Source organism: Fontibacillus panacisegetis (genome assembly GCF_900102215.1).
In the GTDB taxonomy this organism is placed as follows: domain Bacteria; phylum Bacillota; class Bacilli; order Paenibacillales; family Paenibacillaceae; genus Fontibacillus; species Fontibacillus panacisegetis.
The window spans coordinates 57,672-115,342 of record NZ_FNBG01000002.1; the positions used below are offsets into that span (position 1 = coordinate 57,672).

Annotated in this window: 56 protein-coding genes and 1 other RNA gene (2 of these 57 cut by a window edge); 5 read left to right on the top strand and 52 right to left on the bottom strand. The window is 43.1% G+C overall.

Translation table 11 applies throughout. The annotated features are described in order from the left end of the window. The 15 genes from BLS49_RS02780 to BLS49_RS02850 form a co-directional block, all read right to left on the bottom strand. Positions 1 to 1,649 carry the 5' portion of a stage V sporulation protein D gene (locus BLS49_RS02780; RefSeq protein WP_091226557.1) on the bottom strand. 310 nt of this gene lie to the left of the window's left edge, so the window shows 1,649 of its 1,959 coding nt (coding positions 1-1,649); the start codon lies at positions 1,647 to 1,649; the stop codon falls past the left edge of the window. A 77-nt stretch (positions 1,650 to 1,726) separates the two neighbouring features. Further along, positions 1,727 to 3,955, bottom strand: a complete 2,229-nt coding sequence (locus BLS49_RS02785) for a penicillin-binding protein (protein ID WP_091226558.1) — start codon at positions 3,953 to 3,955, stop codon at positions 1,727 to 1,729. Positions 3,956 to 3,974: 19 nt separating this feature from the next. Next, positions 3,975 to 4,400 (bottom strand): hypothetical protein, encoded by a 426-nt coding sequence (locus tag BLS49_RS02790; RefSeq protein WP_091226560.1) that lies wholly within the window; start codon positions 4,398 to 4,400, stop codon positions 3,975 to 3,977. Beyond that, positions 4,401 to 5,375 (bottom strand): 16S rRNA (cytosine(1402)-N(4))-methyltransferase RsmH, encoded by a 975-nt coding sequence (gene rsmH / locus BLS49_RS02795; RefSeq protein WP_091226561.1) that lies wholly within the window; start codon positions 5,373 to 5,375, stop codon positions 4,401 to 4,403. 27 nt (positions 5,376 to 5,402) lie between these two features. Further along, on the bottom strand, positions 5,403 to 5,840 hold the full coding sequence (gene mraZ / locus BLS49_RS02800) for a division/cell wall cluster transcriptional repressor MraZ (RefSeq protein ID WP_091226563.1): 438 nt from the start codon (positions 5,838 to 5,840) through the stop codon (positions 5,403 to 5,405). A gap of 186 nt (positions 5,841 to 6,026) precedes the next feature. After that, on the bottom strand, positions 6,027 to 7,295 hold the full coding sequence (locus BLS49_RS02805) for an adenosylhomocysteinase (protein WP_091226565.1): 1,269 nt from the start codon (positions 7,293 to 7,295) through the stop codon (positions 6,027 to 6,029). 36 nt (positions 7,296 to 7,331) lie between these two features. Then, positions 7,332 to 8,969, bottom strand: coding sequence for a bacillithiol biosynthesis cysteine-adding enzyme BshC (gene bshC, locus BLS49_RS02810; RefSeq protein WP_091226566.1), 1,638 nt, complete (start codon positions 8,967 to 8,969; stop codon positions 7,332 to 7,334). A gap of 175 nt (positions 8,970 to 9,144) precedes the next feature. Next, the gene (locus BLS49_RS02815; protein ID WP_091226568.1) at positions 9,145 to 10,083 is read right to left on the bottom strand and encodes an ABC transporter ATP-binding protein; all 939 of its coding nucleotides are present in this window, start codon (positions 10,081 to 10,083) and stop codon (positions 9,145 to 9,147) included. Beyond that, on the bottom strand, positions 10,080 to 11,075 hold the full coding sequence (locus BLS49_RS02820; RefSeq protein WP_091226569.1) for an ABC transporter ATP-binding protein: 996 nt from the start codon (positions 11,073 to 11,075) through the stop codon (positions 10,080 to 10,082). Before BLS49_RS02820 ends, BLS49_RS02815 begins: the two co-directional genes overlap by 4 nt. A gap of 11 nt (positions 11,076 to 11,086) precedes the next feature. Beyond that, positions 11,087 to 12,025 (bottom strand): ABC transporter permease, encoded by a 939-nt coding sequence (locus BLS49_RS02825; protein ID WP_175471297.1) that lies wholly within the window; start codon positions 12,023 to 12,025, stop codon positions 11,087 to 11,089. A gap of 26 nt (positions 12,026 to 12,051) precedes the next feature. Next, positions 12,052 to 12,984 carry an ABC transporter permease gene (locus BLS49_RS02830; RefSeq protein ID WP_091226572.1) on the bottom strand — a complete coding sequence of 311 codons (933 nt, stop codon included), beginning with the start codon at positions 12,982 to 12,984 and terminating at the stop codon, positions 12,052 to 12,054. A 206-nt stretch (positions 12,985 to 13,190) separates the two neighbouring features. After that, positions 13,191 to 14,888 (bottom strand): peptide ABC transporter substrate-binding protein, encoded by a 1,698-nt coding sequence (locus BLS49_RS02835; RefSeq protein WP_091226574.1) that lies wholly within the window; start codon positions 14,886 to 14,888, stop codon positions 13,191 to 13,193. 238 nt (positions 14,889 to 15,126) lie between these two features. Next, positions 15,127 to 15,510 (bottom strand): DUF3397 domain-containing protein, encoded by a 384-nt coding sequence (locus tag BLS49_RS02840; protein WP_091226575.1) that lies wholly within the window; start codon positions 15,508 to 15,510, stop codon positions 15,127 to 15,129. A gap of 41 nt (positions 15,511 to 15,551) precedes the next feature. Beyond that, positions 15,552 to 16,541, bottom strand: a complete 990-nt coding sequence (locus BLS49_RS02845; RefSeq protein ID WP_091226577.1) for a ketopantoate reductase family protein — start codon at positions 16,539 to 16,541, stop codon at positions 15,552 to 15,554. Positions 16,542 to 16,699: 158 nt separating this feature from the next. Continuing rightward, complete coding sequence (locus tag BLS49_RS02850) at positions 16,700 to 17,353, bottom strand: RsfA family transcriptional regulator (RefSeq protein WP_091226579.1); 654 nt, start codon at positions 17,351 to 17,353, stop codon at positions 16,700 to 16,702. Positions 17,354 to 17,702: 349 nt separating this feature from the next. Between BLS49_RS02850 and BLS49_RS02855 the strand changes: the two genes are divergently transcribed. Beyond that, positions 17,703 to 17,939, top strand: a complete 237-nt coding sequence (locus tag BLS49_RS02855) for a DUF2626 family protein (protein ID WP_091226581.1) — start codon at positions 17,703 to 17,705, stop codon at positions 17,937 to 17,939. Positions 17,940 to 18,100: 161 nt separating this feature from the next. After that, positions 18,101 to 19,183, top strand: coding sequence for a coiled-coil domain-containing protein (locus tag BLS49_RS02860; protein ID WP_091226583.1), 1,083 nt, complete (start codon positions 18,101 to 18,103; stop codon positions 19,181 to 19,183). A 2-nt stretch (positions 19,184 to 19,185) separates the two neighbouring features. Here the strand turns inward: BLS49_RS02860 and BLS49_RS02865 are convergent, their stop codons facing one another. Together BLS49_RS02865 and BLS49_RS02870 are read right to left on the bottom strand one after the other, a co-directional pair. Further along, on the bottom strand, positions 19,186 to 20,469 hold the full coding sequence (locus tag BLS49_RS02865) for an ABC transporter substrate-binding protein (RefSeq protein ID WP_091226585.1): 1,284 nt from the start codon (positions 20,467 to 20,469) through the stop codon (positions 19,186 to 19,188). Positions 20,470 to 20,629: 160 nt separating this feature from the next. Then, positions 20,630 to 21,961: a PhoH family protein gene (locus BLS49_RS02870; RefSeq protein ID WP_091226586.1), complete on the bottom strand. Its 1,332-nt coding sequence runs from the start codon at positions 21,959 to 21,961 to the stop codon at positions 20,630 to 20,632. A 113-nt stretch (positions 21,962 to 22,074) separates the two neighbouring features. On the opposite strand from BLS49_RS02870, the gene BLS49_RS02875 reads away from it, so the two are divergent. Further along, complete coding sequence (locus tag BLS49_RS02875) at positions 22,075 to 22,641, top strand: YhcN/YlaJ family sporulation lipoprotein (RefSeq protein WP_091226587.1); 567 nt, start codon at positions 22,075 to 22,077, stop codon at positions 22,639 to 22,641. Positions 22,642 to 22,698: 57 nt separating this feature from the next. On the opposite strand, the gene BLS49_RS02880 is transcribed toward BLS49_RS02875, so the two are convergent. The 6 genes from BLS49_RS02880 to BLS49_RS02905 all read right to left on the bottom strand — a co-directional run bounded on the left by BLS49_RS02880 (position 22,699) and on the right by BLS49_RS02905 (position 28,112). Next, positions 22,699 to 23,151, bottom strand: a complete 453-nt coding sequence (locus BLS49_RS02880) for a PNPOx family protein (RefSeq protein WP_091226588.1) — start codon at positions 23,149 to 23,151, stop codon at positions 22,699 to 22,701. A gap of 74 nt (positions 23,152 to 23,225) precedes the next feature. After that, a complete protein-coding gene (locus tag BLS49_RS02885) occupies positions 23,226 to 24,308 on the bottom strand; it encodes an LCP family protein (protein ID WP_091226590.1) in 1,083 nt (360 codons plus the stop codon). A gap of 153 nt (positions 24,309 to 24,461) precedes the next feature. Beyond that, a complete protein-coding gene (locus tag BLS49_RS02890) occupies positions 24,462 to 24,767 on the bottom strand; it encodes a YlaH-like family protein (protein WP_091226591.1) in 306 nt (101 codons plus the stop codon). A 64-nt stretch (positions 24,768 to 24,831) separates the two neighbouring features. Beyond that, positions 24,832 to 26,673 (bottom strand): translational GTPase TypA, encoded by a 1,842-nt coding sequence (typA, locus tag BLS49_RS02895; RefSeq protein ID WP_091226593.1) that lies wholly within the window; start codon positions 26,671 to 26,673, stop codon positions 24,832 to 24,834. 150 nt (positions 26,674 to 26,823) lie between these two features. Further along, positions 26,824 to 27,318, bottom strand: coding sequence for a hypothetical protein (locus tag BLS49_RS02900; protein ID WP_091226594.1), 495 nt, complete (start codon positions 27,316 to 27,318; stop codon positions 26,824 to 26,826). Between the two features lie 134 nt (positions 27,319 to 27,452). Beyond that, positions 27,453 to 28,112: a TerC family protein gene (locus BLS49_RS02905; protein ID WP_091226595.1), complete on the bottom strand. Its 660-nt coding sequence runs from the start codon at positions 28,110 to 28,112 to the stop codon at positions 27,453 to 27,455. A 130-nt stretch (positions 28,113 to 28,242) separates the two neighbouring features. Here BLS49_RS02905 and BLS49_RS02910 point away from each other — a divergent pair, with 130 nt between their 5' ends. Continuing rightward, the gene (locus tag BLS49_RS02910; RefSeq protein WP_091226597.1) at positions 28,243 to 28,947 is read left to right on the top strand and encodes a TerC family protein; all 705 of its coding nucleotides are present in this window, start codon (positions 28,243 to 28,245) and stop codon (positions 28,945 to 28,947) included. A 290-nt stretch (positions 28,948 to 29,237) separates the two neighbouring features. On the opposite strand, the gene thiI is transcribed toward BLS49_RS02910, so the two are convergent. From thiI to BLS49_RS02940, 6 genes are all read right to left on the bottom strand, one after another. Next, positions 29,238 to 30,467: a tRNA uracil 4-sulfurtransferase ThiI gene (thiI, locus tag BLS49_RS02915; RefSeq protein ID WP_091226900.1), complete on the bottom strand. Its 1,230-nt coding sequence runs from the start codon at positions 30,465 to 30,467 to the stop codon at positions 29,238 to 29,240. A gap of 2 nt (positions 30,468 to 30,469) precedes the next feature. Further along, positions 30,470 to 31,621, bottom strand: a complete 1,152-nt coding sequence (locus BLS49_RS02920; protein WP_091226598.1) for a cysteine desulfurase family protein — start codon at positions 31,619 to 31,621, stop codon at positions 30,470 to 30,472. Positions 31,622 to 31,749: 128 nt separating this feature from the next. After that, positions 31,750 to 32,514, bottom strand: coding sequence for a lytic transglycosylase domain-containing protein (locus BLS49_RS02925; protein WP_091226600.1), 765 nt, complete (start codon positions 32,512 to 32,514; stop codon positions 31,750 to 31,752). Positions 32,515 to 32,678: 164 nt separating this feature from the next. After that, complete coding sequence (locus tag BLS49_RS02930; RefSeq protein WP_091226601.1) at positions 32,679 to 33,092, bottom strand: hypothetical protein; 414 nt, start codon at positions 33,090 to 33,092, stop codon at positions 32,679 to 32,681. A gap of 33 nt (positions 33,093 to 33,125) precedes the next feature. Then, positions 33,126 to 33,350 (bottom strand): DUF1540 domain-containing protein, encoded by a 225-nt coding sequence (locus BLS49_RS02935; protein WP_091226603.1) that lies wholly within the window; start codon positions 33,348 to 33,350, stop codon positions 33,126 to 33,128. Positions 33,351 to 33,480: 130 nt separating this feature from the next. Further along, complete coding sequence (locus BLS49_RS02940) at positions 33,481 to 33,984, bottom strand: DUF3907 family protein (protein ID WP_091226604.1); 504 nt, start codon at positions 33,982 to 33,984, stop codon at positions 33,481 to 33,483. A gap of 207 nt (positions 33,985 to 34,191) precedes the next feature. Between BLS49_RS02940 and BLS49_RS02945 the strand changes: the two genes are divergently transcribed. Continuing rightward, positions 34,192 to 36,036: a S8 family peptidase gene (locus tag BLS49_RS02945; RefSeq protein WP_091226606.1), complete on the top strand. Its 1,845-nt coding sequence runs from the start codon at positions 34,192 to 34,194 to the stop codon at positions 36,034 to 36,036. Positions 36,037 to 36,140: 104 nt separating this feature from the next. On the opposite strand, the gene rnpB is transcribed toward BLS49_RS02945, so the two are convergent. The 23 genes from rnpB to BLS49_RS03065 form a co-directional block, all read right to left on the bottom strand. Next, positions 36,141 to 36,548, bottom strand: an RNA gene (gene rnpB, locus BLS49_RS02950) — RNase P RNA component class A. Between the two features lie 93 nt (positions 36,549 to 36,641). After that, positions 36,642 to 37,757: a Nif3-like dinuclear metal center hexameric protein gene (locus BLS49_RS02955; protein WP_091226607.1), complete on the bottom strand. Its 1,116-nt coding sequence runs from the start codon at positions 37,755 to 37,757 to the stop codon at positions 36,642 to 36,644. Continuing rightward, positions 37,733 to 38,500: a tRNA (adenine(22)-N(1))-methyltransferase gene (locus tag BLS49_RS02960; RefSeq protein WP_245742245.1), complete on the bottom strand. Its 768-nt coding sequence runs from the start codon at positions 38,498 to 38,500 to the stop codon at positions 37,733 to 37,735. Before BLS49_RS02960 ends, BLS49_RS02955 begins: the two co-directional genes overlap by 25 nt. Next, a complete protein-coding gene (locus BLS49_RS02965) occupies positions 38,497 to 39,321 on the bottom strand; it encodes a hypothetical protein (protein ID WP_091226610.1) in 825 nt (274 codons plus the stop codon). The genes BLS49_RS02960 and BLS49_RS02965 overlap by 4 nt, the downstream gene beginning before the upstream one ends. A gap of 119 nt (positions 39,322 to 39,440) precedes the next feature. Next, entirely contained in the window at positions 39,441 to 40,577 is a 1,137-nt protein-coding gene (gene rpoD / locus BLS49_RS02970) for an RNA polymerase sigma factor RpoD (protein WP_091226612.1), read from the bottom strand. Positions 40,578 to 40,621: 44 nt separating this feature from the next. Continuing rightward, positions 40,622 to 42,442, bottom strand: a complete 1,821-nt coding sequence (gene dnaG, locus BLS49_RS02975) for a DNA primase (RefSeq protein ID WP_091226614.1) — start codon at positions 42,440 to 42,442, stop codon at positions 40,622 to 40,624. Between the two features lie 43 nt (positions 42,443 to 42,485). Next, complete coding sequence (locus tag BLS49_RS02980) at positions 42,486 to 42,947, bottom strand: YaiI/YqxD family protein (RefSeq protein WP_091226615.1); 462 nt, start codon at positions 42,945 to 42,947, stop codon at positions 42,486 to 42,488. Between the two features lie 14 nt (positions 42,948 to 42,961). Then, positions 42,962 to 45,040 (bottom strand): glycine--tRNA ligase subunit beta, encoded by a 2,079-nt coding sequence (gene glyS, locus BLS49_RS02985; RefSeq protein ID WP_091226617.1) that lies wholly within the window; start codon positions 45,038 to 45,040, stop codon positions 42,962 to 42,964. Next, positions 45,033 to 45,920 (bottom strand): glycine--tRNA ligase subunit alpha, encoded by an 888-nt coding sequence (glyQ, locus tag BLS49_RS02990; RefSeq protein ID WP_091226619.1) that lies wholly within the window; start codon positions 45,918 to 45,920, stop codon positions 45,033 to 45,035. The genes glyS and glyQ overlap by 8 nt, the downstream gene beginning before the upstream one ends. A 335-nt stretch (positions 45,921 to 46,255) precedes the next feature. Next, positions 46,256 to 47,005, bottom strand: coding sequence for a DNA repair protein RecO (gene recO / locus BLS49_RS02995; RefSeq protein WP_091226620.1), 750 nt, complete (start codon positions 47,003 to 47,005; stop codon positions 46,256 to 46,258). A 40-nt stretch (positions 47,006 to 47,045) separates the two neighbouring features. Beyond that, entirely contained in the window at positions 47,046 to 47,186 is a 141-nt protein-coding gene (locus BLS49_RS03000) for a YqzL family protein (RefSeq protein WP_091226621.1), read from the bottom strand. 147 nt (positions 47,187 to 47,333) lie between these two features. Next, positions 47,334 to 48,236 (bottom strand): GTPase Era, encoded by a 903-nt coding sequence (era, locus tag BLS49_RS03005; protein WP_091226623.1) that lies wholly within the window; start codon positions 48,234 to 48,236, stop codon positions 47,334 to 47,336. Positions 48,237 to 48,539: 303 nt separating this feature from the next. Continuing rightward, positions 48,540 to 48,947 carry a cytidine deaminase gene (locus tag BLS49_RS03015; protein ID WP_091226626.1) on the bottom strand — a complete coding sequence of 136 codons (408 nt, stop codon included), beginning with the start codon at positions 48,945 to 48,947 and terminating at the stop codon, positions 48,540 to 48,542. A gap of 27 nt (positions 48,948 to 48,974) precedes the next feature. After that, positions 48,975 to 49,355 carry a diacylglycerol kinase family protein gene (locus tag BLS49_RS03020; RefSeq protein ID WP_091226628.1) on the bottom strand — a complete coding sequence of 127 codons (381 nt, stop codon included), beginning with the start codon at positions 49,353 to 49,355 and terminating at the stop codon, positions 48,975 to 48,977. Beyond that, complete coding sequence (gene ybeY / locus BLS49_RS03025; protein ID WP_091226630.1) at positions 49,356 to 49,853, bottom strand: rRNA maturation RNase YbeY; 498 nt, start codon at positions 49,851 to 49,853, stop codon at positions 49,356 to 49,358. Then, complete coding sequence (locus tag BLS49_RS03030) at positions 49,843 to 52,116, bottom strand: HD family phosphohydrolase (RefSeq protein WP_091226631.1); 2,274 nt, start codon at positions 52,114 to 52,116, stop codon at positions 49,843 to 49,845. Before BLS49_RS03030 ends, ybeY begins: the two co-directional genes overlap by 11 nt. 37 nt (positions 52,117 to 52,153) lie before the next feature. Continuing rightward, positions 52,154 to 53,125, bottom strand: coding sequence for a PhoH family protein (locus BLS49_RS03035; protein WP_091226633.1), 972 nt, complete (start codon positions 53,123 to 53,125; stop codon positions 52,154 to 52,156). A gap of 6 nt (positions 53,126 to 53,131) precedes the next feature. Next, positions 53,132 to 54,310 (bottom strand): sporulation protein YqfD, encoded by a 1,179-nt coding sequence (gene yqfD, locus BLS49_RS03040; RefSeq protein WP_091226634.1) that lies wholly within the window; start codon positions 54,308 to 54,310, stop codon positions 53,132 to 53,134. Positions 54,311 to 54,312: 2 nt separating this feature from the next. After that, a complete protein-coding gene (gene yqfC, locus BLS49_RS03045) occupies positions 54,313 to 54,600 on the bottom strand; it encodes a sporulation protein YqfC (RefSeq protein ID WP_091226636.1) in 288 nt (95 codons plus the stop codon). Between the two features lie 110 nt (positions 54,601 to 54,710). Beyond that, positions 54,711 to 55,154 (bottom strand): GatB/YqeY domain-containing protein, encoded by a 444-nt coding sequence (locus BLS49_RS03050; protein WP_091226638.1) that lies wholly within the window; start codon positions 55,152 to 55,154, stop codon positions 54,711 to 54,713. A gap of 15 nt (positions 55,155 to 55,169) precedes the next feature. Then, positions 55,170 to 55,343 (bottom strand): 30S ribosomal protein S21, encoded by a 174-nt coding sequence (gene rpsU / locus BLS49_RS03055; RefSeq protein ID WP_005547957.1) that lies wholly within the window; start codon positions 55,341 to 55,343, stop codon positions 55,170 to 55,172. Positions 55,344 to 55,467: 124 nt separating this feature from the next. Then, entirely contained in the window at positions 55,468 to 55,860 is a 393-nt protein-coding gene (locus tag BLS49_RS03060) for a histidine triad nucleotide-binding protein (protein ID WP_091226639.1), read from the bottom strand. Between the two features lie 204 nt (positions 55,861 to 56,064). Next, positions 56,065 to 57,671: the end of an AAA family ATPase gene (locus tag BLS49_RS03065; protein ID WP_091226641.1), read on the bottom strand. 1,846 nt of this gene lie beyond the right edge of the window; 1,607 of the gene's 3,453 nt are visible here — the last part of the coding sequence; its start codon lies beyond the right edge, outside the window; the stop codon is at positions 56,065 to 56,067.

Here is a 57,671-nt window from a genome sequence, read left to right on the forward strand (position 1 = left end):
ATCGGAGCAGCAACAACTCCGCCAAACTGAATACCTTGCGGATTGTCCACCGCGGTGTAAACGACGATTTGCGGATCATCCGCAGGAGCAAAACCAATGAAAGAAACGATGTGCTCATTCTGTGAATAGCGACCATTGATAACCTTCTGGGCTGTCCCTGTCTTTCCGCCAACGCGATAACCATCAATAAATGCGTTACCGCCCGTTCCATTAGCTACGACACTCTCAAGCGCTTCTCTCACCTGTTTGGACGTTTCTTCAGAGATTACCTGACGAACCAACTGTGGCGAATTCTCGCTAACGATATCTCCACTTTCCGGATTAGTCCATGCTTTGGCAACATAGGGTTTAAAAAGCTTGCCCCCATTAATCGCCGCAGATACTGCTGTAATCTGTTGAATTGGAGTAACGGATACACCCTGACCAAAGGAAGTCGTCGCAAGTTCAACCGGACCTACCTGAGACAATTTAAAAAGGATACCATTCTCTTCACCAGCCAGATCAATCCCTGTCTTGCTCCCGAACCCAAAATTTTTAATATATTTGAACAATGTCTCTTTGCCAAGACGTTGTCCCAATGCGACAAACCCCGGGTTACAAGAATTCTCGACAACCTGCAGAAAAGTCTGGCTGCCGTGTCCTCCTCTTTTCCAACAGCGAAGTGTAGCTCCCCCTACCTTTACAAACCCCGGATCAAAAAAACGCTCATTTTTCAAGCTGACCTTTTTCTCTTCCAAAGCCGCTGCAAGTGTAATGATCTTGAATGTCGAGCCCGGCTCGTAAGTCATCCAGATCGGCAAATTACGATTATAGACCGCTGGATCAACGTCCTGGTAAGCATCTGGCTCATACCCCGGTCTCGCCGCCATAGCAAGTATTTCGCCTGTTTTCGGATTCATAGCGATAGATAACGCAGAATTAGCCTGAAGCCTTGCCATAGCCTGATCCAGCTCACGCTCCATAATACTCTGAATCGATTTGTCGATAGTAAGCTCAAGATTAAGTCCGTCCTTCGGCTTTACATACTTCTCCGAGGAGCCGGGCATTAATCTTCCGCCTGCATCCGACAAATAAGAAACGCTGCCATTCATACCGCTTAGCTCACTGTCATATTTTCTTTCTACGCCTGTTAGTCCCTGATTATAGCCCCCGGTAAAGCCAAGTATATGTGCAGCTAACCCTCCATAAGGATAATACCTTTTGTTATCCTCAGCAACAACAATACCCGGAAGAGCCAAATCACGAATTTTTTGCGCCTTCTCCATCGTAATTTTGCGTCCGCCGGGTTGTAGTCTGACTATAGATTGTCTCTTCGTTATCGCCTTATAGAGTGCCTCTTCACTCATGCCCAGCAATGGAGCCAAACTCTTCGCCGTAGTCTCTGGCGATTTAACCTGAACAGGAATCGCCATCACGGTTGGCGTAGTTATATTATAAGCTAAAACATTACCATTCCGGTCACTAACTTCACCACGCTTCGCCGAATACGGTATGTTGCGGCGCCAGGATTCCTCAGCCTTCTCTGACAATTCGGCACCTTTTCCGAGCTGTACATATGCAAGCCGCGCAGCAAGCGCCACAAACAACAGACATAACATGACTAATAACAGCAGCAATCTCCGCCTAACGGTAACTTTGGAAATTCTCATAAGTAGCCCCCTGTTCATTCCTGACATAAGATGATCTCATCTCATGAATATTCAGGACAAACAGGGGTTAGAACAAGCTATGGAGACGATCCGGAGGCCTCACCTTCGTTAACTTCTTCCTCTTGAGCGTTATCATCCGTGACTTCATCATCATGACCATCCGTTGGCATTAACGGCTCAAGAGTAAGAACTACCCTTCTCACACCATTTTCTTCTGTTGCTGACTGCGATACGACGTAACCCTGCCCTTTCGCTGTAACAGGAATCCCTAGAACCGATAGCAGCTCCATAGCATCCCGAAGCGATTCCCCCTTCAGGTTAGGAATTGACATATTGTTTCCGTCCTCTGTCAATAGATACATATGCTGTCCTGTCTTCAGGGTGGCTCCTGCCTTAGGAAATTGGGACACTACTTTAGAGCCTTTCCCAAGCGTTGCATAGGATATCTCCAAGTTAGCAAGTGTGCTCTTCGCATTTTCAATCGTCTGGTTTTTGAGATCAGGCACTTTTGTACCACTGACCATTGAATTAGCACCCTTTTGCTCGGAATCGCTGAATTTTTTAGCTACGCCCATGTATTGGAGGGTTTGATTCACGATCTTTTTAAATATCGGAGCCGCGGCTGTACCACCGCCGAGCTCAGAGTCTCTTGGCTCATCAATCAATACGATCATCGCAATTTTTGGGTCATCGACTGGTGCATAACCGATAAAGGATACCACCTGTTTTGTGTAATCATATTTACCGTTAACAGGCTTAACCGCTGTACCCGTCTTACCGGCAATGCGATATCCTTCGATGTAAGCGTGACGCCCTGTACCAATTTTCTGATCAGAAACGACCTGCTCCAAATAACCTCCAACTTCTTTTGCTTTGTCAGGCGATAGAATTTGGCGTACTGCTTTCTTTTGCGACTTCACGGTGTCCCCGGATTGAGGGTCGGTTATGGACTTGACGATATGCGGCTCAAGCAGTGTTCCACCGTTTGCAACGGCCGAAACTGCAGTAAGCTGCTGCAAAGGGGTAACGAGCAACTGGCCGTGGCCATAAGCCATAGCGGCAAAGTCTGCTTGTTGTACTGGTGTAACTCTACCGGCAGCTTCACCAGGCAATTCAATGCCCGTTTTTTGTCCAAATCCGAATTTGTCTACATACTCCTTTAACCGCTCCGGACCTAATATTTCATAGCCCAGCTTTACAAATGCAACGTTACTGGAACGCTTAACACCCTCGAGATAGGAGATAGTCCCCCAACCTGATCTTTTAAGGTCATGGATCGTCTGTCCCGGAACTCGAATGCTACCTGACAAGTAAGATGCGTTCGGATCAAACAAACCCTCCTGCACCGCACCGGCCAATGTCACAATTTTAAAGGTTGAACCCGGTTCGTATACCGATTTTATTGCATGGTTATAAAAGTTCTTCTGATCGACGTCCATCCAATATTCATTAGGGTTGTAAGTTGGATAGTTCGCCATCCCCAATATTTCCATCGTATTCGGATCTGCCGCTATGACCGTCATACTAATCGGATTCAGCTCTGCATACGCTTCTTTCATAGCTTCTTCGATATAATACTGTATTGTATAGTCAATTGTCAGTTGGAGGTTTTTACCATGCTTCACAGGGTTATAAATTTCACTGGCTTTTGGAATCTCAATTCCTCTGCCGTCGCTTTTATATTCAATGTAGCCATCTTCGCCTTTTAGTTCTTCATCATAATAGGCTTCAAGTCCGGAAACGGCATTACCTTCACGGTCTGTATACCCCAGTATATGTGCTGCCAAACTATTTTCAGGATAATAGCGTTTTTGTTCCTTGATCAAATAAATGCCCACATCTTTGAGCTCGTGCTCATTCATGAGCTTATTCTTAAACCCTTCTACCTGATCACGAAGCGATTGATCAATCTTCCAGCCCTCATTGCGAACCTCTCGCTGTGAATACAGCTCGCCATTCTCTTTCTTGGCGTTCATCAATTCCTTGAGCTCATTTTTATCCTTGTTCAAAAGTTGATGAAGACCATCGATAACCTCATCCTCAAGCTTATACTGATTAATAATTTTAGGATTAATAGCTACTGTGTATGCAGGAGCATCTACAGCCAGAACATCTCCATTCCGATCCGTAATAGTCCCGCGAGTCGCTGGCAAAATCTTTTTCTTAGACCAAAGTTCTTCCGCATGCTCCTGCCAGAAATCAGCCTGAACAACCTGTATCCAAAACACTTTCCCCATTAATACAGCAAAAAAGAGGGTAATACATCCCCCTATCAGCAGCGTCCGAAGCTTTATTCTCTTAAACATATCAGTACCTCTTTAAACTTTATTTCTGTGCCGTCGTTACTTGATCTTGATTGCTTGAACCGTTCTCTCCATTGGAAGAAACATCGTAGTGGAATCCCTCTTCAGCTGGTTGAACATAACCGAGCTCAGCCGCTTTCTCAGGAATTTTCATCTCTAGCATCTCTTTTTGAATGGCAAGCTCTTTTACTTCAACATTTACAGACTGAATTTCTTTATCAAGATTGTACATTTGACGTTTGATATCGTAGAGCTCAGCGTTCTGCATCATAAGGCCGCCCATAACAGCAACACAAAATACAACAGTCATCATATACAGCAGCTTCTCCCGTACAGGAAGAGGAGCGCGACGAGTAACAACTTTAGTTGTCTCGCGATATTTCGGAGATTGTTGCTCGCGTCTCGCGGTTTGATCTTTTACTGCTAAATTCCCCCGTGTATAGGCCATTTACTTTTCCTCCGCTATTGATTGCAGTTTCTCCGCAACACGCAATTTTGCCGAACGTGCTCTCGGATTTTCAGCCAGCTCCTCTTCCGATGGAACCAACGGTTTACGATTTACTAGCTTAAGCTGTCCTTTCCCTCCGCATACACACATCGGAAAATCAGGCGGACATGTACACTTCTCTACATAACTTGCAAAAATCTGCTTGCAGATGCGATCCTCCAGCGAGTGAAAGGTGATAACAGATGCTCTGCCGCCGGGAGCAAGACAACGTATCGCTTCATGCAATCCCTCTTCAAAAGCACCCAATTCATCGTTAACAGCGATCCTAAGCGCCTGAAAGCTGCGTTTGGCAGGATGTCCTCCAGTCCGTCTGGCAGCAGCTGGTATACCCTCTTTAATCAGCTCTACAAGCTGTCCAGTCGTTTCTATCGGATTCTCCTTACGAGTCTCCACTATGACTTTAGCAATCCGTCTGGAAAACTTCTCTTCTCCGTATTGAAACAGGATGCGAGCAATTTCCTTTTCCGGCCATTCATTTACGATTTCACGAGCCGTCAAGTCAGCCGACTGATCCATCCTCATATCCAGCGGAGCGTCGGAATTGTAGCTAAAACCACGTTCTCCCTCATCAAATTGAGGAGAGGAGACACCAAGATCAAACAATATTCCATCTACTTGGGGAACACCCTCATTCTGCGGTATCCCTTCAAGTTCCAGCAGTTTGCTCTGTAAATGACGAAAATTACTTTTAACTAAAGTTAATCTATCGGCGTATGGAGCTAGTCGTACTTTAGCATTGTCCAGTGCCCAATCGTCCTGATCAAATGCAATCAGCCTTCCCTTGCCGCTGAGCTGAGACAATATTACCGAGCTGTGTCCTCCGCCGCCTAAAGTGCAATCTACATAAATTCCGTCCGGCTTAATGCGCAGCCCTTCTGTCGCTTCCTGCTTAAGTACCGTGATGTGATGAAACAAGACTGCAGCCCCCCAGACTAAATTGGTCTATAAATCAAAATTAAAATCAACTAGCTTTTCAGCAATCTCATTGAAGCTATCTTCTGATTGCTCAAAATATTGCTCCCACGTATCTTTACTCCATATTTCCACCCGGTTCGACACCCCTATGACAACACAATCCTTCTCAAGCTTTGCATATTGTCGTAAATTGCCGGGTAAGTTTACCCTTCCCTGTTTATCCCATTCACATTCTGTTGCACCAGAGAAAAAAAAGCGGGTAAATGCACGTGCATCAGACTTCATAAGCGGCAGAGCCTTCAGCTTCTGTTCCATAACTCCCCATTCTTCCATCGGGTAGACGAACAGACACTGATCCAGACCGCGGGTAACTACAAAAGAGGTCCCAAGGAGGTCGCGAAACTTGGCCGGAATAATAATTCGGCCCTTTTCATCAATGCTATGTTGGAACTCCCCCATAAACATTGGCTAACTCACCCCTTACCTCTTTCCCCCACTTTACACCACTTTCCACCACTTTGAATAGTATTTATTCTGCAAATAGGCCAAAATTCCTGCTTTAGTTCATAATTTTTTTTACAAATACCAAAAAACCTCCCTTTTAATTACAAGGGAGGTCTTTCCTATCCATCAATTTATCTCATTGTTAGATTAATGCTCTTGCCAGCTATCAAGATAAACACGCTGTTCATCAGACAAAGCATCAATCCCGAAGCCAAGACTTTCAAGCTTGAATTGAGCAACCTGCTGGTCTAATTCATATGGAACGTTAACGACCGTTTTACCGATTTTTTCATAACGTTCATTAACATATTTCAGCGACAATGCTTGAAGCGCAAATGTCATATCCATAATTTCCGCAGGATGTCCGTCACCTGCTGCCAGATTTACCAATCTGCCTTCTGCGAGCAGATAAATTTTGCGACCATCGTTTAGTTGATATTCTTCAATGTTACGACGAACAGTACGAACTGAGCTTGAACGTTCTTTCAATTCCGGCTTGTTCACCTCAACATCGAAGTGACCCGCATTAGACAAAATTGCTCCGTCCTTCATAACATCGTAGTGTTCTCCACGAATTACATCACGATTACCGGTTACTGTTACGAAGAAATCGCCCAGTTTAGCTGCTTCAACCATCGGCATAATGTGGAAGCCGTCCATGTATGCTTCAACTGCCTTAATTGCATCCACTTCAGTAACGATCACATTAGCACCGAGCCCTTTAGCGCGCATTGCTACCCCTTTACCACACCAGCCATAACCAACAACAACAACGGTTTTGCCAGCAACAACGAGGTTTGTTGTACGGTTAATTCCATCCCACACCGATTGACCGGTACCGTAACGATTATCAAACAAATACTTGCAATAAGCATCATTAACAGCGACCATAGGGAATTTTAATTGACCTTCCTTATCCATTGCCTTAAGCCGCAATATTCCTGTAGTTGTCTCTTCGGCTCCACCACGAACATTTTTAAGGAGGTCTGGGCGTTCAGAATGCAAAATGGAGACAAGATCTCCGCCATCATCGATAATCAAATCAGGCTTGTTTTCAAGGGCGCGAATCATAAGCTCTTTATATTCAGCTGGTTCGGGATTGTATTTAGCGAATACAGTTACACCATCTTCAACGAGTGCAGCGCACACATCATCCTGTGTCGATAATGGATTACTACCTGTAATTGTAACCTCAGCGCCCCCTGCTTGTACTACTTTGGCAAGGTAAGCGGTCTTCGCCTCAAGATGTAAAGAAATAGCTACCTTCAGTCCTTTGAACGGCTGCTCTGCTTCAAATTGCTTGCGGATTCTGCCAAGAACCGGCATATGAGCCTCTACCCAATCAATTTTCAAATGTCCTTCCGGAGCCAATTTCAAATCTTTGACAATGCTATTCTGAATTGCTGCTGAACTCATTATTCTTCCTCCTATATAGTTAATGTGTGTAGTGTACTACAAATAAATAACTCGGTGTGTTCCCGTTACATCATAAGGAATATTCACCAGACCGTCAATCCAATCTTCTCCATAACGATTTAAATAATAGAAAACATTATAAACACGTTCTTGCAGCTTGTTCTGCGGGAACAGGCTTAGCTCGATCCGGTCAAAATGTCTCAAGCCGGCTTCATTCGTTTTTGCCAGAGCATCCTTCGCCTTGCCTCTTAAATACTCGATTTGATCGACAATTTTATCGCGGTTTGCATTTCCTAACTTGACAAGCCCATTCTGAATTCCACCAAGTTGATCAATCAATGGGTTGTACATTCCTGTAAAGGCTGCCTTAATCTCATCGAACTGTTCATCCAGATGCAACGCATCCTGTTCTGACAGCCAGCTGTCACGCTTGTTGTTCAAATGATCCCGATCCTTCACATCATCCCAGCTTAACCCGTATTTCTCCATGTGCTTCTGCAGCGTACCTTCCATAACCGTGAAGGATTCCCTCGGCAGCAAAATTGGCATCTCAAGTCCAAGTGTATGAAAAGCACGTCCTGTCAATGCCCAGTAGGCAATCTCTCCATTTCCCAGAACCGTACCCAATACTGGCAGCATACATTCCTGCATGATCGGACGGGTTAATACATTGTTGCTAAATCGGTCAGGATGGCTCATTAATTCCGCAAGCAGCTCTTCTCGAGTAAAAGCTACCTTGCCCTTGCGATCACAAAATTTTCCATTTTGCTTGAATAGCAGGAGCCGCTCGCCATCATTTATGTAGAACAAGTTAGCTCCATCTCTTGCAACATCAGCCTGAGGCGCATAACCCAAACCAACAACTTCATCCGCAGAGATGTGATAAGCCTGTTCCATCTCATCATTACGATTGATTATATCTTCAAAAACATCTACTTCAAGTGCCCTCAGTCCCGGGTCAGCGGAATCAAGCAAAATGAGGCCATATCGACCAAACCAGCTACCCATTAATCTAGCAAAACATTCCGTTAGTGTAGCTGATTCCATTGCTGCTTGTTTGAAGACATCCATCATGCTCTCTTTAAATTCGCTACCTGGCAGCAGCTGTTCCAGCTCTTGTGCTGCCTCCTCCCACTCCTCATGACTTACTTCTGTCCAGCTCACCGGACGACGATGGTCAGAATCGCGTGGGATTCGAATACGGCTTACGTGCAGATCAGAGGATAATACATAAGTATGATTCACTTCATCCCAGTCATGATCCTCGCCAGCTATCCAAAACACAGGAACAACGTGCTGTCCCAATTTTGCTGCCGCATGCTGAGCAGCCTTGATAATCGTTACCGCCTTGTATATAACAAGGAGCGGCCCTGTAAACAAACCGCTTTGCTGTCCACCTACAATTACGGCAGTCTCTTTAAGAGCAAGCTTATCTAAAGCTTTATCCACAGCTTCATGAGAATTATATCGATGGTTGAATTCACGGAGTACTTTGACTAGCTTCGACCGATCTGCTCTTTTACTATCAGATGAGTGCAGGTAGTCCAATCTATTACTCCAACTCTCATCAAAGCGCGGATTATATCCGTATAAGTGTTCTACAGAGGAGTAATTATTTATGAGTGCCTCTGCCAGTGGCTGGCCTGATGGCCATGGCTCTTCTACAATTTTCATCAGGTGTAATCCTCCTGTATTTGTCACAAACATCATTTTGATTGTACCGAAAAAAGAGGCTGTATGACAAATTAATTTGTACTAATTTGTGCTTATTTGTTAGAAACGTATCATCTACAAAAAGAGCTACCGCTTATGGGACTAGCCCATTACGATAGCTCCTTATCAAAACTCTTTATTTCTTCGGCATGGATACCCAGTGTCCTTTAGATACTTCAACAAGCTCAGAATTATCCAGATCGAACAACCCGCTGCCAGAAGCAGTTCCTTTAGACGAGCTAATTGGACCATCACCGTGATCTTCAAGCAATATCCTTTTCTTGTTGGCTTCGATTTCAGGGTCTGGAATCGGAATTGCAGACAACAAAGTTTTGGTGTAGGGATGCAGCGGATTTGCATATAATTCTTCACTTTCTGCAAGCTCTACAATTCTACCCAAATACATAACAGCTACACGATCACTAATATGCTTAACCATTGACAAATCATGCGCAATGAACAGATAAGTTAGGCCGAGACGATCCTGCAGATCCTTCAGCAAGTTGACAACTTGGGCCTGAATGGATACGTCAAGAGCAGAGATAGGTTCATCACATATAATGAATTTCGGATTTACAGCCAGCGCTCTTGCAATTCCGATACGTTGACGTTGACCACCGGAGAACTCATGCGGATAACGAGTTGCATGATCCGGATTAAGTCCAACCATATCCAACAGCTCTTCAACGCGTTTCTTGCGTTCCGCACGTGATCCAGCCATACCATGAATATCAAGTGCTTCACCAATGATATCTGTTACGGTAAACCGAGGATTCAGCGATGCATACGGATCTTGGAAAATCATTTGCATATCCCGGCGCATAGCTTTCATCTTTTTGGGAGACAGCTTTGTAATATCCGTTCCGTTGAACATGACACTACCCGCTGTAGGCTCATACAAACGGAGGATCGTCCGTCCAGCCGTAGATTTACCACAACCGGATTCACCAACGAGACCCAATGTTTCGCCTTCAGCAATAGAGAAGCTGATATCATTTACAGCTTTAAGAACTTTGCCGCTACCAACATTAAAGTATTTTTTAAGCCCATTAACCTCTATCAGATTCTTGCTCATTGTGAATTGCCCTCCTTGGCCATCGGATGCAGCTCCCAGCAACGCGCAGTGTGCGTATCACTGAATTCAGTTGCGCCCGGATCAATACGTTCACAAATCTTCATCGCATGATCACAGCGGGCTGCAAACGGACAACCAACTGGAGGTTTAATCAAATCCGGTGGCGTACCGATGATTGGAATAAGCGGCTCGCCTTTCTTTTGATCCAGACGTGGCATCGATCTAAGAAGACCTTTAGTGTAAGGATGCTGTGGATTTTTGAAAATCTCCCACTTCGTACCAGTCTCAACAACTTCACCTGCATACATAACGATAACTCTGTCACACATGCCCGCAACGACACCAAGATCATGCGTAATAAGAATGATAGATGTTCCAAGTCTCTCTTGCATATCCTTCATAACATCCATAATTTGAGCCTGAATCGTAACGTCGAGCGCTGTTGTAGGTTCATCCGCAATAAGCAAAGCAGGACGACAGGCAAGTGCAATAGCTATCATTACACGTTGACGCATACCGCCCGAAAATTCATGTGGATATTGGTTAAAGCGGGCTTCTGCATTTTTAATTCCAACAAGCTTGAGCATTTCTAGAGCCTGCTTGTTCGCTTCAGCCGCTGACATTTTCTGATGTTTAATTAATACTTCAGTAATTTGTTTACCTACCTTGATTGTAGGATTCAAAGAAGTCATCGGATCCTGAAAAATCATGCCAATATCCTTACCGCGAATGGCTTCCATTTGTTTCTCGGTTTTCTTCAAAAGGTCTTCGCCTTTAAAGATAATTTCACCTTGCTTAATGATTGACGGAGGGGAAGGAATCAGGCGCATGATCGTTTGGGCCGTCACGCTTTTACCACTGCCGGATTCACCAACGATTGCGATCGTTTCCCCTTTACCTACTTCAAAGTTCATACCGCGAACGGCCTTTACCTCGCCGCCTTTGACTTGAAAGGAGACTTGCAAATCTTTGACTTGTAAAATCGGCTCCATCATTCCACCTCCTATTTCTTCAGTTTAGGATCAAGCGCGTCACGAAGACCATCGCCAAAAATATTAAAGCATAGCATGGTTAAACTGATTACTGCTGCCGGGAACAACATCCGCCAAGGATAGTACAACCAACCTGTAAGGGCATCGTTGATCATCGAACCTAGCGAAGCAATCGGAGCTTGTACACCAAGACCAAGGAAACTTAGAAATGCTTCAGAGAAAATAGCGTTCGGTACAGACAATGTAACTGTAACAATAATCGGACCTACTGCATTCGGCAGCAAATGACGGAAGAGCAAACGTCCTGATCCGGCACCCATTGAACGGGAAGCTAAAACAAATTCTCGATTCTTAAGCTGCATGATCTCACCGCGAACAATCCAGGACATGTTAATCCACCCTGTAATGGTCAGGGCGAGAATAATCGTACCAAGACTTGGCTCCATAACGACAAGCAAAAGAATAGTTACAAGCAAATAAGGAATGGAATACAAAATCTCAGAAAATTTGTTCATGATTTCGTCTACACGACCACCAAAGTAACCCATTGTGCCACCGTAAATAACGCCAATCAAAAGGTCGATACACGCTGCAGCAAGACCAACGATCAATGAAATCTGAGCACCTCTCCATGTACGTACAAACATATCACGTCCAAGATCATCTGTGCCAAACCAGTGTTCAGCTGATGGCGGTTGATTCGTATTAAGCAAATCATTGGAATAATAGTTATAACCATGTACCCATTCGGAAATCACGGGACCAAATATCGCTGCTAAAACGATAATTCCTAAAATAATAAGTGCAGTCATTGCCATTTTGTTCGCACATAATCTTTGCCATGCATCACGCCACGCAGAGATACTTTCGCGGGCAATAACCTCCGCTTCCTTCTCATCAGTACCTATTTTTCTAAAATCATCGGGCATCAGATCAGAAGGGGAAGGCATTACTTTGATTTGATTTGTGTCCACCCTTACCCCTCCTTCTTGCCACTCAATTTAATTCTTGGATCAACAAATACATATGCGATATCCGTAATAAATCTTGCTAACATAAGAAGAATACCGTAAAAGATCGTAATCCCCATAATAATCGGATAATCGCGAGTGCTAATAGCTTCAACAAATTGTTTACCAATACCACCGATACCGAAAATTTGCTCGATAACAACGGAACCGGTAACGATGTTAGCAGTCATTGGACCTAAATACGTTACTACTGGCATAATACCGTTACGAATAACGTGACGGAACAGAATAGCCATCCAGCCAAGGCCTTTGGCTTTTGCTGTCTTGATGTAGTCAGCGTTTAAAACCTCAAGCATGCTGGAACGAGTCAGACGAGCAATAAAGGCAATAGGCTGCGCCGTTAGTGCTGCTACCGGCAATACATAATAGATTGGCCCCTTAAAGCCCATTGTAGGAAGCCAATGAAGCTTCGATGCAAATACATATTGCAACAGCGACGCTATAACAAAGCTTGGAACCGCGATTCCCAGAACTGCAACGACCATTGCTATGTTATCAATCAGCTTACGATGATAAAGCGCTGCAACCATACCAAGCAGAACGCCAACAATAACGGCAACAACAATGGCTACCAAACCTAACTTCAAGGATGCTGAGAAGGTTTGACCAATTATGTCAGATACGTCCTGATTGATTTTCTTCATTGAAATCCCAAAATCACCTTGTACAACATCACCTAAATATTTAATATACTGCTGATAAACGGGCTTATCCAAACCGTATTGTTCATATAAACGTTCCTGAATCGCAGGTGGTACCTTTTTCTCTGAAGTAAAAGGATCGCCTGGAATAGCCTTCATTAAAAAGAAGGTGGCCGAAATTAGGATGAACAACGAAACTAACATGTAGAAAAACTTGTTGGCAATATAACGAACCATGCCCGTTAGCACCTCCTTTTATTTTTATTCGACACTATTCGATTTTAGGAGAATTATTATACTTTGTCCATTCCATTTATTCGTATATATGCATAAACTTTGGAATCAAGTCATATTCGTACAAAAAAAAGGGGATATATATGGAATACCCACATATATATCCCGAGAAAACTATTTAATTTAAAATCAGCTGGCCAAAGTTACAATTAATGCTCCAGCAAATAAGCGCGTGTATAGTCGATACCACCACTGAAGTCAAGACTTACGCCTTTTAGATATGGTTTTTCAAGCGCAATATTAGTGTAGTAATAAATTGGCATGATCCCCATAGTATCTTTCACAAGAATCTCTTCGGCTTTTTTGAAGTTTTCATTACGTTTTGCGTTATCTTCAGTTGTTTTTGCTTCGTTAATTAATTTGTCATACTCTGCATCTTTGAGACCGATATCGTTGTTACCACTGTTAGAAGTCCACATGTCAAGGAAAGTCATTGGATCGTTATAATCCGCAGTCCAACCAGCGCGTGCTACTTGATAGTTCAAGTTTTGGCGATTTTCAATAAATACGCCCCATTCTTGGTTTTCCGTTTTCACATCAACACCAAGATTTTTCTTCCACATATCAGCTACAGCCAAAGCGATTTTCTTATGCGCTTCACTGGAGTTGTATGTCAAAGTAATTTCAGGCAATTGAGTGTAGCCTTCTTCTTTCATACCTTCTTCAAGAAGTTTTTTAGCTTCCTCAGTGTTTTCTGTAAAGAAATCATCTTTCACTTCGTTGCGGAACTCATCGTTTACACCTTTAATACCTGGAGGAACAAACCCAAATGCAGGAAGTTGTCCACCCAATGTTACTTTATCAACGATAGCTTGACGATCAATAGTCATTGCAAATGCTTTACGAATCTTTTCATTATCAAATGGTTTAGCTGTCAAGTTAAATTGGTAGTAGTACGTACTTGCAATACCTTTAACTTTAAATTCGTCTTTAAGCTCTTGTTTGACAATTGGAATTTGATCTGTTGGAACTTCACCGTTAGGATGACCCGTGCGATCAAGTTCACCATTTTTGTAAGATGCAAGCTCAGTTGCACCACTATTTACAAGGGACATGGAAATCTTGCTCAACTTAATGTTGTCTTTGCCCCAGTAGTTTTCGTTTTTAGTAACTTCAATTGTTTGACCTTTAGTCCAGTTTGTCAAAGTAAATGGACCATTAACAATCATCTTGCTTGCATCTACTGCCCATTTAGCATCATCTTTAACAGATTGATGTACTGGGTAGTAAGTATAGAAGGAAGTCAGACCTAAGAAATAAGGAGTTGGTGAGACCAATTCAACTTCCAAGGTGTAGTCGTCAACTACTTTAACGCCTACTTGATTGAAATCCGTAATTTTTCCTTCATTATATTCTTGTGCATTTTTGATGTAATACAATTGGTATGCATATGGTGGAGCCGGATCTGTATTAGGGCTAAGAACACGTTCCCATGCAAATGCGAAATCTTTTGCAGTTACAGGATCACCGTTGCTCCATTTAGCGTCTTTACGAAGATGGAAAGTATATTTTGTACCATCAACATCCCATTTTTCTGCTGCTGCTGGTTCAGGTTCGCCGTTATCGTTCATACGAGCAAGACCTTCATACATTGTTTTAAGGACCGTGTTAGCTTGGCTGTCCTGAGCTTGCGCAGGATCGAATGTTGGTGGTTCAGCACTCAAGTTAATTTTAAGTGTTTGGTCTGCGGCCAGTTTTTCTTCACCACTATTGGTACCACTGTTAGATGTGTTGTTACCGCCATTTGAAGCACTGTTCTTGTCATTGTTAGATCCACATGCCGAGAGCAGAGTACCTACCGCAAGAACGAGAGTCAAAAGAAGCAATAGACTTTTGTTCTTCTTCATTCTTTGCATCCCCCTTAAAAGTTTATCGTATATGTTTTTAGATTATACAACCAGTGGTCAAAAAAATCCAACATAAATTTTACGAAATTGAACATATGTTAAAAAAAATAGACCATTTTATTAACAAAATAGTCCTTTATACAATATTGACTTTTTAGTTTGTTTACAATTAACCAACGATGTTAATTTTTAATGTTCCATTATTATGTGTTTGAAAGTGGTCTCCACTTAGGTTGTATTAAGCTGCAGAAATGTATGTAATGATGCTAATCAGAAACAATACCACATAAGCTATTCCAGTACCGGCAAACGTCAATCGCCATACCGCTCTAAACATTCGTCTGATATCGACCTTTCCTTTGAGACGGTTCTGCGCACCACCGATTAACCCGCAAGCAATCAGCAGAATAAGCAGGATAAGATAAAAACCGAAACCAGAACCAAATACATTATTAAAGAGAGCGGAAACAGACAAGATCAAAAATAAGGTCGTCACATCCATTGCTAACGCGAAGGCTCTTTTTTTATCTTTCTTCATATAGTAAGTGATAAAGTAGGCCAAAAGAAAAGGTACGACTGGAACAATGGAGAGAACGATAACAAGGGTGCTGATGTATCCCATAGCTACACCTCCTATACTTATTGTTCAGTAGAATTATTATATTATTCCTGCGGCTGCAGGCCTTTAATTAACGACGTTATCAACTCATGCCCCGGTGCTGTCAGACCGGAACGGTGTGCCATTTCTATCAGGCGACCGTTAATGGAGTCTATTTCAGTGGGAGAGCCTTGAAGAACATCCTTTAACATTGAAGATATGTTACGGGATGTCGATTGGCATACCGAAACAATTTGCTCAAACATGTTGTTATCACAAGCTATTTGGTTAGCGCGATATATTTCTACAGCTTCATCACACAACTGTCGTAAAATTTTTCTACGCTCTGACACAACCAGAAGATCGCCATTTGGAACTCGCCAGATTGCTGTTAATGGATTAATTACAGAATTAATGAGTAGTTTTCTATAAATATCCCTATCGATGTCTTTCGACATTAACGCCGGAAATCCTGCTAGGATCAGTTTTTTCGTCAAATATTCTGCTGTTTGATCTGCAAAACCTTCTCTATACTTACCCTCTGTAAGCAGTTCTACTCCATGAGGGCTATGGCGAGCGGGAATTCCGATCATGGTAGTACCCGGCTTGGATCGAACTACGCTTCTGGCATCCTTACGTCTGCTTCCTTCAGTTGTGATAGCTGCATATACAGGAATATCCTTAACGATAGCTTGAAACGCTTCGACATGCCCAGTCCCATTCTGAAAACAGACAACCCTAGTCTCTTGCCCACACAAATGCTGTACTGCCTCAAATAAATGATCATCAACATGCCACTGCTTTGTCGTAATGATCAACCAATCAGGCTGGCGTACGGATCTATTAATAATTGAATCTACACAGTAAGCCTCAAAATTATCAGGTTGAATTACCCTATAATTTCCTGCTTCTTCCCCCAATTCGATACCTTCAGCAGTTAATATTCTGGCCTGCTCTTCACTTCTTGTCCAAAAAACAACATCTTCTCCTGATGCTGCCAGCTCACCACCAAATAACAGCCCGAGAGCCCCAGCACCTACAATATCGAATTTCATATAATACTCCTTCTTTTAAACGCTAACTTATGCATTATCAACAAAGTCTATTTCATTTATACCAAACTTTACATACAAAACACAAAATAATAACATGTACTGTTTCTATAAAAAACAAAAAACCTCCCTATATAATGGAAGGTTCTTTGTTTAGTGAATTACTCTATTCTTTCTAAATTACCATTCGCATCCATTTTAAATCTTTTTTTCGAATCTTCTTCCTCTTCATTTAAAAAAGCAAGGCGTCTTGCTCTGTCCATGATTTGGATTAAAGCCTTATAATCGTCATTTACTACTCTATAATCACTCTGTACCTCGTTCACTTGAGCTGAAAGCCTTTCATTTATAGAACGCAATTCAGCAAGCTCCTCTTCTTTGTCACGCAATTCTCTTTCAAGCGTTTTGATATGGCGAGAACTATCATGAACTGTAGACTTCCAGCCACGTAAAAACCGGATTACTGCATCGATTGAGATGGTCTCTTCAGTGAATGTCTCATTTCTGTATACCCCTTCTTCCAAGTCAACGGAAGCTAATGAGGCTATAGCCGAATTTCCTGATAGAGAGCTCTGCTTCTTAAGATAACTTCTCTTCTGTCGCTGTGCCTTTGCAATTCCAATTGCCGCATCATACTTCTTGCGTACGCAGCTGTTCCAACGAAAGCCACATGCTGCCGCTGTTCTTCCAATTCTTTCCCCAACCTCTTCAAAAGCAGTTAACTGCGTGCTGCCTTCACGGATATGGCGTAAAGTTACCTCTGCCAATATCAAATCATCTTCTGCACTCCATGCATCTTGTCTCACTGCTGTCATGCTATAAAAACCCTCCTAACGACATCCTAATATAACCGTCTTTTAATGGACTCTCGCCCGTTAGACGTCTTAATAAATTGCTTCTTACTTCATTTCTATGCTTCTCATAGAGTTCATAGAATCTATTTGATACTAAAATGTATTGCCAAAATAATGCACCTCCATACCTCCTTTTTCAAAATGCTAAATTAAGTCCGAGGATAGATATAAAGATGCAGTAACAACAATCACATTTTTTCTTGCAAATGCCAACCTTTTATTGACTTTTCGTTTACATGGTAAGGGGTTACAGGTATAATGTAGTATAGAAATTGGAAATCGTGTATACATAAGAAAGGGGGATTTACCCTTGGCACGCATGTTTCGCGTCCTCGGCTTCTTCACATTAGCCATTGGACTAATGGCCTTTGCCGGCGACTTGACCGAGATGGCCCTTCTGTTTTTCCTGCAGACAGCATTTTTCGTTCTTTTTGGTTACCTGAAGTTTACTGAGAGAACGTATATCCTGCTTTTCTGGGGATACATGATTGTAGCGATCACTGGCTTTAGCTATTGGACGATTTTCCAAATGGGTCTGCCACTCTAAATCCCAATCCTTTGAATTGAGTAAAGAAGACGATTCGGCAATGAGCCGGAACGTCTTCTTTTTTATTGTTCCTCTATAGGAATAAATTTGACATGCTGATATTTGATTTCCTGTTATCATATATATATGTATGAATACCACAATTAGGGGGAGGATCACTCTTGAGATTAAACAAGCAATACAAGCATCTATTCATTACACTATCGCTTCTATTCATCATAACAATTCCTGTGAAAACATCCGCGGCCCCCTTAACGGACGAGGAATTAAAAATATTGAACGATAGCCTGTCGATCATTGAAATAGACCGGGAAGTCTCCAGAATAGAGAACAGGCAGAAGGAGACACAGCAATCAGTATCCCAATTAAGTGAGCAACTTGGCTATAAGAATGAGCAAATCAAGACGAGCCGCGACGCAGCCGGCAAACGATTAGCGGCATACTATATGGGAGAGCGCGAGACCTTGCTTGGTGCCCTGCTGTCTGCCAACAGCTTGCATGATTTTTTTACGATACTTGATTACTACCAGATCATCGCTGAACGGGATCATTACGTTCTAGATACTTATCAGAATGAATATGCGAGCTTAAAGCAAACGAAGGATAAACTTGAGAAAATGACTTCTGACTTAGAGACCATAAAAGATAATTTACTGAAGCAGCGGGAGCGTGTAGCTGCTCTGCAACAAAGTGTTGATGGCTCACTTAGCTCCAGTGTAGATCCAGAGAAATTACAAGCTATGATTGAGGAAATGACTCTATACTGGGAGAATGTAGGTTTATATGAGGTAAGACGTTATTTCCGCGCATTAGCTGCGGCGATGTCTGATTTTCCCGACTTTATGCAAGAACATGAATCCAGTCTGACCTCTGATAAAAACGGATATACTATAGTAGTTCAGGAGAGTGATTTGAACGATTTTCTTCATTCCAAAAACGAGCTTCTTACAAATATGTCTTTCCAGTTTGATGAAGGTATAATCACAGCACAGGGAAGCCGAGAAGGTATTAATCTAAAAGTAGAAGGCCACTATACTGTAGAAAATGAACCGCAAAATTGTATCGTTTTTCACGTTGATCGTTTGTTGTTTAATGGTCTTGATTTGCCTGACACTACAAGAAAAGAACTAGAGACTGATTTTGACCTTGGCTTTTATCCCAAAAAAATAGTTCCCTTTGTAGAAGCCACCGAAGCGACAATTCACAAGGGAACTTTAATTATAAAATTAAAGATTGCTCTTTAATCTCAGTTCTTTGCTTCATTGATATTGTATATCTCACTTAAAAACTGGTTGGAACTAAAACCGCCATTATAAAATGTATTGGATAGCTCCGAAAAAAGTTTCATTTGTGAAGGCAGCGCTGCTCCTACAGGAATGGAACTTTTTTTGCCATTAATTAGCGAGACCGGGATATCATCAGGTAATCCGTTTCGTGATGCCTGATAATACATATTTTTGAATACGGGAAGATGATCTGTCACTTCAATCCATTGACGCTGCTTGATTTGAGTCGTCATCTCGGTAATCCACAATCCAGCTGCTTCTTTATTGCCAGACCGGGCAGAGACCACATAGCTGCGTCCCGAAACCCACATCGTCTCTTTAACATCGTCAGGACCAGCAAAAATAATTTTCATCCATGAGCTATAGTTTTTGCTAACTTCAGTATAGCGAACAAGTGCGGCTGCGATCTCTCCCTGATTCAGCTTGTCCCATATACCTCCGCTTGTCTCTGATTCTTCATTCAAATTTATAAGATGAGATCTCAGTTTGTCTAACTGCTGCACTGCATAATCTATGTTCTCATTTTGTTCAAAAGGTGAGGCACTACTGTTTTGCTTCACCTGCCCACCCAATTGCCAAATCAATGACATTGAAGCATAAGGATCGGTAAAATCAAATGCCAGAAAATCAGCAGGTAACGGTTCACTAGATTGCGTGTACTTCTCAATCAGATTGGCCCATTCATTTTTTGTAACCGGAAATTCGGAACCCATCACACTATTAAAACGGGATCGATTATAAACCCAAACGTAAGGATCTACATCAAATGGAACACCCCAAACATACCCGTTCCATTCATTTTGTGCCAGGGAAGCGCTTAATACTTCACCGGCAAGTGCACCTGAATAATAGTTCTCTGCCGGCATTAAATATCCATCTACAGCAAAATTCCGTACCCACGTATTATCTAGCAGCAGCACATCTGGAGATTCTCCAAGCTCTAGCTGCCGCATTAATTCATGATAATCTTCATTAGCCGGCATGTTCATAAGCTCTACCTCTACAGGGTGATCTTCCATGAACTGCTTAGTCATATGCTGTAAACGCACAAATTCATTATCCGGGAGCTGAACTGCTACCTTTATGTGCCCCCTATCCTGAACAGTTACTTGGTTGGGCAGCACTTCTGGCTCATTCTCTCTCGGATTATTTTGCCTGATCAAGGTTGAATTCTCACTTGGTGACAAGTTAATTAGAGCAAGCAAAAGGATGGCAAACAGCAGCCACTGGTTTTTTCGCTTCACACTCGTTCGTCCTCTCCACGTTTTCAAACCCTTGCTAGCTAGTTCTCATATCCTACATTGTATCAAATCCATTTGGCGCTTGTCCTGATAAATCTTAGCAAAAAAAAGAAACACGCCGGAACATTTCTCCAGCGTGCATTTATCTAAACTACTAAATGAATTACAGCAAGTCAGCAGCAACCTGAGCAAGCTTGGAACGCTCGCCTTTCTCCAGCGTAATATGCCCACTGATTCCTTGCTCTTTGAAACGTTCTACCAGATAGGTTAGCCCATTACTAGCTGAATCGAGGTAAGGATGATCGATTTGTTCCGGATCTCCCATAACGATAATTTTACTTCCCTCACCTACTCGAGACACAATGGTTTTGATTTCATGACGAGACAAGTTTTGTGCCTCATCTACAATGATAAACTGACCAGGAATCGAACGTCCGCGAATATAAGTCAGAGCTTCAACCTGAATGCTGCCAAGTCCCATCAATATTTTATCGATATCTCCGGATTTCTTCGTATCAAACAAATATTCCAGATTATCATAGATTGGTTGCATCCATGGCCGCAGCTTCTCTTCCTTCTCTCCTGGCAAATATCCGATATCTTTACCCATTGGCACGACTGGACGCGCTATAAGCAGCTTTTTGTACTTGTGCTCATCCTCTACTTTCAGGAGTCCTGCCGCTAGAGCCAGCAATGTTTTGCCAGTACCTGCTTTCCCTGTAATCGTAACAAGTGGGATTTCGTCATTAAGCAGTAACTCAAGAGCCATTCTCTGCTGAGCATTACGGGCGCTTATTCCCCACACTGACTCATTGCTAAGAAACAACGGTTCCAGCCTTGATGCATCAATATTTACTCTGAGAAGAGCTGATTTACCTGTGCCCATTTCGTCTTTCAGAATAACAAATTCATTAGGATATAGAGAATATGGCAATCTTAAGGGTTCAATTCTTAAATATCGATATGAATAAAATTCATCGATTACTGAAGGATGCACCTTTATAGAAGAATAACCGGCATACAATTCTCTCGGTCCTGCTGTTCGATCTGACAAATAATCCTGTGTTGTGAGTCCCAAAACATCTGCTTTAATTCGTACCAGTACATCTTTACTAACCAATATTACAGGACAAGGCTCATTTTTGTCCTGCTCTTCCAAAAAATAATTGAGTGCAACAGCCAGAATCCGATTGTCATTACTTACATCTCCAAACATTTCTTGTACCTTAACAAAACTTCGATGATTTAGCTCAACCTTTACACAGCCACCGCTTTCCAAAGGAACTCCATCATGTAAATGTCCCTTCTCACGTAGCCCATCCAGCAATCGCGATACACCGCGTGCATTACGACCTATCTCATCGGCATTGCGCTTCTTGGAATCGATTTCCTCCAGCACAACGGCCGGAATGACCACTTCATGCTCATCAAAAGCAAAAATCGAATTGGGATCGTGTAACAATACATTTGTATCCAATACAAAGATCTTCTTCACAAAAAATCCCCTCCACCAGTGGTCATTTCAGCCCATAATTCCTGTACATAATTTTCTCACGTCCAGTAAATCTTAAATGATATCATGAATAATCTTGAAAGGACGGATTCAACATGCGAATTTGGCTGTGTTTGTTCATTATGGCTTCCTTGCTAAGTAGTTGTGCTACGTCACCTAAGCAGGCATCACCCTCTCCAAATAATCAAACCCAAAGCATGACGAGAGCACAAAGCAGAAACTATACCGGAAATGGAAATATTACTGTCAGAGCTACAGATAATACCACCACCAATCAGGTGGATAAAAAAGCCCATCTTGAGAATCTGGCTAAACAGGTACAAGGTGTCAAGGGTGCTCATTGCGTCGTATTAGGTACCACAGCAATTGTTGGTATAGATGTCGATTCCAAACTCGAAAGAGCCAAAGTCGGTAGTATCAAATATAGCGTAGCCGAAGCGCTTCGTAAGGACCCCAACGGCGCTGGAGCAATCGTTACAGCAGATGTCGATCTTAATCAGCGTCTTACCGAAATCGGGAACAAAATAACACAGGGTCACCCTGTTTCTGGATTTGCTACAGAACTCGCGGATATCATAGGACGGATCGTGCCTCAACTTCCAAGTGATACGATTCCGCGCGAGAACGTCCCACAAACTAAGAGTGTTCCGAGCAAAAAATAATCAAAGCGTTCTTTAATAAGTCTGTCCCAATATAGAAAAAAGCCCAGCGAAAAATCGCTAGGCTTTTTTCATTGCAGCAAACACCTGATTATCGAGCGAATCAGCTGCACGCTGGTCATATACTTTCTCATAAGTTGGTGCAGAAGCAAGCTGCGCCCCATAGAACAAGGCGTTACGAACCGCCTCAATCCGCAGATCAAAGCAGCACATTTTAAAAGGAACCCCTTCAAGGTAATTTTGTACTACATCAGCTACACCGTTTATTGCATAGATTGTCTCCTTGCCAAAAACGGTAATTGTAATTTTAGGACAAGCCTTAATATTTGTAACCAGTCTGGAACGATGATCCAGAGCAAAACGCAGCACTTGTGAATTTACGGCATAGATCCATGAAATCGCACTGGAAGTAGGTCCCCCGGATTCGTGATCTACGGTGTTTAACAAAACAAACGTTTCTGACTGAAATTGTGAATACAACGACTCAGGCAACTGGGTAACGAGCTCGGACATTGTGCCAGACCTCCTGTTTCATACCATTCTTAACTAATTGTATTATAGCATGCCCTAAAACTTGACTTCAATTGTTACTCGCCTGTTTGCGATCCATTGACGGCTTCAGCAGTCGGTTTAGTACCCGCAAGTTCATTCCTGAGGGCTTGCTTCGATTTCTCCAGCTCATCATCGTTCAAATATACATAAGGACTTTTCCATGATCCGGTTACAGGAACAAAGTCAACATTTTGCTTGGAGATGTCCCAGTACGCAGCAATCATGTTTTTCATTTGCTGTGATTCCAGATCAGTTTCCATGTTTTTACCCACCGATTCAATCACTTTGCCCGCACCAAGCACACCATTCAGTGATTTAGCCTGATCAATCAGGGCATGCAGCACTTCATTTTGTCTCCGGTTGCGATCAAAATCATCCGAAGCTTTTGTTCTTGGAGAACAGTTTGATTTCCGGTATCGGACATAACCAAGGGCGTCTTCTCCATCAAGATGCTGCTGTCCGGCTTTCAGATTAATATCTGTACCGTCAGCTCTATCTCTATAGCACATATTGGCATCCACATTTATATTGACACCACCCAATGAATCAACAACATCCCTGAATGCCTGAAAATTCATCACAGTAACATAATCTATGGATAAATCGAAAAATTTGCCCATCATCGTCTTCATTTCCTGCTCTGCTGAAATTCCGGATTTCTTCTCGGCAACAAGAAAATTAGGGTAAAAAGCGTTAAGCTTGTTCGTTTTATAGCCGTCCATTGAAAATCTTGTGTCCCGGGGAAGGGATACAACGGTCGCTGATTTGGTCTCAGGATTCATCGCAATCAACATGATAACATCACTTAGATGAGTACCTGTCTCGGGACGATAATCCGTGCCAAGCAACAGCATAGTTAGCGGTTTAACCTTAGCCGATTTCTCTGGAGCTACTGTATCAGAAGAACCTGTATCCTCGATTACTTTATCTATTGTAGATAACATATAGCCAGCATATAATCCGATTCCGATAAATAATACGACGATTACAGTAAGCATAAATTTTGCGAATTTCTTACCAAAAGAAGATTTTTTCTTCGGTTTTGCTTTGGCAACTTTTGAAGCTCGTCTACTATGGCTCTGCTCACGAGGAGGCAGGCCGCTGCGATTAGAACTCATGAATGAATACACCTTATTTCATCTGGATTAAGACGCATAGAGAGGTTGTTATTAGACATAGAATCTTGAATATGTCTTTTTGAGCTCTTATTTTAAAAATAACGAATTATCGATCTGAAAAGTTACACTTCTAAACAAAGACAAGCAGGAATGCTATTCCTGCTTCTCTACTGCGCTTGGTGCAGCCCCTTTTTTCTTTTGGCGTCCTTCGACAAAATAACGGATACGCACCATCAGCATCAATGCAACTGCTACGAGTAGACATTGAATAATTGGCAATTTATCGATTTGAAAAACCAGCAGCATGAGAGAACCTATCGCAATCAGTAAATACAATACAATTTCTTTCAAAATCGGAAGCTTCTGCTGATTGCGAAACACTTTGTTGTACACGAAAATCACAAGAAACAAAATAATAAAATAAGATATGATCGGATTTTGCGCAAACCAGGCCTGCAAGTGCGATTCCCTCCTTCGCTAGCACATCATTTTAGATAAAGATTAAATTTCACTTCTTGATTTATTATAAATTAGCTTCTGCATTTTTGCGATGTTTTTCAGCGCGTTCCCGTTCACTCTTGTTCAGAATCTTCTTGCGAAGACGAACAGATTTTGGAGTTATTTCGCAATATTCATCGTCATTCAAATACTCCAGAGCTTGCTCCAATGAGAATAGACGCGGAGTCTTCATTTTTACAGTGTCATCCTTAGTTGCTGAACGTACGTTTGTAAGCTGTTTCTCCTTACAAATGTTAACGACAATATCGTTATCACGAGTATGCTCACCTACGATCATGCCTTCGTAAATCTCGGTAGCTGGTTCAAGGAACAGGATACCACGATCTTCAATAGACAAAATACCATACAACGTCGATACACCGTTCTCACTGGAAACAAGCACACCTTCATGGCGACCGCCAACTTGACCACCATGAAGCGGGCCATAGCTGTCAAATGCATGGTTCATAACCCCGTAACCACGAGTCAGCGTCAGGAAATGTGTACTGTATCCGATCAAACCACGAGCAGGAATAAGGAATTCAAGACGAACCTGACCAGTTCCATTGTTGATCATATTTACCATTTCTGCTTTACGTGAACCCAAGCTCTCCATTACCGAACCCATGCTTTCTTCAGGTACGTCAATTAGCAGACGTTCAACTGGTTCCATTCTAACTCCGTCAATTTCCTTGACGATAACTTCAGGCTTAGATACTTGAAGCTCATAACCTTCACGACGCATATTTTCAATCAGGATACCCAGATGGAGCTCACCACGGCCGGAAACGATAAAGGCATCCGGACTGTCAGTTTCATCAACACGAAGCGATACATCTGTTTCAAGTTCTTTGAAGAGACGTTCACGCAATTTGCGTGATGTTACCCATTTACCTTCACGTCCAGCAAAAGGGCTGTTGTTTACAAGGAACGTCATTTGTAGAGTAGGCTCGTCAATTTTAAGGACAGGAAGTGCTTCAGGTTGGTTCGGATCGGCAATAGTTTCACCGATATTAATATCCTTGATACCTGCAATCGCTACGATATCACCAGCGCCTGCTTCTTCAATTTCTACACGACGAAGTCCCTGAAATCCAAATAATTTCTCAATACGTGCTGATTTCTTGCCACCGTCACGAGTCATAACAGCTACTGGCTGGCCTTGACGAATGATACCACGGTTCACGCGACCGATTGCAATACGGCCTAGGTACTCGTTATAATCCATCAAAGTAACAAGGAATTGGAGAGGTTCATCTACTTTTTCAGTTGGTGCGGGGATGTGTTCAATAATGGTCTCATACATCGCTTGCATGTTATCATCTTGCTTCTCAGCATCCAGACTTGAAGTACCGTTCAATGCAGATGCATATACAACCGGGAACTCCAGCTGCTCATCATTTGCTTCCAGTTCAATAAACAGATCCAGCACTTCATCAATAACTTCAGCTGGTCTTGCTGCCGGACGGTCGATTTTATTTACGACAACAATCGGAGTCAAGTTGCTCTCAAGAGCTTTGCGAAGTACGAATTTGGTTTGAGGCATACAGCCTTCATAAGCATCAACTACAAGAAGCACACCGTCAACCATTTTCATAATACGTTCTACTTCACCGCCAAAGTCGGCATGTCCTGGTGTATCAACGATATTAATCAGATAATCTTTATACGTAATAGCTGTGTTCTTAGCCAGAATCGTAATCCCGCGCTCCCGTTCCAGATCATTAGAATCCATCGCACGTTCTTGTACGGCTTCATGTTCTCGGAAAATACCTGATTGCTGTAGCAATTTGTCTACAAGTGTTGTTTTACCGTGGTCTACGTGTGCAATAATCGCAATGTTGCGGATTTGTTTTCTTTCATGCATGGTATTCTCTCCATATCCTTTCGTCTCTATATTATGAGGCTATTCAGCATCATTCACCACAAAACAAGCGTCGGATCATAAAATGCCGACGCTTGACATATCCCTTATATTATACGCGAAATATGTTAGAATTCAAGAACTATCCAGAGATCACCATCCCCGGCGTCTGTTGCCTCTTGCTGCTATCAAATAAATTCCGCCAATAATAAGCAGAGTCGCCAGTAAATAAATCAACGACCAAGAAAACAACAGAATGCCTAATAAAATAATGGACAATGCCCCCAGGATGAAGGCTCCTGCCAGTATACCTTGCTGATGGCGATTTGAGAACGTGTCGTACTCATAAAGCCCAACTGCGATTCCCAGTATAAATGCGGGCCAAATGTATTTCAACGTATGCCATCCCCCGATAATTCCAATAAAGAAAATGATGCTGTAAACAACCAGAATACCGCCAGGAAGAAGCAGCTCTGCTGACCCTTTTCTAAAGAAATGCCACAGATGAAGAAGTATGCCCGGTATTAGCAGCAGCAATGGCCACAACGCACTCAAAATAAAACTGAAAACGCCCCATTTTCCAAGCAGGATAATTATTCCAGCGGCCAGAATGAAAATACCGGTCGTTAGCTTATTATTATCGGACATTTCATCACACACCTTCCAAATGACAATGGAGGACAGGCCGCAGCAAATTGCGACATTCCCTTATGACTTTAGTTTATATGAAATCAGAACAAAAAACCACTCTCCCTGTATCAGAAAAATGGATTTTTGTGGGATTATCCACGCTTGACGTAATATTTTTTTATTGCTCCGAACATAATAACGGTCACAGCTATTATAATAGGGATCATATTTGTGAAGGCAGGAAATGCCGTTTCAAGCCATACTCCAAATTCCGGATCGTGAAGCAGCATTTTACCTGCCGTGTAACCTAAAATTCCTGCTCCTGCATATACAAGTGCTGGTAAACGCTGCAACCAGTTCGCTATCAGATTACTCCCCCAGACAACAATTGGAATGCTGATGACGATACCTATTACTAATATAGCCACATCTCCATTAGCGAGTGCAGCGATCGCGAGTACATTATCAAGACTCATAATGAAATCTGCTGCCAAAATCGTTTGAATTGCCCGAAATAAAGTTGTAACTTCTTTTGTTCGTGATATCTCATCATGCGGAGTAAGAAGCTTAAAGGAAATGTAGGCCAGCATCACTCCGCCTGCGGCTTGAATAAATGGAATTTTGAGCAATATCACAGCTATCCAGGTAAGTATAAGGCGCAGCATTACTGCTCCTATGACCCCCCACCAGACAGCACGCTTACGCTGTTGGAGCGGTAAATCCTTACTAGCCATAGCTATGACCACCGCATTGTCACCGCTTAGAACAAGGTTTATAATTAATATCTCTAACAATAAAACTAAATGTTCCACGCTCATCCCTCCCTTACAACTTTTATGAGAAAATGAGCCAAGCTATTCCAATTTATAAAAACAACACTAGACAAATGAATACTTTTCGCAGTTTACTACGTATATACACCTTATAGAGGAAGTGACAGAAGTGGAATTATTCAGTGCTACTTTTTTTGTCTCCTTAATCAATATAATATTTATTGATTTAATACTAGCGGGGGACAACGCAATTGTAATTGGTATGGCAGCAAAGAGATTGCCGCTTACGGTTCAGAAGAAAGCGATTCTATACGGTACTGCTGGTGCAGTCATCCTGCGTATTGTAGCCACAATTATCGTCGTTTGGCTTCTGGGAATTCCGTGGCTGCATGCGATTGGCGGCGTTATGCTGATCTTTATCGCATACAAGGTTTTAGCTGATGACGATTCACATGATAATGTGGAAGCAAAGGATTCTCTGTGGCCAGCGGTTCGAACGATCATCATTGCGGATGCAGCTATGGGTCTCGATAACGTGCTTGCAGTTGCAGGTGCATCCGGACAGCACATTGTTCTTGTCATCATCGGTCTCTTGATCAGCGTTCCTATCGTCGTTTGGGGCAGCACCCTTTTCATCAAGCTCCTGAACCGTTATCCTTGGATCGCCTATGTCGGAGCCGCAGTACTAGCTTATACAGCAGCGCATATGATTACTCAAGAACCTAAATTCAGCGACTTTTTTGCGGACAAGCCAGTACTCCAATACCTATTGATTGCTGTAGTAGTCGTAGGTGTACTACTTGCAGGATTCTTAAAGAAGCGCAATCAAAAAAATGAAGGTGATAAAACAAAATCTCAACCTGCGACTCGTTGATCAGAAAGCTTATAAAGTTTATGTTTAAGTACGAAGGGAAAATCGCATAACAATTTGAATCATTTTGTGAAGAGGAGGGCGTAGTTAATTCTACAGCCCTCCTTCACTTTGGTATAAAATAATTATAGTTGAAATAGAAATACCTGTTTACACATATAGTATTGGATTACGTCCTTATGCAACATCTACTATATGGAGAAAAAATAGTAATTGGCAGGCTTTCCCCAGAATTAACTATCTTCATGGAAAAGCCTGCTTTTTTGTAGCAATTTAGGTTCAATCAAACTTTTTTAAAACCATTTATCCTGAATCATGTCTTCATCCTGTTTTCTTCGAACCTCATCATCCGGCTTGATCACCAGTGTCTCCGTACCTGTAACAGCCTTTTCGATCATATCCTCAAGCCCTGGCACTCCGGCTTCTATCTTCTCAACGATACCCAAATTAGGATTTGTAGATGGAGATTTAGGAACAAACAGTGTACAGCAATCCTCATATGGCAATATCGATAAATCATAGGTTCCAATGGTCTGAGCCAGCTGGATAATTTCATTCTTATCGCTCATAACAAGTGGTCTAAGCAGTGGAATGTCCGTTGCTCTGCCAATGACATTCATGCTGGATAAGGTTTGGCTGGCTACCTGGCCCAAGCTGTCGCCTGTTACTAATGCGAGGGCTTCATTGTGATCCGCTAGTATTGTAGCAATTCTCAACATAGCTCTTCGCATCAATGTAATAATCAGACTTTCCTGTCCCGTACCTGCCAATGCAGTTTGTATATCCGTAAAAGGAACAAGATGCAGCTTGATTTGACCACCGTATCGAGACAATATCTTGGCAAGCTCAATGACCTTCTCCTCTGCCTTTTTGCTCGTAAACGGGTAGCTGTGGAAGTGAATACATTCAATCTCCAGTCCTCTGCGCATTGCCGACCACCCCGCTACAGGACTATCGATTCCTCCTGAGAGTAACAGCATAGCCTTGCCGTTAGTCCCAAGTGGGAAACCTCCTGCTGCTGGAATCACCTCACAATATAAATAAGTTGCCTTCTCACGGATTTCCACTCGAAGATCAACGTCAGGGTTATGAACATCTACTTTCAAATGTTGGCAAGTATTCAGGATAGGTCCACTAACAAGCCGATTCATTTCATGCGAAGAATAAGGGAACAGCTTCCATACACGACGAGCGCTCACTTTAAAGGTCGTTTCCTTCTCAAGAGCCAGGCTCTGAATGAAGGTAGTCGCTGCCGATAATATACTTTCCAGGTTTGTATCCACCATTTTTACAGGGCTTATTGAAGTAATTCCAAATACATTTTTCAACCTATCGATCACCTGACTAGAAGGCTCGCCATTCAAGACTACGTAGATTCTCCCAAAGTCTTTTACCACCTGTACATTCGGAAAAGAACGAAGCAACGACTTCACATGTGACAATGCAGCTTTTTCAAAGCGCGGACGGTTTTTCCCTTTTATTGCAATTTCTCCAAAACGAAGCAGCAGCATATCGTATTGCAGCATTAGTTCTCTCTCCCTTTTAAATTCCGCAGTTTACGGACCGTTAAGTCCAGTACTGCCAGCAATTCCTCAACATCTTTCTCCGTATGATCTTCTCCAAGACTGATACGAATACCGGACAGCGCGACTTCCTGACCTTTACCCATAGCCAGAAGTATACGACTTGGCTCAGAATGCTTGGACGAGCATGCCGACTTGGTTGACACAATATAACCTGCTTCCTCAATCATGTGGAGCATCGCTTCGGCCTTCATTCCGGGAAAAGAAAAATTAACGATATGCGATGCACCTGTTTCAGTCGAATTCAGCTCCAGCTCCGGAATAGCTCTAATTCCATCCATTAGCTTGGTTTTTAATGTCGAAAGCTTAGTCTCACGCTCTCTTCTTCCTTCACTCGTCATTCTTACCGCTTTGGACATGCCAACGATCAGAGGAATGTTCTCCGTTCCGGATCTTCTGCCCCCCTCTTGACCTCCTCCCGCCAGTAGAGGAAATAAAGTAATGCCCTCTCTGACGAACAATAAACCAATCCCTTTGGGACCTCTCAGCTTGTGAGCCGATAGACTGTACAGATCAATGCCGCTTTCTTTCAGTGACAAAGGCAATGTCGTAAAGCCCTGCACACCATCAACGTGGAAAATAATCCGAGGATCGTGTTCCTTCAGCATTTTACCAATACGCTCCACGGGTTGAATCGATCCGGTCTCATTGTTGACATGCATGATCGACACCAGGAAAGTGTCCCTTCTGACAGCGGCCAACACCTCTTCAACAGAAACAAGGCCATCTGTATTTACGGGTAGATAGGTCACTTGCCATCCCAGCTGTTCAAGCTGTTTACAGCACTCATATACTGAAGGATGCTCGGTTTCTGTGGTAATTATATGTTGTCCACGGCTTCTATATTGGAATGCTGAACCTTTAATGGCAAAATTGTTGCTCTCAGTCGCACCCGAAGTGAAAATAATTTCTCCCGGATTCACATCCAGAGCCTTTGCGCACACCTCACGGGATTTACTCAGCAGCTTGCTGCTGGCTTCACCTAGCTTGTGTAACGAAGAAGGGTTGCCGTAATGCCGGGCCATGATTTCAGCGACCGTCGTTGTCACGTCTTCATATGGAAGCGTTGTAGCAGCATGGTCAAAATATTTCATCTTATCACCTTTGTTCTATCTTGTTTGTTCGTATTCATGATTTAAAAAAGACCAAAAGAAAAAACGCGAAAACCGGACTGCCGGGGCGTTTTCCCATTTGATCTTGAGTAGTCATAACATAAAATTAACTATACTTCATACTTGGATTGAGCATTCGAAATTTTGGTTATATAATTCTGCGTTTCAACAGGAAGCAAATGAAGCTTCTCCATCAGTTGCTGATCATTAGTAATTCCAAGCTTCTGAAGACGTCCTGGACCAGCATTATATGCAGCAAGGGCTGTGTTAATATCTCCGCCAAAACGTTTGATATTGTTAGCCAAATAACGTGTGCCACCGTCAATATTTTGTGCCGGATCAAATGAATTCGTTACTCCGAGACCTCGAGCCGTTCCGTCCATTAACTGCATTAATCCCTTGGCTCCAACCTTCGATGTCGCTTGTGGATTAAATGAGGACTCGGTCTCTATAACCGCTTTGATCAAACTTGCCGGAACGCCATATTTTTGACTTGCTTCAATAATTAACGCCTCCAGATCCTTACCAACCGACGTCGTTGTTACAGATGCAGAAGGCATATCCCCCATTTGCAGGGATAGCTCATCTTGAATGCTTTGCAGTAAGGGCAAAAAAGATTCATCTATTGAAAAATCGCCATACACATTAGCGTAGCCAAGGCTATTTAACGAAGTTGCAGGAAGACTTTCGATTGTGGCAGTCGATATTCCTGTTCCCCGTCCTTCCGAAATCATCATTTCCTGTAATAATATATCAAACAATGATCCGTCAGTGTCAACAGCAGATCCTTGAGCCGCTGAATTCCCCTGAAAATCAATGCTATTCATCGTTTGAAGCCCTACAAGCTGTCCCATCGTGCGTGGATCAATTTGCATATGCTTACCCCTCTTTACTTCAACTTAAATAAAAACTTATACACTAACTATTTTACACGTAAAAGCACAATATGACCACCCGTATATCACAAAAAGTCGAATTTCCCTGTAAACCTAAAAGGCTAACGTCGTAATTTGACGTTAGCCTGCTTAGTTACCGAGCCTTACCGTGTAAAGGGCATCAATACAAAGTAGCTTAAAGTAGCTACAATTCCAAGACCGATCGCCCATGCTCCTGCGGTTTTTCTGCCTTGGCTATACGCATAGAATCCCATAATGGCCGCGATTGGTCCAAGGACAATTGACCAGATGAATAGTGAAGCGATACCTAGGCCTACCCCAATGTATCCAACTGTTCGACCCGCTGTTCCTTCTTCAACGTCAGACTGGGCTCCCTCTGATCTCTCTAAAATTTCCCGATTTGTACGGTTAACTTCATCCCGGTCGCTTCTTATTCGTGCTCCGGTCATCGGCATAACCTCAGCGGCATATTCTTCCTGATGTGTTTTCCGCGGATAATCAATACGTTTTTTTTCAGATGCAGGATGATGCGGCTTGTGTTTGTTATAATCGCTCATGCATTGCACCTCCAAAGGTCGAGTATTATTGCATTAAGACTTCGGCTTAAACGTGTGGCAGCAAGTGGCTGAAGATGTAGCAGCAGTATCCTTGTGATCCGTTGTAAAAGTCTCTCCGGCAAATTCTGAATCATACTTGCGATTGGCATGCTGATCAATATCAATCATGATCAGGTCTGCCTTGCATACATTTTTTTCTCCCCAATAACTGCAATTAGACACACTGCATTTTACTATCGGTTTATCGCCTGTTGGCATTATAATCACCTCACACTTCATTTTCTCCATGAATCTTGGCACTATGCAGGGTAGTGTGTTGTTAAATCGATGCAAATTTGCAAAATAAAAACCCGGCCACATAAGCCAGGTTCAGTCAACCGTGATTGTTCTATTGTGCTTTATTACGATGAATTCGCAATTGTGTAAGATACTCACTTTCATAATATGTTAACTCGTCACGAAGCTCTTCGAACGCTCTGGTAATATTCATAACTACATCCCGTAAAGGACGTGTAGGTTTTTTACGAAAACGAATGGCATCTTGTCCAGTATATGCGTAACGACCATCTTCGGAATAGCTTTCATTTTTAGGATAGAAGAAACGATTCACGCAATCATGATATACTCGATACAACACTTTTTCAGCAGATTCCTCATCGAAAGTCCCCCGCCGCAGTACGATGCCGAGTTTCTCATAACATTCTTCAGAAAATACCAACAATTGACGAAGGTCACTCAAAAATCCGCGGTAAAACAATTCCATCTCTTCACCTTGACCTTCAACAAGCAGAGTCAATGAATAGTGATTCAAAAATGTCTCAATGATGCTAATGTTCTCCTTCAGCTTTCCCCATGCACTTTCGCATAACTGCTGGACATTACCTTGTGGCATATTTGTAATTCTCCTTCTCCGTCATACCGGGACAATCTCAATAAATACCGTCAAATGTCGGCAATTTCCGGCATAATTCGTATAGTTGGTATGTCTTTACACATCGTAACACAAATTAAATGTAAGCGCTAAATGAAATGGAATAAAAAATTAATCATCTCCTCAAGCTATACATATTCAGACATATAGTCAAGAGGAGGTACTTTAATGAAGTGGCAGAAATGGGCTGCGCTAGGTATTTCAGGTGTTGCAGCAATTGCTCTCTTTACTACCCTGTATCCCGCCTACAACGTTCCTGTTCGACAAAATGCAAGCAAGTCAGTGGTTCCTACTCCAGGGCAAGAACAAAAACTTAAACAAATGATGCTCCAAAGAGATATGACTGCTACAGAAAAGCTGGTGAGACTTGATGCTAATAAACATCTGAAGCTGCTTGCGAATTCCTTCTCCAAAGCACAGGCTGCTGATTTACAGAAGGACCATCGCCAATTCCAAAATATAGTCTGGTTCGATGGAGAGAGCAACAGGGAGCAGAAGCTGATTCATCCACTGTTTAAAGCAAATGCTTCAGAAAAGAAACAAATTAACAATTACTTGACGTTTGCCAAGAAAGCGATCAAAAAAGGCAACGCTTATGAATCTCCTCTTTTTCCACAGAGCAATCCAAAATATTATGTAACTGCGCAACCAGCCAAAGGAAAACGACAAGGTGTAATCGCATTAATGGATGCTGGCATACTTAATCGTGTCCAGGATCATCAAAACAAAAATTTACGTCTCATTCCTTACCCAAAAGAAGGGAAATATAAAGTAGAATCCATTCATGCCGACACTCATCGTGACATTACCGTCAAAACCGGACACGATAATGAAAAGGCGAGCCATTTTTATGAGAACGAGCTTGTTGTTACGTTTGAAAATGCGCCATCCGCCCGAGATATGAAGCAGATTGAATCTGAGCTTAGCTGTAAGCCTGCCAAAAAAATCGGTAACACTTATATTTTTCACTCGGATACAATGACAATGCAGCAGCTTAGATCCTATTTCGAGCGGCACTGGAAACCAAACTATGTAGAGCCTCATTATCTGTATATGACGAACGAGACAGACACTCCTGAAATTCCTAATGACCTGTTGTTCTCAGAGTACCAATGGAATTTACCCATAATAGAGACGAACCGTGGCTGGAAGCTATCAAAAGGAAGCAATGATGTCATCGTAGCGGTTGTAGATACAGGTGTAGATATTAATCACCCGGATCTGAAGGGGAAACTGCTCAAAGGCTACAATGTTATAAACCCGGATGAAGACCCATTAGATGATGTCGGACATGGTACTCATGTCGCTGGAATTATCTCCGCCAAGGTAAACAACAATGAGGGTATTGCTGGAATGATGTGGGGAGGTAAATTATTGCCTGTAAAAGCACTTGATAATACTGGCTCAGGTACTACTTATTCAGTAGCTCAGGGCATTATATGGGCAGTTGACCAAGGAGCTAAAGTTATCAACCTAAGTCTTGGCAACTACGCTGATGCACAGTTTTTGCACGATGCTATTAAATATGCTTACGACCGGGATGTCGTAATTATTGCGGCAACAGGCAACGACAATACAGAACGTCCGGGATATCCTGCAGCCTATCCTGAGGTTCTATCAGTATCCGCTACCGATTACAATTTGAACCGGGCTTCTTTCTCCAACTATGGTGATTATATCGATGTCATGGCTCCAGGAGAAAGCATTGCCAGCACTTACCCTGATAACCAGTATGCAGCCCTGTCCGGTACTTCAATGGCGAGTCCTCATGTCGCTGCTCTAGCTGCGTTAATACGTTCTATCAACCCTGATTTAAAAAACACGGAGGTCATGGACCTTATTCGCAAAAACGTCATCGATCTTGGAGATTCCGGGCGTGACAAGTACTTCGGCTACGGTCAAATCGATGTATACTCCGCTCTTCATGCGGCTGGTGGAAACAGTTCTTCTCTCCAATTCTGGCCCCAAGCCATTGAGCGTAAAATTCAAAACATAGTCGAAAACTCAAAATAATTTTTTTCTTATGAGGATACTAAAAGGACCTGTGGCATATAAGCCTCAGGTCCTTTTATGAGCATTCATTAGTCAATGATCATAACAATAATAAGCGTTGCAGTGATGAAAGTTTGCCGTAAGCCGGGTTCTGTACTACTTCGCGGTATTAACGGGAACTACCCTCCCGCCTTGAGTGACAATCATCTATCTAGGCCGCTCATTACTGAACGGCTCCAGCGACCAACCTGAACGCATCTCGGGCTAAGACTGCTTCCTTTAACAGAAGCTGCGTTCCTTTAGGTCTTGCTCCAAGTGGGGTTTACCAGGAACGAAGTCACCAGCGTTCCTCGGGGTCTCTTACACCTCGGTTCCATCCTTGCCTGTGCTGCTTTGCAGCAGCCATCGGCGGTCCATTTCTGTGGCACTATCCTTCGACTCGCGTCGACTGGACGTTATCCAGCACCCTGCCCTATGGAGCCCGGACTTTCCTCCCGCGGCCTATAGCCGCCGGCGATTGTCTGTCAAACTTTCGTAGGCAACACTAGTTAGTATACAGGCATACCATCATAATCACAAGTACGAATCTACGGCAGTTTTAACGCATTATGCCATTTCCGTCACGATTACATAAATACGAATGGTTCAGTATTTACCTTAGACACATGAACCTTCGTGTCATATTTATCATCACTCAATTTCTCAGCAAGCCAAGCAGCAACGCGAGGTTTCATTATTTTCTCTGCATTGTGACCTGGATCGATGATCGTAATTCCAGCCATTAAAGCATCCTGAGCTGTGTGATAGTCTACGTCCCCAGTTACAAGCACATCAGCACCGCGGAACATCGCCGTTTTCCAGTAACGTCCTCCAGAGCCTCCGATCACCGCTACCTTTTTGATCTGCCGATTTAAATCTCCCACTACGCGAACCGCAGGAACTTCTAATTTTTCCTTTACTCTCTGAACAAAAGAATTCAAACTGACCGGCTCAGCAAGCTTTCCAACGCGACCTAATCCGAGACTACGTCCCTTAAGGTCCACAGCATATAAATCATACGCAACCTCTTCATAAGGGTGACTCTTGAGCATGGCCTGAATTACTTTACTGCGAATACTTGCAGGAACAAGCGTCTCAATTCTAATTTCTTCAGCTTTTTCCATTTTCCCCTGCTGGCCTATATACGGATCGGTCCCTTCACCCGGAAGAAATGTGCCATAACCCTCAATATTGAAGCTGCAGTGACTGTAGTTGCCTATTTGTCCGGCTCCAGCATTCAAAATCGCATCCAGAACGCGCTGATGATGATCCTTAGGAACAAACACAACCAACTTATAAAGATCGTCTGTATGAATATCATCTATGGGAGAGCCATTTTCGATCCCTAACACTTCAGCCATCCAGTCATTCATCCCGCCATCTGTAACATCCAGATTGGTATGTGCCACATATACGGCAATATCGTTCTTGATCAGCTTCTCATACAATTTGCCCATCGGTGTGTCGCTTTGTAAATGAGCAAGTGGACGATAAATAATCGCATGATGGGCAATAATCAGATCTACACCCTTTTCGACAGCTTCTTCGACTACTTCCTCGTTTACATCCAAGGCCACTAGTACACCGCGGATTTCTTTCTGCAAGGAGCCTAATTGAAGACCAATCTTGTCTCCTTCCATTGCTACATGCTTCGGAGCCAATTGCTCCATATATTGAATTACGGTTTGACCTTTTGCAAACATGTCAGCACCTCCTTAAGCTGGTGGGATAAACCTGCGAGTTGTTGTTCCTTCTCACGGGAAGCTTCCTGATTGGACGATGCGACTGATTTACGAATTTTGTTCAGCTTGTCCAATTCAGACTCCCATTTCGTGATCAGCACATTCGTGGGTTGCTGGGTCAGCCTTGGTCCCATCATTAGCAAAAGTTCCTTCGTTAATACCGCTCCTCCAGGTAGCTTTCGCTCCTGATAGAGCAACTCATTCAAAGCAGCAGCTTCAGGCTCTGACACCGCCGTAATGATCTCATATATTTTACCGTCTTCCTCAAGAATAGACTCCTCCAGTAAAAACCAATTATGATCAAGAAGCCAGCGTCTAACAATATCTTCACCTACATTGGGCTGGAGCACTAGTCTGTTCACCCCGTCAAGCTTATCAGCTCCTGCCGATAAAATGGACGCAATGAGTGCACCGCCCATGCCAGCAATCGTAATTGTATCTACTTCGCCTTTCACAATAACGGCAAGACCGTCACCTTTGCGCACATGCACCTTGATATTTAACCCTGCTTCGGCAACCTGCCGTGAAGCAGCTTCATACGGACCTTCGTTCACTTCACCCGCTACTGCATAAAGAGCGACACCACTCTGAACCGCGTACACAGGTAACAGTGCATGATCTGAGCCAATATCCGCAAGCCGGCATCCGACTGGAAGTCGATCCGCAATTTGCTGTAGCCTTGCTGAAAGCTTGGTAAGCTTCATGATGAAATCCACACCACCCATTTTTTTCGTAAACTATATAATAATACAAATGCTACTACAATTTTCGCTAAAATGATAATTTCCATTCCTTGAGCCGACTGTTGTCTGAGCAACAGCCCGTCCATCTCAGGCATGAACCATAACGTAAGGGACGCTGCGAACATCACTCTGGTTAACCGCTTGATTCTGTAATGACACAACCAAGTTATCCAGAAGAAAATAATACTGAGCGGAAGCCAAAGCAGTTGGAGCATGCCCCATGAAGATTCGGGATGAATCCATCCGAAGAAAAATGCATATAACAGCATGCCGAATGCTAGGCCACAGTACAGCAAAATATTAAAACGCATAAAGACGCCTACAGTAAACCAGACTATTCCACATACGGAAATTAGTATCGACGTTGCCGTTTCTCCCTCCCACCCCTGCAAAGCTATCATCAGACTTCCCAGTCCTAGCAAGATCAAACTTCCCGCTCCCGCCAGAGCAAGCGAAAGCAGCTCGTGTCTATGTCTATGTATAGCTGAAAACAAATAACCAAGAGCAGATAATAATAACGTAATTGCCATTTGCAATGGCCAAGGAAAAAGGCTAAAATAAAAAACAATAAAGAAAATGAAGGAAATAATTCCAAAACCAAGAAACCATGACTTTAAATTCCCTTGTTGTATTGAGCCTAAAGAAATGATGCTTCTAGAGGATTTGATCTCCTCATCATGATAAAGTTTTTCAAGAAAATCACAATATTGCTCTGGTAGAAGTCGACCTTTTCTCCAGTGATTAATTTCCGCAAGTATAACTTCCCTTTTGTCACGATCCAAGCTAATACCTTCTTTCATCATTAGGATGAGTAGAATAGTCGTGAGAGAAAGAACTTAAATATATAACTGTGAAAAAAAAGACCTTGCTGCTAGCTGCAGAAGGTCAGAGTGCTACGCGCCTATTCAAGAAAATCCTTCAACCGCTTGCTTCGGCTTGGATGACGCAATTTGCGGAGTGCTTTCGCTTCAATCTGACGAATTCTCTCCCGCGTTACACCGAACACTTTACCGACTTCTTCAAGTGTTCTTGTTCGGCCATCATCCAATCCAAAACGCAGACGAAGTACATTCTCTTCGCGTTCTGTAAGCGTGTCGAGGACATCCTCCAACTGTTCCTTTAGAAGCTCATAAGCTGCAGCATCTGCTGGAGCCATTGCTTCATGATCTTCGATAAAATCTCCCAGATGTGAATCGTCCTCTTCACCAATTGGTGTTTCAAGTGAGACCGGTTCCTGGGCTATCTTCATAATTTCGCGAACTTTCTCAACACTAAGCTCCATTTCAGCTGCAATTTCTTCCGGTGCTGGTTCTCTACCGAGTTCCTGCAACAGCTGACGGGAGACACGGATCAACTTATTGATCGTCTCTACCATATGCACTGGGATACGAATTGTTCTTGCCTGATCGGCAATCGCACGAGTAATTGCCTGACGAATCCACCACGTAGCATACGTACTGAATTTAAAGCCCTTTTTGTGATCGAACTTCTCAACCGCTTTAATCAGGCCCATATTCCCTTCCTGAATGAGGTCGAGAAACAGCATACCACGACCTACGTATCGTTTAGCGATGCTGACCACAAGGCGAAGATTCGCTTCTGCGAGTCTTCGCTTAGCCTCTTCATCACCATTCTCGATACGCTTGGCCAATTCCATTTCATCATCTGCAGTCAGGAGCGGAACTCGGCCTATTTCCTTCAAATACATCCGTACCGGGTCATTAATTTTAATTCCGGGAGGAAGCGTTAAATCGTCATCGTAGGAATATTCACCGCCATCGTGATGTTCGCCCTCATCACCATTATTTCTATTGGTTGTTAACTCTTCATCACTGTCTCCAGTAACGTCAATTCCCAAATCCCCCAGCTGTTCAAAAAACTCGTCCATTTGTTCGGGTTCTTGATCGAAAGTAGAAAGTTTCTCCATGATCTCTTTATAAGTTAATGAAGATCTTTTTTTCCCTTGTTCAATGAGGCGATCTTTCACTTGCTCCAGTGTTAATTCAGTTTCTAGTTCAGTATGCTGATCATTCGTCATTTACTGGCTCCCTCCTCCCTAGAAACATCCCAACCTACATCGTTTCACTGTCTCTCTAGGGCAATAATCTCACTTGCAATATGTGCCGCACGCATAAAGTCTCCAGCTCGTTCAGCCGCAACCATTTCTTCCTTCTTTTGCTTAATTTCATCAGTAAGAGGAACTTTCTTGATCTCACGGATGCAATCGTCCAACTCCTGATCACTCCAAACCGGAGTATCCATCATTGCAATAGAAGTAACGGTCTGTTCTAACCGCTCATCCTGAAGCGATGAAATAAATCGGCTGGCGTCCGGAGTTTTTCCTTGTGCATAATAGGCGTATAGATAAGCAGCAATTGCTGCATGATCATCGATGTTAAAGTGATCTCCAAGTCTGTCACCCACATAACGGGCAACTTCTTCATCCTGTAGCATAAAGGAAAGCAATCTACGTTCAGCAACGTGATAAGCAGGCAATAAAGTCGGCATTGATGCCTGCCCCTTTTTATGCCTACCATTATTCCACCTTTTGTCCTTATTATCCCCTACAGGAGTCTTTTTTTGCATAGCTATCCGCTTTTCATTACATTCCTGTTTCAGGCTGTCAAATGACACCTGCAGTTCAGCGGCTAATTCCTTTAAATAGATCTCTCGTTCTGTAGGTGACGGTAAAGGTGCGATTACTTCCATTGCATCCTTGATATATGCTACCTTACCAGCTTCCTCTAGAAGTATATGGTTTTTTTTCAGATATATAAGCTTAAATTTGACAGATGAAACTGCACCATCCAAAACCTGCAGCTTAAACCGTTCAGCTCCGTATTTCTGAATAAATTCATCAGGATCCAGTCCTTCAGTCAGAATCGCAATTTTGACGGTAAATCCAACAGTTTCAAGTATCGGAATACTTTTTAACGCAGCAGCTTGTCCAGCTTGATCGCCATCATAACAGACTATAGCCTCATCTGCTAAACCCCTCATCATCGCGGCATGACTATCAGTCAGAGCCGTTCCCATCGTAGCAACTCCGTTATGAACTCCGGCCTCCCATGCACTGATTACATCACCGTAACCTTCAAATAATACAATTTGCCGTGTTTTACGGATTTCCGATTTGGCTTGATGAAGATTGTACAGTATTCGACTTTTGGTGAAGAGTCTGCTCTCGGGAGAATTCAAGTACTTGGGTTGACCTTCTCCGAGAATTCTTCCAGCAAATGCAATCACTTTACCATTTCGATTGTGAAGCGGAAATATGACGCGGTCACGAAAACGATCCACGTAACCAGTACCATCATGCTTTGAGGACAAAAGTCCACCCTTCTCCATGGCTCCCAGATCAAAAGACCGCTTGTCCAAAAATTGTACAAGAGTATCCCAACGTGCAGGCGCATAGCCGATCTGAAAAGTATCGATAGCCCTGTCCGTAAAACCTCTGGACTTTAAATAATCCATTGCAGGTTTGCCATGCTCCGTATTCTTAAGCAAAAAATGATACAGTTTCGCAGACCATTCATAAGCTTGCAGCAACTGTTCAAGCTCAGGGTTTCGTGAGGATTCTCCTCCCCCGCCCACTCCAAAATCAAAAGGAATATGGACTTCTTCAGCCATCATTTTTACGGCTTCCGGGAAAGTGAGTCCTTCAATTTCCATCCTAAACTTGATAGCATTTCCGCCCTTGCCACAGCCGTAACAGTGAAAAATTTGCCGTTCAGGTGTCACCGTGAAAGAAGGTGTCTTCTCCGAATGGAAAGGACATAACCCTTTCATATACTTCCCTTGTTTAGTCAGATGAACGTGCTTGCCGACTGTGTCAACGATATCATGCTGCCGCAAGACCGCCTCGATGACTTCTTCCGGAATATTACCTCGCCCGGTACTCATCCAAACCACCTTCATCTTTCGTTAGCACGTAAATAATAATTCGCTAAAATTGTACATTCTCCTGCAAATGTTGCAAAAGTTTTGTCAAGATATCTTTAAAATTTGAGCGATCCTCATCAGTAAAGGGTTTGGGGCCTTTAAAGTAACGCCCGCCGCGACGCGCCTTCGCATGATAATGGCGTCGCTCCAGCAAATAATCAATATTCCCCGGGTGGAATATTTCGCCCCGGGGAGACAATGTAGAACATGATTTAGCTATCGCCAAGGCAGCAAGGCCGTAATCCTGCGTTACGACAATGTCATTTTTGACGATATGATTAGCGATATACAGATCAGCACTTTGCTGACTTCGATCTACCTGAATCGTAGCTACACCCTCACTCTGCTTCAATAAATGATCATAGGATGAAACCATGAGCACCTGCACTCCGAATCGTCCTGCAATTTCTACAATTTCAGTCTTTACAGGACAGGAGTCTCCGTCAACGACTATACGTGTATTCATCGCCAATATCTTGATTATGCCCAGACAAGCTTGCTAAAATCAGCGAACTGTTTCAAATCGTTATCAATTGCAGCAAGCAGAGCGAGACGGTTTTTACGAATATCCTCATCTTCAGCCATAACCATTACAGCATCAAAAAATGATGTAATTTCGTTTTTGAGTCCACTAAGCAATTTCAGTGCATCTACTGCATTATCATCATTCAGCGTTGAGCTATACTTCTCATTAATAGAGCGCCAATCTTCGTATAGCTGTTTCTCTGCAGGATCGCTGAGCAGATCGGATCTTACAGTCAAGAAATCAGCTTTAGCTGCCAGATTGCTTACGCGATTCCATGATTCAACAGTCGTTTTGAAATCCTCTTGCCCATTTACAGCATCCATTAATGCAGCGCCGCGATCAACAACAGATACAACATCATCGTAGCCAGCGGCCATAACTGCATCAACGACATCATAACGAAGGCTATCGGACAGCGTTTTTCTTACACGTAAACCGAAGAAATCCATCAGGTCCTTCGAAATCTCTTCTTCAGAACGTTTCAAACCATGGAATTGTTCGTGAGTTTCGAGTGCGATTGTGAAAATATCCGATAAGGTAATGTCCAATTTATGATCCAACACAATTTGTACAATACCAGCCGCTTGACGTCGCAAGCCGTAAGGGTCCTGTGAGCCAGTTGGAATGATACCAATGGAGAAGCATCCTGTAATCGTATCTATTTTATCCGCAATGGAGACGATTGAACCCACTTCAGAGCTTGGTGCGCTTTCACCTGAGAAACGAGGTTGGTAATGCTCGAATACACCCTTAGCTACAGACTCGGATTCTCCAGCCTTACGAGCATAGTCTTCACCCATAACGCCTTGAAGCTCAGGGAATTCATATACCATCTGAGTAACCAGATCAAATTTACAAATCTCAGCAGTGCGATTCACAGCTTCAGAAGTTCCGGTATCTACTTTCAGCAGCGTGGACAGCTTCTCGGCATTGCGACGGATACGGCGAACCTTGTCTCCTACTGTTCCCATCTCTTCATGGAATACGATGCTTTCAAGCTTGGACAGAGCATCCTTGATTGCCAGCTTTTGATCTTCTTCATAGAAAAATTTCGCATCGGAAAGACGAGCGCGAAGCACTTTTTCATTACCTCTAGCAATAACATCAAGGGATGACGCATCACCATTACGAACTGTAACAAAAAACGGAAGCAAGGCTCCCTGCTTATCCAATACCGGGAAATAACGTTGATGCTCACGCATCGAAGTGATCAGTACTTCCTGTGGAATGTTCAAGAATGATTCTTCAAATTTACCGAATAGTACTGTTGGAGTTTCGACCAGGAACAGCACTTCCTCCAGCAAATCGTCCTTCACTGCAATATTCCAGTCTTTATCCTTGGCAAGAGCATTAATTTGATTTTGAATCAGCTCCTGACGTTCCTTAACATCAGCAATTACATGTTGTAAACGCAACGCCTCTACGTAAGTCGAAGGCTCTTGAATGGTAATATCCTGACCCAAGAAACGATGTCCTCGCGTCACATTGCCAGACTTAACGCCTGCAATTTCCAAATCAACAACGTCGCTACCAAACAACGCGATGATCCAACGAATTGGACGAACAAATTTGAAGTCGTAATTGCCCCAACGCATGTTTTTAGGGAAATTCATAGCATGCAAAATACCAAGTAATCCTTCAGCCAAAATTTGCGAGGTTTCCACTCCTGTAGTGCTTTTGTTTACATAAACGTATTCAGTGCCACCCACGTCCTTGAAAGTAAACTGCTCAGGGCTGGCGCCTTGACTGCGAGCAAATCCAAGCGCAGCTTTACTCCATTCGCCTTTGTCATCAAGAGCGATTTTGCGGGAAGGGCCTTTCACTTCTTCATGAACGTCCTCTTGCTTCTCTGCAACATCCTTGATGAGTACCGTAAGACGGCGTGGTGTTGCATAGCTCTCAACAGCTCCATGCTTAATGACAGATTCCTCTAGCCATTTCTCCGTACGTTCTTTCAATTGCTCCATAGCCGCGCGAATAAAACGGGCAGGCATTTCTTCCAAGCCGATTTCAAATAACAGATCCTTAGCCACGGACAGCGCCCCCTTTCTGAAGCATTGGGAATCCAAGCTTCTCACGTTCCTCCAAATATGTCGCAGCTACCTGACGAGCTAAGTTACGAACGCGGGTAATGTAACCTGTGCGCTCTGTTACACTAATTGCACCTCTTGCATCAAGCAAGTTAAATGTGTGAGAACATTTCAATACATAGTCATAAGCAGGGAACACCAAATGCTGTTCCATCGCTTTAGCTGCCTCTTGCTCATACATATTGAACAAAGTGAAGAGCATTTTGACATCAGATATTTCAAAAGTATATTTGGAATGCTCAAACTCGGCCTGATGGAATACATCACCATAGGTTGTGCCATCTACCCATTCCAGATCAAATACATTTTCTTTATCCTGAATATAGGAAGCAAGACGTTCCATACCGTAAGTTATTTCTACAGCAACTGGATTCGCTTCAATACCGCCAACCTGTTGGAAGTACGTAAATTGCGTAATTTCCATTCCGTCCAGCCATACTTCCCAGCCAAGACCCCAAGCACCGAGGCCCGGATGCTCCCAGTTATCCTCAACGAACCGGATATCATGCTCAAGCGGGTTAATACCGAGACGCTTCAAGCTCTCCAGGTAAATTTCTTGGATATTGTCTGGCGATGGCTTCAAAATAACTTGGAACTGGTGATGCTGATACAAACGGTTCGGGTTTTCTCCATAACGTCCATCCGCCGGACGACGGGAAGGTTCCACATAAGCTACGTTCCATGGTTCTGGCCCAATCGAACGCAGGAAAGTCATCGGATTCAGCGTACCTGCACCTTTTTCCACGTCATAAGGCTGTACCACGATACAATTTTGTTCCGACCAAAACTGTTGCAGGGTCAAAATCATTTGTTGGAAATTCATGATTTACACTCCTTCATCATAATTAGCCGACAGGAGGAACATACCAAAAAACTCTCGCCTCCTACGCCTGCTGTCAGACGTAGGGACGAGAGTTGTATTCCCGCGGTTCCACCCTACTTGATTTGCACATTTGCCTTAACGGCATTAGGACAAATCCTCTTTTCACGAACAATTGTTCACGCTCCCGGGTTGCCCTTTCATGAGTCTTTCCGACCGGGCTTTCACTACCCCCGATTCGCTAATACGGATCTAGCACCTCATTACTTTTCCCGTTCAATGCGCTACTCTCCAATAGGAGAAATTCTTATCTATAATAAATGATTTTATATCGTTCGTCAAATTTCGTATTTGTCTAATTGATCTAGAAAATTACGTGATTTCAACTTTAGCCCAAGCTGCATGTCCATAAAGGCTCGCATCACCGTTTTCAGTTCTGACTTCGTAGTATCTTTTACTTCGATATTGCCGAGTCTTCTTAAATCCATTTTCTCAAACAGAGATAACAATTTGTACGTTCCTGAAGATACATTAAATGCTGCTGGATCATGGTATCGACATCGACTGCACAATTTCCCACCTAATCTTGCACTTACAGTCATCGAGTCGTCCTCACGCCCACATGAGATACATGTATCGAAAGAAGGACCATACCCTGCAGCCTGCAGCACCTTCATCTCATACAAATGTGTGATTATCTGCGGGTCCTTCCCTGAAGAGAGACCTTCCAGGCAAGCCTTAAGCTGTGTGAACCAGAACTGACCCACTTCTTCATCCTGAAGCGTTCGATCTAGCAATTCACAAGCATATGATGCGTAGGCTGCAAGAAATAAATCCTCACGTAAAGAAAAGTGAGATTCAATAATCTCACCTTGATTTAAGGTTCCCAGCCCATTATTTTGACGGTAAAATACATATTCACCATAGGTAAAAAGCTGTGTCAGCGCCGCATGACGACTCTTAAGCTTTTTAGCTCCGCGTGCCAGCACTCCGATTTTCCCATGAGTCTCTGTGCACAGCGTAACAATTTTGTTGCCTTCACCATAATCCATGCTGCGGATGACTATACCCTCCACCCTGTATAACATGTCTCTTCCCCCAAACTTACTGGGCTCCCCGAATAAAAAACTAATCCTCCATCTCCTGCTGGTCGATCAGTTCCTCGGAGGCAGCAGACTCCTCCTGGGATTCGGTGCCGGCTTCTTTATAGAGCATATAAGCATCGACATCTCCAGTTATTGCAAAATACTTCCACGAAAAATCTCGCATACGTATTCACCCTTTCTTCGGAAATGACGCCTGCATCTTCAAAGATTAGGATGTACGATCGAGCGGGAAGTATGTGTTGCAATAACTCCCAGTTTGGATTTTGATAACGAAATGCTTCGACAAGGAGTTTTGCGTCATCAGATCATTCTATGCATCACGGTGGAAGCCGAGATCTTTAAGAACGCGTTCCTGATTGCGCCAATCTTTTTTCACCTTAACCCATAACTCCAGAAAAATTTTAGAGCCTAACAAGTTCTCAATATCATGTCTTGCCCGTTTGCCAACTTCTTTGAGCAAAGCCCCCTGCTTCCCGATAATGATCCCTTTCTGGGAATCACGCTCTACAAAAATGACAGCTGACAAATAAACAACACCATTCTCCTCAACCTTCATGTCTTCTATCGTGACAGCAATGGAATGTGGTACTTCCTCACGTGTCAAATGCAGTATTTTCTCACGAATCAATTCCGCACATACAAATTGCTCTGGATGGTCTGTAACCTGATCATCAGGATAATATTGAGGACCTTCCGGCAAATATTTCTCCACCTGATCAAGAAGTGTATTCACATTGTTCCCCAGCTTTGCAGAGATCGGAACAATTTCTGCGAATGCATACAGCTTCCGATACTCCTCGATAATAGGGAGCAAGGCTTCAGGCTCAATCCGATCAATTTTGTTCAACACTAGAATGACAGGAGTTCGTACATTTTTAAGCTGCTCAATAATGTAACGATCCCCCCCGCCGAGTCCCTCTGCAGTATCTACAAGGAAAAGCACGGCTTCAACCTCACCAAGCGTGTTCAGTGCAGTATTGTTCATAAAGTCACCGAGCTTGGATTGACGTTTATGGATGCCTGGAGTATCGAGGAAAACTACCTGCATGGTTTCAGTCGTATATACTCCGTGAATTTTATTTCGTGTCGTCTGCGGTTTGTCAGACATAATTGCAATTTTTTGACCAATAACTTGGTTCATCAGCGTTGATTTCCCAACGTTTGGTCGTCCAACAATTGCAACAAAGCCGGATTTGAATTTGGATTTAGCCATGTATAAAATAATCCTTTCTTAATAAAACAGTAATATTATAGCTGGTTTAAAATGTTAAGCTGCGACGATACCTGCAATAGTGCATCTTTTTCTCTTATTTTCCTTCATTACGAAACATTCCTGCAAAAATGCAGTCTTTTCATTGTAAAACTTGAGCTTTAAGTCAAAATCCTGTGAAATTCCTGCACATTTGCAGGCTTTTTCCCCACATCGGCTGTTCCATTTCAGATACCTGCATATTTGCAGCTTATTGTCGGTCTTTTGCAATATAGAAGCTGCTCGTACTAAGCAAGCTTACGTGCTTTACTTTGAAGCAAGCTGAGATGGACCAAATGAGTACGGAAGCAACTCGCTTACTGTCGTCTGACGAATGTCACCTTTTAGATTGCCCAGAATGACAGGCATTTCTCCATGACAAAGCTCAAGTAATACCTGTCGGCACACACCGCACGGTGCGATCGGCTCATCGGTATCGCCAACAACGGCGATTGCTTGAAATGTCCCAGGCTTCAAGCCATCGGCAATTGCCCGAAACATGGCGGTCCGCTCCGCACAATTCGTTGGACCATACGCAGCATTTTCCACATTACATCCATGATGAACATGTCCATTCTGATCAAGCAGCGCTGCCCCAACTCCAAAACCGGAATAAGGTATATACGCTTTGGTATGAGCTTTAATCGCTTCCTGAAGCAGCCAATTATAATCCATGCGGTTATCTCCTTTACGAAAATAATATTATGAAGATATAATTCCAAGCCAGGTGACTACTGGTTCATAAAAAAGCACAATACCTATCAGAACGGCAAAACAAGCTGCAATCAAGACGGCCCCGGCGGCGGCATCCTTAGCCATTTTGGCCAAGCTATGCCACTCCGGGGTCACGAGATCCACCACTGCTTCAATAGCGGTATTAAATAATTCCGCACTTATTACAAATCCAATAACTAATAATAACAATGCAATGTCTCTCAAGGAAAGACCAAAATACAGCGCAGCTAACATCACAATTACGGCTGCCACTAGATGAACTCTCATATTACGCTGAGTTTTGAGCGATACAACGATTCCTTCCAGCGCATATCGGAATGTGTCGCTCCATTTACAATTTGGTTTCATTTAGCGAACAAGACCAACCTGTGCAAGAACTGCTTCCTGCTTGCCCATCATTTCCGCTTCACTGGCCTCATCCTGATGGTCGTAGCCGAGCAAATGAAGAAATCCATGGACGAACAAAAAACCGATTTCACGTTCAATTGAATGTCCATATTCTTCACTCTGCGCCTGCGCCCGTTCTACAGAAATAATAATGTCACCGAACATATCTGTCAGGTCGTCGAGCTCTTCATCTTCCTCAACCTCATAAACGATGTCGAGTTCCTCATCCAACGATTCATTCATCGCAAAGGAGAGTACATCTGTCGGGCGGTCAATTCCCCGATATTCACGGTTCAGAACATGAATCTCTTCGTCATCCACAAAAGTAAGAGCAACCTCGCCCTCTTCGACGCCCTCTGATTCCGCTGCTTTTTGTAGTACTGTATTCAGAAGCTCTATCAGATCATCTCTGATTTCCAGCTTGTCCTGTTCATTGTTCCAATCCAGTTTAAGCGCCATGCGTCTTTTGCCCCCTGTCTGAATCCTCTGTCACTTTATCCTTCTTTATTTGCTCTGGATATTCGATTCGGGAATGGAATATTCCCATCACCGTCTCTTTCAACGTCTGAGCGATAATATCAAGCTCCCGCATCGTTAAATCACATTCATTGAACTGATGATCATCAAGCCGGCTCTTGATAATTTTCTCGATCATCGTTTCAACCTGTTCTACTGTTGGCTTACGCAACGAACGCACGGCAGCTTCGACGCTGTCTGCGATGCCGACAACCGCAGCTTCTTTGGATTGCGCTTTTGGCCCGGGATAACGGAAATCCGCTTCAGTAAAATCAGGCTCCATGCCTTGCTCTTCGGCAAGCTTTAATGCTTTGTGATAAAAATAGTGCAGAAAGGTAGTGCCATGATGCTGCTCCGCAATATCGCGAATCGGCTTGGGTAGCTTGTAATCCTTCTGCATTTCAGCTCCGTCACGTGCATGAGCGATAATAATGGACTTGCTCAATTTCGGATCGATAAAATCATGCGGGTTCTCTATATTGTTCTGATTCTCAATAAAATAGCTTGGTCGCTTTGTCTTCCCGATATCGTGGTAATACGAGCCAACCCGGCACAATAATCCATTAGCACCGATTGCCTCTGCGGCTGCCTCAGACAAATTACCGACCATCACGCTATGATGATAAGTACCTGGCGTTTCTATAAGCAGCTTCCGTAGCAGCGGATGATTGGGATTGGACAATTCAATCAGTTTTAATGCAGACAGAATACCAAAGGTAACTTCAAAAAACGGCATCAACCCGATAACAAGTATTGTAGTCAGCAATCCTCCTGCAATCGCGAAGCCGATCGCATAAAGTGTGCTTGATTGTGTCCACCCATTATTGTTAATCAGAATTACTGAAAATACGCTAAGCGAACCAAACAAGCAAATCATAATGCCTGCTTTTAACAAAGTAGATCGCTGGCTTGCCCGATGAATAGCAAATATAGATGCAAAGGAAATGACTAGTGTAAACAATCCAAACTGAAAATCAAAAATATCTCCCTGATGTACATTTAATATAATGCTGGCCAGAATACTAAATAAAATGGAGCAAATGTATGCCAACGACAGATCAATCAGAAGTGAAATCAGCATAGCACCTGTTGCTATTGGAGCCAGATAGCCGATGTACGGACGCTGCTCATTCTGAACAATACTAACAATATGCATAGATGCGATCGTTATAAGAATAATAAGCAATAGCATAACAAATTGAGAATTGTTGTACTTGAATCTGCTTACTCCTTCAGATTGACGAATATACATAATCAGTCCAATGCCGAGTAGGATAGACAACACTAAAAGCCCAAACTGAGGAGAATAGTTTACCTGATCTTTCAGCAGACCGTTCTTTTCCAACAGCGTGTACATTTCCTGGGTAATTTTTTCACCCTTCTCGACCAGTACATCACCCTGCTTAATGTACACTGTCGGCGTATTTTCACGGGCATCGACCTTCGCTGTCTTGGTTGCTTCCTCATCATAAAATTTATTCGCTGTAATAGCGAGACGAGCAAGCTCTTGAACGACCTCACGTGAAATACGTTTGCTAAGTGAACTAGTGCTGACCATTTCAGCCACTTTGGCGCGAGCCGTCTGTGCATCTATAATTTGGTCAGTGGTAAGACGTGCAACAATATCCGCTGCTACCGGCTTCATCTCATTGATATCATCCGATGTCAGACGAGGAATTTTAATGAACGTTTCCTCCGCAATTTGATAACGCTGCTCCACTATTTTTGAAGTTACCTCGTTAAACAGTGTCGTTGAATACGTTGCAGAGCTACGGTTGTTTTTAATAAAATTTTGAATATGATCATTAACCTTCTGAGGAAGTTCTTCACGGTAAATATTAATTTTATCCTCTACAGACACCTGATCATCCTGATTCAATCTAAAAATCCGATCCAGCATTTGCGAGACAAGCGCCTCATTGCGCAACGGAAGAATCGTGTAGACTTGTCCGACCTTCTCCGCCGCTTCTTCCTGCGCTTTCAAGGTTTCCTTCGTATTTGGAATTTCCATTGGCGCCAAAATCTCTTTGTCACTTGGAAGACCTACAGCGATATCGTAAGTTTCAGGCAACAGCTTTGAAGCCATACTGAAATAGAGCATAGCAATCAACAGCACAAATAGTGAATAACGCACTGTTTTGCTATGTTTCCAGCCTGATGTTTTGGAATGTAGCGTGTCCTTTTTTTGCTGTTCGTTTGTAGTCATAGAGACAGCCCTCCCGTAATATTACAGCCTCCAAACTTTAACTCTGAGAGTCCGCAGCACGGTCATAAGCAACAATAATTTTCTGAACCAAGGAATGTCTCACGACATCGGATTCTGCAAATTGAACAAATCCAATTTCCTCAATGCCTTGAAGAATTTTTTTAGCCTCGATTAATCCTGATTTTTTGCCCTTCGGCAAATCGATTTGCGTTACATCGCCTGTAATGACCATTTTTGATCCAAAGCCAAGACGCGTAAGGAACATCTTCATTTGTTCTGGTGTCGTGTTCTGTGCTTCATCTAAAATAATAAACGAATCGTCAAGAGTACGTCCCCGCATATAGGCAAGCGGTGCGATCTCGATCAACCCGCGCTCCAGAGCTTTCGCCGTCTGTTCAGGCCCCATAACATCATACAACGCATCATACAATGGCCGCAGATAAGGATCGACCTTCTCCTGTAAATCACCCGGGAGAAATCCGAGGCTTTCGCCAGCTTCAACCGCAGGACGTGTCAAAATAATTCTTTTGACCGAACCTTCCTTAAGCGCCGAAATAGCAAGAACGACTGCAAGGTATGTTTTCCCTGTACCAGCAGGTCCAATCCCGAATACGATATCCCTTTTTTTGATCGTCGTAACATAATGCTTCTGCCCAATGGTCTTGACCCGGATCGGCTTACCTCGAAAAGTAACCGCAATCTCACCCTTATATAAATCAAGTAGCTGGTCAGCCCGAAAATCTTTAGCCAGATCTATCGCGTACAGGACATCTCTTTCAGTAAGTATGTAGCCGTTACGGATCAGCTCCAGCAGCACCTCAAATAATTGCTGAACCTTCTCCACTTCCCTGTGCTCTCCACGAATCGAGATTTCAGATTCTCTCAGAGCAATTCCGGTCTCTAAATTTTCTTCAATCAATTTTAAAAAAATGTCCTGGGGCCCAAACAACGCCAGACCCTCAGACGCATTTTGAAGACTTATTTTAATCGTGACAAGTTGTTGTGACAAATGTCCTCATTCTCCTTGATTGTGTACTATTGGAAGTTCTTCCGCTATGTTTTGTTCTACTTCAAAAAGCACTTTCATATAAACTTTACCATTGTCTGTCTTCTCATGCAAAATTTTTTGTTCCAGAATTACACTTGTACGTCCATTTTTAGCTATAATATCACGTTTTGCTCGCTCCAGCCCGGATTTCATCGCTTCATCCTCTGATAATTTCAGCTCGATCTCTGTCGTCTCCAGCACTTTTTCACTCATCCAGCCGATCGGAAGCTTCATGCTTCTCCATGTTAACGGATCTATCTCCGTCAAGGTTTGTGATTTTTCAAAAGTGACTTTACCATAGCCTGTCAACTGAATAGCTGTATTTCCAAAAAACAAATATCCTCTTTGCTTCTTTTCCCCGGTATATATTTTTTGCTTTCGAACGAGTGGAACCTCAATATTGTACTCATGCCATACATTACCACGAACTTCACCTTTAGATACTACGATTTTGTTACCCTGAATACCTGAAATCAGAATTTGTCCTTTTCTCACCCGATCATTTTTTTTGACCTCAGGTTGACCTCTTTCAGCATAAATATATGAGACGATGCCATCCGATTTGCTTACAAGGTGACGAGGATTCATCAGTTTTTTTACTGGTTCAGCCGCTTCCACAACTTGTATTGTAATTTGTGTGCCAGTTCGAGAGACGCCTACCCATGACGTTCCGGGCAAATTACGAGTTAAATTGGCAGACAGCTTGTCTTGCTCAGGAAGACGAAAAATCCACTGAAAAGGATATATCCCTTCTTGCCGTGCGGCGCTTAATACATCCTCAGAGGCAATTTTTTCGTTGCCAACTACCTTAACATCCCATACCAAAGAAGATAAACAAAAAATAATGACGATAAACACAGTAAAGCCAAAAACAAACCATTTTCTGCCCCATAATCTCATCATTACAAAAGGCATTCCATACCGTTTTTTCACCTTGACTCTGCAGCCTGTCCGCTTTAATAACGGACGCAACTGAAGAAAGTCCGTTACTCGAATATTCATTTCCATTTTCCCATCAGTCAATGGTTTCAGGTCCCATATCTCAACACCTTGCCTCGCCAGTTCATTAATAAGACGTTTAATACCTTCTCCTCTAACGACGATGGTGACAACACCACGCATCTGGGACAACGACGGTAATTTCACACTTATTCCTCCGTTCCTCGATATTTGATGCCATCAATGCGTCCTTCTATGACAACCTCTTCAGGCATAATCTCCTTGATCACCAGTCCACTTCCTTCTACTTCCAGATAGCCCTTATTGAGCTCCAGATGCAATGATTCAGGAGAGAAGTGGACCACACCCCGGTGGTTCTCTATGTAAAGCTGCTTACCTCCGATCAGGGTGAGCCTGGGCAAATCGAATACGAGGTCCTTCGGCAGGTCGAGTGCGTCGACCGTCCATTTCCGAAATTTACGGACAAATCGGCTCATAATGAGGCAATCCTCCTTCCTCTACTGTACAAATTATGCGTAAGGAATGGATTTTATGAGAAACAGAAAAAACACCCTCTACAAATGTAGAAGGTGTTAATCTGCTTGAGCTATTGCAGTTGCTGTTGCACTGCCTGATTTACAAGCTTACCGTCCGCCCGTCCTTTAACCTTGGGCATCAAGGCGCTCATCACTTTCCCGATATCGGCTTTCGAAGAAGCACCGGTTTCCTGGATGGTCTGCTGTACAATGACTTTAATTTCTTCTTCGGTCAGCTGTTCGGGTAAGTACCCGGCAATGATTTCCGCTTCCGCTTTAGCATTTGAGGCAAGATCTTCACGACCCGCTTTTTCAAATTCTTGGAGGGCATCTTTGCGCTGTTTGATTTCACGACTTAGGATATCAAGCACTTCATTATCGTTCAAAGTTCTTTTCAAATCTATCTCAAGATTCTTAATCGTAGCACGAATCATTCGAATGGTGGAGAGTTTGAACTTGTCTTGACTCTTCATCGCCTGCTTCATATCTTCGTTCAATCGCTCGCTAAGATTCATGGTAGCATAATCCTCCTAAAACTTTCTCTTACGAGCAGCCTCAGACTTTTTCTTGCGCTTTACGCTTGGCTTTTCATAATGCTTGCGTTTCTTCACCTCAGCCAATACGCCATCTTTTGCAATGGAACGTTTAAAGCGACGAAGTGCAGCATCAATTGTCTCGTTTTTGCGAACTTTAGTTTCAGACACCAGTTTTCCCTCCCTCCGACCAGACCGTCCAAGAGCATAACACGGTTCATCAATCTTCATTATAGGGGAAAAATAAATAGGGTGTCAACCTGACAACCCTTATTTATATATTCTGAATCATATATTATGCATGGGAATTGGAACCTTGTACCAATGCACCCAATTTAGCTCCTCCAAGAAGATGATAATGCAGATGATGCACAGTTTGTTCGCCGTCCTTACCGCAGTTATTGATCAAGCGGTATCCAGACTGGGCAATTCCAAGCTTTTCAGCTACTTCCTGAGCCACTTTGTGAAGCTCGCCGATCAATGCAAAATCCTCCATCTCAACCTCATTCATCGAAGAAATATGCTTCTTCGGAATAATCAGCACATGAACCGGAGCTGCAGGCTGAATATCATGAAAGACCAAAAAACGGTCATCTTCGTACACTTTATTCGATGGAATGGTTCCTTCGACAATTTTACAAAACAGACAGTTATCCAACTGTATCCCTCCTGGTACGTATATAGTCATTCTTCACAATCATACCGAAAAAATGCAAAAAAAAGAAGCACCCAGCTAGCTCAAGGAGCTTCACTGATCGCACGGACGTATTGTACCGAAACTTTTCTGTACCAATACGTCCGCCGGGGTGCTTGCAAGATTGATGTCGGCTAACTGTAGTATAACAGCAGGGTGATACTGTATCTGTGATATGCATCACTTAGTGAGAGGTTATTAAATATTTTCAACTATGACCCTAGAGCCCTCTCCTCCACTCTCCGCAGGAATAACGATGAGTTTACGCGCTAGACGAGAACGGAGCTCGGCTACATGGGAAATGATACCTACCGAAAGATGATCGTCATGCAGATGCTCCAGTGACGTGATCACGGTATCCAGAAGCTCTGGGTCCAATGTACCGAAACCTTCGTCCAGGAAAAAGAACTGAAGCGGATATTGTCCTCTTAACTGAATTTGGGCTGATAAAGCCAGTGCTAACGCCAGCGATGTAAGGAAGGTCTCCCCGCCTGATAATGTAGCTACAGGACGTTTCACACCCCCATTAGCATCGTCACAGATGACAAAACCTCCACCTGAATCAATTTCAAGCGAATAACGCTGCTTCGTCAAGTTACGCAAACGCTGTGAGGCCGCGTGACTGACGTGCAGAAGTTGTTCTTCTGCGACGTATTCAACAAAAGCATTGCCCCGCAATGAGGATTGAAGTTTTCCTAGCAAATCAAATTCACGTGCAAGATTAAGCCGCTGCTGTTCCAGATCTTTCCAACGAACATGTCTTGTCATCAGGTCCTCCAGATCACGTTCAGCACGTGCCTTAAATTGTAATGCTTCTTCGAGCATGGACTTCGCATTATTCAGAGCTAAAGTACCATCTTCCCACTCTTCTTCTGTTACGATTCTGCCTGCGAGCTTGTCGTCCAGCTCCCGCAGGTTGATCTCCAGCTCTCGTTCACGATCCCGGTGATTTTTAATCGTTAGGGCATATTCGTTCGCAAGTTCAGCAGCAACAAATGAATCCGTAGCTTCTGCCTCATTTTGAAAAGGTGAGACTTCCAGCTCTTCCAACCACCGCTTGTGCAGCTTTTCTTCCTGTTCCCTTGCAGAAGCATCAGCCTGCAAGGCAAGAGCGTTACTTTGAGCAGCATGATTACTGGATGCAGCAGCAATAGCTTGTCGGTTTTGGCATTCCTCAACCTGTTTCCTGAGCATTGCTAATCGTTGAGTGGCCTCAGGCAACAGCTTATCTACTGAATCCTCTCCAATCCAAGATGACAGGCGACTATGTTTTTCTTGATACAGAGACTGTTTACCTTGCTCCTGTCCTTCCCGCTGCAGCAATTCCTTATCGAGCTCAATTAAATCTTTTCCAAGCTGAGACAGCCTTAAATTCTTCTCCTCAATAAAAGGCACACTTAATGCTAAGCGTTGTTTAATATCCTCTGCCTTCCGATCCTTTTCAACGATTTGCTCTAGAAGTCCAGCCACAGCTTCAACAGAGATGCCCGAATGCTCGGCATTCCATTCTTTCTCTTTATCTCTTAGCTCCTCCCGGCAATTAGTAGACCTCTCTGCAGCTTGTTTAAAAAATTCTTCTGCTCCCGCTGCCTCTGTACGTACCGCAGCAAGTCGTGGCTGCAGCTCATTCAACCGGGCTATAAACGTTCTTGCTTCCTTCTGTAAACCTTCCAATTGCGGTCTAAGTAGGGCATGCTGCTCCGCAAGCGTCTGAACAGCACCATGAAGCTTAGATATTTCAAGCACTTCATAGCTCATGTCGATTTGTAAAGAAGCTGCAGACTCTTGATTAGAATGAAATGAAA

What these genes read in the sequence shown, in the direction of transcription:
- BLS49_RS02785 (WP_091226558.1), bottom strand. Translation starts at nt 3,955, where the DNA reads ATGTTTAAGAGAATAAAGCTTCGGACGCTGCTGATAGGGGGATGTATT.
- BLS49_RS02790 (WP_091226560.1), bottom strand. Translation starts at nt 4,400, where the DNA reads ATGGCCTATACACGGGGGAATTTAGCAGTAAAAGATCAAACCGCGAGA.
- mraZ (WP_091226563.1), bottom strand. Translation starts at nt 5,840, where the DNA reads ATGTTTATGGGGGAGTTCCAACATAGCATTGATGAAAAGGGCCGAATT.
- BLS49_RS02805 (WP_091226565.1), bottom strand. Translation starts at nt 7,295, where the DNA reads ATGAGTTCAGCAGCAATTCAGAATAGCATTGTCAAAGATTTGAAATTG.
- bshC (WP_091226566.1), bottom strand. Translation starts at nt 8,969, where the DNA reads ATGAAAATTGTAGAAGAGCCATGGCCATCAGGCCAGCCACTGGCAGAG.
- BLS49_RS02815 (WP_091226568.1), bottom strand. Translation starts at nt 10,083, where the DNA reads ATGAGCAAGAATCTGATAGAGGTTAATGGGCTTAAAAAATACTTTAAT.
- BLS49_RS02820 (WP_091226569.1), bottom strand. Translation starts at nt 11,075, where the DNA reads ATGGAGCCGATTTTACAAGTCAAAGATTTGCAAGTCTCCTTTCAAGTC.
- BLS49_RS02825 (WP_175471297.1), bottom strand. Translation starts at nt 12,025, where the DNA reads ATGCCTTCCCCTTCTGATCTGATGCCCGATGATTTTAGAAAAATAGGT.
- BLS49_RS02830 (WP_091226572.1), bottom strand. Translation starts at nt 12,984, where the DNA reads ATGGTTCGTTATATTGCCAACAAGTTTTTCTACATGTTAGTTTCGTTG.
- BLS49_RS02835 (WP_091226574.1), bottom strand. Translation starts at nt 14,888, where the DNA reads ATGAAGAAGAACAAAAGTCTATTGCTTCTTTTGACTCTCGTTCTTGCG.
- BLS49_RS02840 (WP_091226575.1), bottom strand. Translation starts at nt 15,510, where the DNA reads ATGGGATACATCAGCACCCTTGTTATCGTTCTCTCCATTGTTCCAGTC.
- BLS49_RS02845 (WP_091226577.1), bottom strand. Translation starts at nt 16,541, where the DNA reads ATGAAATTCGATATTGTAGGTGCTGGGGCTCTCGGGCTGTTATTTGGT.
- BLS49_RS02850 (WP_091226579.1), bottom strand. Translation starts at nt 17,353, where the DNA reads ATGACAGCAGTGAGACAAGATGCATGGAGTGCAGAAGATGATTTGATA.
- BLS49_RS02875 (WP_091226587.1), top strand. Translation starts at nt 22,075, where the DNA reads ATGCGAATTTGGCTGTGTTTGTTCATTATGGCTTCCTTGCTAAGTAGT.
- BLS49_RS02880 (WP_091226588.1), bottom strand. Translation starts at nt 23,151, where the DNA reads ATGTCCGAGCTCGTTACCCAGTTGCCTGAGTCGTTGTATTCACAATTT.
- BLS49_RS02885 (WP_091226590.1), bottom strand. Translation starts at nt 24,308, where the DNA reads ATGAGTTCTAATCGCAGCGGCCTGCCTCCTCGTGAGCAGAGCCATAGT.
- typA (WP_091226593.1), bottom strand. Translation starts at nt 26,673, where the DNA reads ATGCATGAAAGAAAACAAATCCGCAACATTGCGATTATTGCACACGTA.
- BLS49_RS02900 (WP_091226594.1), bottom strand. Translation starts at nt 27,318, where the DNA reads ATGTCCGATAATAATAAGCTAACGACCGGTATTTTCATTCTGGCCGCT.
- BLS49_RS02920 (WP_091226598.1), bottom strand. Translation starts at nt 31,621, where the DNA reads ATGAAATATTTTGACCATGCTGCTACAACGCTTCCATATGAAGACGTG.
- BLS49_RS02925 (WP_091226600.1), bottom strand. Translation starts at nt 32,514, where the DNA reads ATGCAAATTGATCCACGCACGATGGGACAGCTTGTAGGGCTTCAAACG.
- BLS49_RS02930 (WP_091226601.1), bottom strand. Translation starts at nt 33,092, where the DNA reads ATGAGCGATTATAACAAACACAAGCCGCATCATCCTGCATCTGAAAAA.
- BLS49_RS02935 (WP_091226603.1), bottom strand. Translation starts at nt 33,350, where the DNA reads ATGCCAACAGGCGATAAACCGATAGTAAAATGCAGTGTGTCTAATTGC.
- BLS49_RS02940 (WP_091226604.1), bottom strand. Translation starts at nt 33,984, where the DNA reads ATGCCACAAGGTAATGTCCAGCAGTTATGCGAAAGTGCATGGGGAAAG.
- BLS49_RS02945 (WP_091226606.1), top strand. Translation starts at nt 34,192, where the DNA reads ATGAAGTGGCAGAAATGGGCTGCGCTAGGTATTTCAGGTGTTGCAGCA.
- BLS49_RS02955 (WP_091226607.1), bottom strand. Translation starts at nt 37,757, where the DNA reads ATGTTTGCAAAAGGTCAAACCGTAATTCAATATATGGAGCAATTGGCT.
- BLS49_RS02960 (WP_245742245.1), bottom strand. Translation starts at nt 38,500, where the DNA reads ATGAAGCTTACCAAGCTTTCAGCAAGGCTACAGCAAATTGCGGATCGA.
- rpoD (WP_091226612.1), bottom strand. Translation starts at nt 40,577, where the DNA reads ATGACGAATGATCAGCATACTGAACTAGAAACTGAATTAACACTGGAG.
- dnaG (WP_091226614.1), bottom strand. Translation starts at nt 42,442, where the DNA reads ATGAGTACCGGGCGAGGTAATATTCCGGAAGAAGTCATCGAGGCGGTC.
- BLS49_RS02980 (WP_091226615.1), bottom strand. Translation starts at nt 42,947, where the DNA reads ATGAATACACGTATAGTCGTTGACGGAGACTCCTGTCCTGTAAAGACT.
- glyQ (WP_091226619.1), bottom strand. Translation starts at nt 45,920, where the DNA reads ATGAATTTCCAACAAATGATTTTGACCCTGCAACAGTTTTGGTCGGAA.
- recO (WP_091226620.1), bottom strand. Translation starts at nt 47,005, where the DNA reads ATGTTATACAGGGTGGAGGGTATAGTCATCCGCAGCATGGATTATGGT.
- BLS49_RS03000 (WP_091226621.1), bottom strand. Translation starts at nt 47,186, where the DNA reads ATGCGAGATTTTTCGTGGAAGTATTTTGCAATAACTGGAGATGTCGAT.
- era (WP_091226623.1), bottom strand. Translation starts at nt 48,236, where the DNA reads ATGGCTAAATCCAAATTCAAATCCGGCTTTGTTGCAATTGTTGGACGA.
- BLS49_RS03015 (WP_091226626.1), bottom strand. Translation starts at nt 48,947, where the DNA reads ATGGATTATAATTGGCTGCTTCAGGAAGCGATTAAAGCTCATACCAAA.
- BLS49_RS03020 (WP_091226628.1), bottom strand. Translation starts at nt 49,355, where the DNA reads ATGAAACCAAATTGTAAATGGAGCGACACATTCCGATATGCGCTGGAA.
- ybeY (WP_091226630.1), bottom strand. Translation starts at nt 49,853, where the DNA reads ATGGCGCTTAAACTGGATTGGAACAATGAACAGGACAAGCTGGAAATC.
- BLS49_RS03030 (WP_091226631.1), bottom strand. Translation starts at nt 52,116, where the DNA reads ATGACTACAAACGAACAGCAAAAAAAGGACACGCTACATTCCAAAACA.
- yqfC (WP_091226636.1), bottom strand. Translation starts at nt 54,600, where the DNA reads ATGAGCCGATTTGTCCGTAAATTTCGGAAATGGACGGTCGACGCACTC.
- BLS49_RS03050 (WP_091226638.1), bottom strand. Translation starts at nt 55,154, where the DNA reads ATGAATCTTAGCGAGCGATTGAACGAAGATATGAAGCAGGCGATGAAG.
- BLS49_RS03060 (WP_091226639.1), bottom strand. Translation starts at nt 55,860, where the DNA reads ATGACTATATACGTACCAGGAGGGATACAGTTGGATAACTGTCTGTTT.